Genomic DNA, 54,983 nt, shown 5'->3' on the forward strand with positions numbered 1-54,983 from the left:
GGACGAGTGCATCGATATCGTGCGCGGACTCACCGCGGGCGGCTATTTCGAATACCACGGGGAGTTCTACGATCTGCCGCCCATCAAGATCAGCCCGGTGCCCACCGAGCCGATTCCGATCCTTATCGGCGGACACAGTGGCCCGGCATTACGGCGCGCGGCCCAGCGCGGCGATGGCTGGATGCATGCGGGCGGCGATCCGGCCGAATTGGACCGGCTGATCGCGAAGCTCGATGTCCTGCGCGCCGAATACGGCACCCGCAAGGATTTCGAGATCCACGTCATCTCGCTGGACGGGTTCACCGTGGACGGTGTGAAGCGGTTGGAGGACAAGGGGGTCACCGACGTGATCGTCGGCTTCCGCTACCCGTATACCACCGAACCAGATACTGAATCGCTGGACACCAAGATCGCGCACCTGTCCCGGTTCGCGGAGAAGGTCATCGCGAAGACGAGCTGACCGGGGTGAGGCCCGTCACGAACACCCGGTGTCACAGAATGTGGTGGTCCGGCGTCTGGTGAACGACGCAGTCGAGATCCAACAGACAGGAGCCACCCGTGGCCACACACTTCCGGATGCCGGGGACACACTCGTGAGCGCGGATCCTGCCACCGAAGTCTTCGTCACCCACCGCAACCTGCTCTTCACCGTCGCCTACGAAATGCTCGGCTCGGCCGCCGACGCCGAAGACGTGCTGCAGGAAACCTGGCTGCGCTGGGCAGGCGTGGACCTCGACACCGTGCAGGACCACCGGGCCTACCTGGTCCGGATCACGACACGCCAATCGCTCGACCGGCTGCGCACGCTGGGACGCCGCAAAGAGTCCTACATCGGCCCCTGGCTGCCCGAACCGCTGCTGACCACACCCGACGTCGCCGACGATGTGGAACTCGCCGAGCACGTCTCCATGGCGATGCTGCTGGTACTCGAGACGCTTGCCCCGACCGAGCGCGCGGTATTCGTACTGCGCGAGGTGTTCGATCTGCCCTACGACGAGATCGCCGAAGCCGTCGACAAAACCCCGGCCGCGGTCCGTCAGATCGCCCACCGTGCCCGCGCACATGTGGCCGCGCGCCGACCTCGCGGGCCGGTTTCGGCGGCCCAGACTCGAGACGTGCTCGCGGCGTTCCAGCGGGCGGTCGAAAGCGGCGACATACAGGGTCTGCTCGATATGCTCGCGCCCGATGTCGTGCTCCTGGGCGATGGTGGCGGAATCAAACAAGCCCTGCCGCGGCCCGTCACGGGAGCCGACAAGGTGGCCCGCCTCCTGGCCGCCTTCCCGAGCAGGATCACTGCTGCCTTGTCGCTGCAACCAGCCCAGGTCAACGGCTATCCGGCGCTGGTCATACGTCTCGACGACGAGCTCGATACCGTCATGGCGGTGCGCATCGACGACGGCCTCGTCACCGGCATCTACTCGGTTCGAAACCCCGAAAAACTGTCGCATATGCAACGGGAGAGCACCTTGCGCCGCTGAGTCCGAGCGCGCGGATACCCGGCCTCGAGATCGCGCTCGATCTCGGCATTACAGGTGTGATGCGGCGAGGGCGGCCGAAGCGACGGCGAGGGTTCGGGATCGGTAGGAGCTGCCGAAGAGGACGACGTGCACGAGCAGTGGGTGCAGCTGATGCAAGGGGATGCGGTTGCGCCAGCCGTCGGCGAGTGGGTGGGTTTCGTGGTAGGCGGCGCGAATTCGGTCCAGGTGCGGGGCGCCGAAGAGGGCGAGCATGGCGAGGTCGGTTTCGCGATGACCACCGTGGGCGGCGGGGTCGATGACGAGCGCGCGGTCGGCGGTCCACAGCACATTGCCGGACCACAGATCGCCATGGATGCGGCTGGGTGGTTCCGGTGGGCCCGCGAGGGTTTCGATGTTGTCGATCACGCGTTCCAGCAAGCGAATTCCGTCGCGACCGAGATCGGCGGCCGCACGCGGTAGGTAGGGCGCGAGGCGATAGTCGGCGTACCAGCGCGCCCATGAACCGTCGACCCGGGTGTTGTCCAGCGGCAGATCGGCGATCCAACCCGACCACGGCGCACCGAAGGATCCCGGCGAATCCACGTGCAGCGCAGCAAGTTCGCGCCCGAAACGCTCCGCGGCCGATATGCTCGGCGCGGCCGCCGAAACCCAGGGCAGCACCAGCATCCGGTCATCGACGGCCAGTACCTCGGGCACCAACTCCGGCACCACCGCGGCGAGCCACCGCAGCCCCGCCGCCTCCGCCGCGAATACCGACACCTGGTCCTGTGCGGCCTTCACGAAGACCTCGCGACCGTCGCCGAGCACTGCCCGATGCAGTGTCCACGAATGCTGTGATCCCAGATCGGTGATCGATTCCACCGCCACGCCGACCAGTGCCGCGAGCCTCGCCGCGCCCGTCACCTCGGTCCCCTGCCCACGCTCCCGAACCTACCCGCCCGGCCCCCACTTCGGCGCCCGCTTCGTCACGATGCGGCGTTGAGGCGCTTCTTCGTCTCGTCATCGGCCGGGAAGAACGATTCGATGGCGAGTTCGGCGACCGTCACGTTCATCGGTGTGCCGAAGACGGTGGTGACGCTGATGAAGGACAGTTCGTGGTCTTCGTGGCGGAGACGGAGCGGCACCACGGCCTGGTCCGGTTCAGGGAGGGTGAGATCGACTGTGCCGCCAGGATATTCGACTAGTTCCTCGCGGAGCTCGACCAGTTCGGGCGAACCGGTGACTTCGATCTGGCGCGACAGGCGTTCGAAGATATGGCCGCGCCACTCGGCCAGATTGACGATGCGGCCGGCCATACCGTCGGGGTGCAGGCTCAAGCGCAGGGCATTGACCGGTGCGGTGAGCAGTTTCGGATCGATGCCCGTCAACAGCAGTGCCACACCGGAATTGGCGTCGATCATATTCCAGCTCTGGTCGATGGCCAGCGCGGGATAAGGGTCGTGACCCGCGAGGATTTGGCGCATCGCACCGCGCACCGCATCCATCGCGGGTGTATCGAGGGATGGTTCGGCATACGCGGGTGCGAATCCGGCCGCGAGGAGCAGCCGATTGCGTTCCCGCAACGGGATCTCCAACTGCTCGCACAGGTGCACGAGCATGGTGCGGCTCGGATTCGCGCGACCCGTTTCGATGAAGCTCAGATGCCGCGCGGAGGTTTCGGCGCGCCCGGCCAATTCCAGCTGGCTGAGCCTGCGCTCGAGCCGCCAGTGGCGCAACAGGTCACCGGCTGTCTGCGTACTCACCCTGCCGATCCTACGAAGCCGCCAGCCTCGACACGATTACCTGACGGGTAATGGAGGCGCGGCGACTCAGAACCGCCAGCGGGTCGCTCCGCCGGGTTCCACGGTGGACAGTGCCGTGGCGGTGAGCGCGGTCAGGCGGTAAACATGCCAAGGCGGCGGGCCCGCGGAGGGGGCACTGTATTCCGCGGTGAGCGCCTCGCCGGTGTCGTCGACGCGACAGGGCCAGCCGCCGTCGGCCCAGCGCCGGGCGATATCGGCGACGGCGGCGGGATCGGCGATCCTGTTCGCGGTACCGTCCACGACCAGATCGAATTCGTGGGTGGCCACGCTCATCGAGCAGCGCGGATCGCGAGCCAGGTTGCGGCCCTTGCGGCTTCGGGCCCCGGTGGTGAACCAGAAGGCGCCGTCCACCCACAGCGCGCCGATGGCGGTGACGTGCGGGCTGCCGTCGGGATTGATCGTGGTCAGCCAGCAGGTGTGCCGATCCGGGCCCCCGGCGCCGGGGGCTTGTTCGATGCTCGCGTCGAGTCGTTCGCGAATGCTGTCCCAATCGATCGGCGGCAGCTCGTAGCGGTCGGCGAGGTTGATGGTGTCCATATCAGTAGGACGATCCATGTCCGGGAAACTCAGCGGTGTCAGAAGATTTCATCGCCGACGAAGGCCTGGGCCGACTGAGCCGCGGTGAGCTCGGCGCCGATCGCTTCGGTGAATTCGGTGAGGTCGCCGGGGCTGCGGGAGGTGATCAGCGGCCAGCCGTTCTCATCCGAACGCACCACCGCCCGATCGATCCAGCGCCCTTCGGCATTGACGACGTCGGTACGCAGCGAATGGTAGGACGTCAAGGTCTTGCCCGCGACGACGTCGGCCTCCACCAGCAGCCAGGGACCGTGACAGATCGCGGCGACGGGTTTGCCCGCGCGCACGAACTGTTGTGCGACTTCGACCGCGCGCTCGCAGACGCGCAGCTTGTCCGCGTTCACCGTGCCGCCCGGTACGACGAGCAAATCGAAATCCTCGACCTCGAGATCGTCGAGTGCCGCATCCGGCTGCACGACCTCGTCTTTGTCGACATCGTGTCGAAAAGTTTGGACCTCGCTGCGTTCGGGGGTCGCGTGCACGGCGACGGCGCCGTGTTCGCGCAACCAGTCCAGCGGCATCAGCAGCTCGTCGTGTTCGACGCCGGTATTCGCGGTGATGACCAATGCGCGCACACCGCGCAACTCCTCGGACATACCGCACCCCTTTCTCGCCGATCCTTCACTACGGTCGGCCTACCCCGGGGTGGGGCACTCAAACGATTCCGGCAACCATCCGGATCAGCGATTTGCGCAGTAAAATCCAGTAATGGCCGTGGCCCTGCCCACCGTCGGTGTGGAAGAGGAGTTCCTTCTGGCGGATCCGATCACCGGTGCGCCGAGTCCGCGGAATGTCGAAGTCGCGGCGGCGGCGGCCGATGTCGGCATCGATCTGCAGTTGGAGTTGACGCGCTGTCAGGTCGAGATCAATACCGGGGTGCACACCCGGACTCTCGAAATACTCGATGACCTGCGCCGACTGCGCCGCAACGTAGCGAGTTGCGCGGAGAAGAACGGTGCCAGGCTGCTCGCGGTGGCGGTGCCGCCCACGGTGCCGGATGCTTATCCGGTCACCGATACCCCGCGCTATCGACTCATCGAACACCATTTCGGGTTGCTCGCCCATGAGCAGGGTTTGTGCGGCTGCCATGTCCATGTCGGGGTGCCTTCACGTGATATCGCGGTGCGGGTCGGGAATTATTTGCGGCCCTGGTTACCCGTGTTGTTGTCGTTGACGGCCAATTCTGCGGTCTACCGCGCCACCGATACCGGATACGCCAGCTGGCGCAGCATTATGTGGCGGCGGTGGCCGAGTGCCGGGCCCCCACCGTTCTTCCATTCGGTCGCGGACTACGACGATATGGTGCGGATGATGTTCGCCAGCGGCAGCATTCTCGATACGGCGATGGTGTATTGGGATGTGCGGCCCTCGGCCACTTACCCGACCGTCGAGGTGCGCGTCAGTGATGTACCGGCGACGGTGGAAGAAACAGCGTTGTTGGCCACGCTGATTCGCGCCGCGGTCGTGATGGCCCAGACTGCGATACACGACGGGCTGCCACCGCCACCGGTGCCCGCGGAGGTCTTGCGGGCCGCATATTGGAAGGCCGCCCGATCCGGCCTCGATGGAGACGGGCTCGACACGATCAGCGGCCGTGCCCTGCCGGCCCACACCCTGGTGGCCGGGCTCGTCGACTACCTCACCCCCGCGCTCGAGCAGTCGGGTGACCAGCAGTTCGTCGCCGATACCGTCACAGCGGTTCTCGCACGTGGTAACGGTGCCCGGCGACAACGCACCGCTATGCGCGCGCGCGACGATGTCAGCGACGTCATCGATGTGGTCGCCGCCGCCACCCTCGAAGGGTGCTACTGAGACAGGCCGAATACCGGACGCAGGCCGCCGTCCCGGACGACCTGTACGGCGACGATCGCCAGTAGCGTCGCACCGGTCACCATGTGTTCGATCGCGTCGGTGATATGGCTCGGAAAGCTGAAGATCAGCACGTGGTGCGAGAACAGCGCCCACACCCCGACCGCGAATCCCCCGCCGATGCCGGCGAGCACGCAGTACCAGGCCGACCACGACTTGCGGGTCGCGACGATCAGCGCGGGGCCGAACAGCACAAGCCCGGCCACCGCGTGCCAACCGTTGTAGTCCATGCCGAGCACCGGTGTCGCGGGTGCGTGTTCGCCGAGTTCGAAACTGGGCTCGGCGATCCAGCCCGCGACCGCCCACCCGATATGGACCGCACCGATCACGAAGACGGTCCACTGCAGAAAACTCCACCGCGTCCAGTCGATTCGCCGCTCGACCACCGATTGTTGGCTCATCGCGCCCTCCCTGACCACATCTACTACACAGCGTAGTTGAGATGGCGGCCATCGGAAAGTGCTTCGATGGAGGTATGCCCCTACTCGTCGGCACATCGGGTTGGCAGTACCGGGACTGGCGCGACGTGCTGTATCCGGCGAATGTTCCGCAGCGTGTGTGGCTCGAAACCTACGCCGCGGGCTTCGCGACGGTCGAGAGCAACAATGCCTTCTATCGACTGCCCAGCGGCGAGACTTTCGCGGCATGGCGGGATCGGACGCCGCCGGACTTCTGTTTCGCGGTCAAGGCAAGCCGCTTCCTCACCCACATCAAGCGGTTGCGCGAACCCGAGGAGCCGGTCGGACGCTTGATGGAGCACGCCCGCGCGCTGGGTGACAAGCTCGGACCGGTGCTGTTGCAGCTTCCGCCGACGCTGCGGGTCGATCCGGCACTGCTCGACGCCTGCCTGCGCTGCTTTCCGCCCGACGTCCCGATCGCGGTCGAACCCAGGCACGAGTCCTGGTGGATTCCGGAAGTTCGTGCCGTGCTGACCGAATGCGGCGCGACGCTGTGTTGGGCCGACGTCCAGTCCCGCCCCGTCGCGCCGCTGTGGCGCACGACGGACTGGGGTTATCTGCGACTGCACTCCGGACGTGCGACACCCGCACCGCGCTACGGACGCACGGCACTCACCAGTTGGACGCGACGGCTGGCCGAGACGTGGTCGGATCGCGAGCAGGTGTACGTCTACTTCAACAATGATCCCGGCGGTGCCGCGGTTCGCGACGCGGTCGTCTTCGCGCGCGCCGCGGCCACGGCCGGAGCCACCGTCAGTCGAACACCCGCAACGGATTTCAGCTCCCCACGACAGCATTCATGATCGTGCCCGCACTGGTCGCGATGACACCGCCGACCATTGCGCCGGCGAGCATCTTCGGGGAGTCCAGGGTGCCACCGCTCCACTTCTCCCAGGCGAACCGGCCGCCCGCGTAGGTGATGCCGGAGACACCCGATAGCAGAACAAACCAGGTCAGGTAGCGGACCATCTGCAGGATCTTCTCCGAATTGGGCGGGGCCTCCGGCGTCGGATTCCCGAGTTGAGCAAGGACGGTCTCGTGCAAGGTGATCAGCATCATGGGCGCGTACTCATTCCAGGTAGAGGCGGGCGATGAGCGGCAGATAACCGAGCGATAACCACATCGATACCCGGACAGTATGGGCGGTGGCCGAGATTTTCGGGCGGTCTCGGCGGAACCTGTCTGGAATGTCCGAAGGCGCGGCGCGGCGCGCCGATGCACGGGTGTAGCATTTCGCCCGAATAACCCCACCGCGGGAGCTCGGGCACGGCCGGGCTGAGAGGGCGGACCCCACGTTTCGCCGACCGCATGAACCTGTCCGGGTAATGCCGGCGTAGGGAGAGCGGTACCGGGATGTCTGCACCCACCATCGATCGATCCGGGCGGCGCGAAGCACCGTTGACCCTGGACCAGCCTGCACCGAAGGTCCTTTCGTTCTGGGACCAGAGCGCGTTCTGGGCGAACCTCGGGGTCAGCCTGTTCGCATTCTCCGGCGCGTACACGGTGCTCGCGCCGAATTCCGAAGGCGGCGCCCGGATCTCCATCGCCGCGGGCATTCTCGCGATGATCATCGGCACGGTGGTCGGCGGGCTCATGCTGGGCCTGGCCGCAGTGCCCGGAGCCAAGACCGGTAAGCCCGCGATGATGTTGCTGCGCGGACTGTTCGGCGCGAAGCTCAGCTACCTGCCGACGCTGCTCAATATCGCCCAACTGATCGGTTGGGGCACCTTCGAATTGATCGTCATCGGCGATGCGGCCGAAGAGTTGTTCGACGGTGGCCCGCACTGGGTTTACGTGGTCGCCGCAGGGGTGCTGACGACGGTGCTGACGATCTGGCCGCTCGGTTCGGTGCGAATGCTGCGGCGGTTCGTGACCGTCGGCGTGGTGATCGCGTTGGTCTGGTTCTACATCCAGTTCGTCCGCGCAGGTCTGCCGGATCTCACCACCAACCCGGGCACCGAAGGCGGCGGACCGTTCGGCGTGGATTGGAATCTGTTCTGGGTCGCCACCGATGCGGCGCTTGCGGTTTCGATCTCGTGGGTGCCGGTGGCGGCCGACTACACCCGGCACTCCCGCAGCACCGGCGCGGCATTCGGCGCGGCCAGCGGGGCGTATGCGTTCACCCAGATCATCGCGTATGTGCTCGGCCTGTTCGCGCTGGCGCTCGCATCCGGCGACGGCGGGGTGTACTCGCCCTTCCTGACGGTCACCCTCGGAGCGGTGTTCTTCTTCATCTTCGTATTCCGGGAGGCCGACCAGTCGTTCGCCAATGTGTACTCCACGGCCGTCTCGATCCAGAATCTCGCGCCGCGAGTCGACCGCCGGGTGCTCTCGATCGGTCTCGGTATCCTCATCACGCTGCTGGCGCTGCGGTTGAACATGGCGAACTACTTCGGCTTCCTCGGCCTGATCGGGTCGGTCTTCGTGCCGCTGCTCGGCGTACTCGTCGCGGACTTCTTCCTGCGGGCGCGCGACCAGTGGGATACCTCGGCGAATGCGCCGTCACGGTGGGGCATGGTTTTCGCTTGGCTGGTGGGACTTTCGGTCTATCAGCTGATCAACCCGGGCGACGCCGGAGTGTGGACCGACTTCTGGGTCGACGTGCAGGAGAAGCTGCACTTCACCAAGCAGGCGTGGATGAGCGCGTCACTGCTGTCGTTCCTGGCGGCCGTGGTGGTCGCCTGGGGCGTGGGACGGATTTCGTTGCTGCGCAAGTCGAATTAGACCTCGGACCAACGCGGACGCTGTCAATGACGTGATCGACCGACTCCCGAGCACCGACTGATTCGTGCATCGCGTGGACGGAGTCGGTAGATGAAGCGCGAGCAATTACCGAGACAGGCGGCGGCACTTCTGGTCTCCGATGACGGTGATCGCGGAGATCGCGATCCCTTTGTGGCGCAAAACTTTCTGATCGCGCAATCTTGCGGGGCACGCAAGTTTGCGTATCGTGAAGGGCGTGGCATTCGTACTCGGGTTGCGGGAACGCAAGAAGCTCGCGACTCGGGAGGCGCTCGGATTCGCGGCGCTGCGGCTGGCGGTCGAGCATGGGCTCGACACAGTGCTGGTCGAGGACATCGCTGCGGCGGCGGGTGTTTCGCCACGTACGTTCAACAACTACTTCGCCAGCAAGTACGAGGCCGTGTGCTCGGTGGCGGTCGACCGGGCCCGGCGGATCGCGGACGGACTGCACGATCGTCCGGCGGCCGAAGCGCTGTGGCCCGCGGTAATCCACGCGGTACTCGCCGAATTCCGCGATGACGAACTGCCCGATCCGGCATGGACCCGCGGCATCCGGCTGATCACCAACGAACCCGCGCTACAGGGTGAATATCTCAAGGCGCAGGCCGTCATCCAGGAGGCCATCGCGTCGGCCATCGCCGCACGCACCGGCCGCGACCTGCACACCGATATGTTCCCCCGGATCATGGCGGGCGCGATCGCGACCGCACTGCAGGTCGCCATCGACCGCTGGGTCGATGCGGACCCGCCCATCGCGGCACTGCCCGTCATCCGGGAAGCGTTGCGGCAACTGTCCTATCTACCAGGAGCCTTTCCCATGGACGTCCCCACCAACCACACCCTCGCCGTGCCCGGAGCGACGCTGTACTACGAAATCCGCGGCACCGGTCCGCTGCTGCTGCTCATCCCTGGCGGCAACGGCGACGCGGGCAGCTTCGACCAGATCGCGGAGCGACTGGCGGATCGCTATACGGTGGTTTCCTACGATCGGCGCGGCTTCTCCCGCAGCCCAGGCCAGGATCACAACGTCCAACTCGACGGCGCCGACGCCGCCGCGCTGCTCACCCACCTCGGCGACCGACCCGCCGCCGTGCTCGGCAGTAGCTCCGGCGCCATCGTCGCGCTCGAATTGCTCACGACGCGACCGGAACTCGTGCACACGCTCATCGCGCACGAACCGCCGCTGGCGACCGTACTGCCCGATGCCGACAAATGGCTCACCTTTTTGGACGACGTCTACCGGACCAGCAAGTCCGAGGGCTTCGTCGCCGCCATATCCCAATTCGCCGAGGGGGTCGGGCTGCGCCAGCAACGGCCCGATCCCCAAGAGCCCACGCCCGAAGCCGCCGCGATCAGTGCGCGCATCCAGCAGAACATGCTGTTCTGGATGGAGCACGAGATGCGCCAGTACGTCCGCTACACACCGGATTTCGACGCCCTGCAGGCTGCCGCCGAGAAGCTCGTCCTCGTCGTCGGACACGATTCGAGGGAAACCTTCCCGGCGCTGCCCAATGCGGTGCTCGGCCAGCGCCTCGGACTCGACATCGTGGAATTCGCAGGCGACCACGTCGGATACCGAAGCGCCACCGAAGAATTCGCGACACAGCTCGACACGTTGCTCGCCAAGCGCGCGTAGGCGGACCGATTGGGCGCGCTGAGGCCGGACATCGAATTGAAGGCCTTCCGCAAGGCGGAAAATACTGGCCGCGCGGCCGACCGCTGATCGCGGACTACGGACCTGACCTGCAATGCGAACGAGTCCAGGCCCGGACTGCAGGGACGCAGATGGCGCTTGGCCTTTTCGTCGGCGTGCTCGTGGACGGGTGATACCTGCCCGCCAGCCTGGCCGTCCTCGGTCCGCGCGTGGACGCGCGGGGCCAGACCACTCTGCGCAGAGTACGCGCTGGGCCGAGCCACAGGGCATGCCGAATCGGACTGGCCTGCAGGGCGTCCAGGACTGAGCCGACCTGCCGCGGCGTCCGAAGCGGGGCGGTGCTGGGGTGCGTAGAAGACGCCCGACCTGCGGCGCGACCGGGACTAGACCGCGCATGCGGGGCCGGCCCGCATACGGGGGCTGAACGAGATTACCGGCAACTATTGTCTATGTAGTGGGTCCCGATATACCTCCGCAGGTCGCGGTGTGCGGACCGCGTGATTGCACCACCATCGAGGCCGAATGGGCCGCGGAGGTGGGGCGCCTGCTCGCGGCTGCCTGTGCGACTGTGCTGTGCGGCGGCGGTAGCGGCGTGATGGCGGCGGTCGCCGAGGGGGCCTCCGGCGTGGGCGGTCTCGTCATCGGCGTTCACCCCAATACCGACCGGTCTGCTACCTGTCGCGGTCTGTCCGCCGTCTTGTACACCGGTATGGGCGAGGCCAGAAACGCGATCCTCATTCACTCCGCTGACGCCGTCATCGTGATCGGCGGTTCCTGGGGCACCCTCTCCGAACTCGCTTTCGCATGCCACCGCGGCACCATCCCCGTCATCTCGCTCGGCGGTTGGCAAGTCCAGGACGCCACCGGAAATCCCATGCCCGCAGCCCAACTCGCCACCGACCCCGCCGACGCCGTCCACCGCGCTCTCACCTAGGCCGGAAACCTTCAGCGCTTCGGCGCGCCCGCGCCACTCGGCAGCTGCGGCGACATGGGGACCGTTCGCCGGAAGGTCTGGCGTGGGCCGCCTTCCGGGCCCAGCGCGGCGATTTCAGCCGAGGTGAAGCCGAGGCCTTCGTACACGATGGACGCGCCCGGGCTGCTCGCACCGCGCTAGCGCATACCGTCGAACCGCAGGATCAGGACAGAAACGGGCGCTGAGTCCAGGCACCCGACCTAGCGGGCGTTCGCGCGCGACAGGTTCCACCCCTGCCACGTATCGTCGTCGAGATCGCGGCGGATCGCGGAGAGCACTTCGCGACGCTGCGGTTCTGGAAGCCGCTCTACGGCGGGGACGATATCGGGTGAGAGCCTGCCGAGGTAGCGCGTGTCGAGGTTCTTGCCGTGCTCCCAGCGGTCTATATTCCGTTCCGCGACAAGGCCTTCCGGGTTCAGCACGGCCAGTGCGAACAGTGTCGCGATGGCGGTGCCGATGGCGGCGCGCGGCAGCCAGGTGCCGTCCAAGCGAAGGACAGCGGCGATCATCAAAAGGTACACCAGCCCCAGCCAGAGTTCGCATACCTCGACCAGCAGGCGCATGACCGTGAAGCCATAGGCCTGCTGGTAGGTCCACATGCGGCGGAGTGCCGAGGCCACGATGATCAGCGTCAGGACGCCGATCGCGCACAGCAGTATCCGCAGCCAGGCTCGGTCGGCAGCGGATTCCCGTGCAGCCCAACGCAATACGACGGCGATTACGGCGAGGGTGAGGATGGTGACGATCGAAAGCTGCCAGAATCCGCTGCGCGCGTATTCGGCGTAGGTCAGATTCGCGGTGCGCTGCACGTAGTCGTCACCGCCGAACAGCGCGACGAACTGAGCGGCGACGAAAACCGCGAACAGGATGGTCAACGCGCCCACCGGCAGTGCCCACTCCAACCGTCGCAGGCCTCGACCCGACGGTGCGCCCTTCGCCTCGGCTCGCGGACCGGCAAGCAGATACATGGCCCCGACGCTGCCCAGCCCGAGCACCGCGAACAGCACGATCCACTGCACAACCGATGGCGCGTCGATCTCCGGCGTCACCGCGTCGAGCAGTTTCGCGAATGTCGCATCGGCGCCGCCCAGCAACGGCACGAAAACCGCCAACAACGCCAGCGTCACCGCAACCGACATCCCGGCTCGCCACGACCGGCGCGCCGGACCGTCACCGATCCGCCCGAACGCCGAATACACCCACGGAATGCCCGCGATCGACTCGATCGGCACCGCGATCACGTCGTACCACGCGCCATACACCGAACGCCGCCCGACAACGGCCAACGACCCGGCCACCGCAGCCCCGACGACACACAGCGCGAACAGCCACCCGGCCGCCCGCACCGCCCCGACTGCCAGCAGCGCCAACGCCAGGGTCGTCCACCACACCCGTCCCCAATTCACAGCGTGAGCACCGAACCCCGATCCCGGCGGATCAGCCTCCGCACTCCCGTCTTCCAGCGTCATCCGACCGCCGGTACCGACCGGATCCGCGCTTCCCGCAGCACGCTCCGCCGGCCCTGTTCCAGGCGAATGAGCCGATTCGAACGAATCCGGTGTCGACGACATTTCCTCACCCGCCGTACCTCCTCTGTCCGAATCAGCCCGATCCGGCTCCGCGCCAGCACCTTTCGGGAGGATCCAAGCACCATCAACCACGGGAACCGACTGGCTCGGCTCCTGCGACTTCGTCGTGGGTGTTGCTTTGTCGCGCACCGAACCACCGCTGCTCACATCAGACGGATCGAACTGCGCCCCAGCACCTCCGACCGACGTCCGATTACCGGAGACCGGGTGCACTGGGCCACGCTCCGCATCCTCGGCGGCGGCCGAATCCTTTGTCGGCACGGCCGCTTCTGCCGCACGACGGGCGCGGCGGTCCACTGTGAATACCGCGGCCGCGGCCACCGAACCGGCGAGTAACCAGCCGATTCCGGGGCGGTCCAATGGGATGAAGACCGCGCCCGCGAGACCTGCGATGCCCGCCGCGGGCAATACACCTGGCGGACAGGCGATGCGCCGCCATCTCGGCACTTGCACAGGCCAGGGTCGCGACGCGGGCAACGCGGAGCTCGGCGGCGGAACCGGCGGCATCATGGGCGGCGGCGCATTCGACGCCATTCCTGATGACCTGTCCGCCGTGCCACCCGACGGCACTCCCCGATCCGCCGTCGAGGTGCCAGTGGGTTCGCCCGATTCCGTCTCACCCTCGGTCGTCGGATCCGATGCGTCCGACGCCCGTTCAGCGGACGACGCAGCCGACACCTCGACGGCCTCCGGAACCGAATAACCCCCGGACTCGGCTGAGGTCGGCGCATCACCCACGGACTCGGAGGTGGACAGGTTGTCGGGCTGTGTCCCCGTTTCGGCCGAAGCGGCGGCGGCCTTCGTTGCGACGGCTGCCGATTCGGCTGGCCCCGTCGGCTCCGATATCGCTGCGGACGGCGTAGGTGATTCGGGTTGCGATGGATCGGATCGGTCTGGCATAGGTATCCCCTCCTACGGGTGTGCGAGATCGTCCCGGGACCTCGTGGTCCGGGTTGCAGAGCGTTGGGATGCGTTACGGGGCGGGAAGTACTACACGGATCCGGGAGCCGGGATCGGCGACGGCTATGGTGCCGCCGTGTAGATCGACTATCCAGCGGGAGATGGCTAGGCCCAGGCCAGTACCGCCGCCATCGGTGCGCCCGCCGCGGGTGAAGCGGTCGAAGATGGTGGCGCGCTCGGCGATCGGGATGCCGGGGCCTTGGTCTTGAACGTCGATGACGAGACCACCGCGGTCGACGCGGGCCTCGATGCGGACTTCTCCGCCCACAGGTCCGTGGCGGGCGGCGTTGTCGAGCAGGTTGAGCAGCACCTGATGCAAACGTGCACGGTCTGCGAAAACGCTTGCGCTGCTTGGTTGCACATCGGTGCGGAAGCGCACGCCGCGCCCGAGCGTCGCCGCGGCCACCTCAGCCTCGGCGATGACCTCGGCCAACAGCGGTGTGACGCTGAGTTCTTCGCGGTCGAGGGCGCGGGCGCCGGATTCGATGGTGGACAGGTCGAGCAGTTCGGAGACGAGTCGGCCGAGCCGTTCGGTTTGCGCGAGTGCGGTGCGCAGGGTTTTGTCGTCGGGTTCGGATACACCGTCGACCATGTTCTCCAGCACCGCATTCAGCGCGGTGATCGGGGTGCGCAGTTCGTGGGAGACGTTGGCGATCAGGTCGCGGCGCTGTTGGTCGGCGGCGGCCAAGTCGGCGGCCATCTGATTGAACGCCACCGCCAGTTGGCCGACCTCGTCTCGGGAGCTGGCACGCACCCGGCGGGTGTAGTCGCCCTGCGCCATCCGCTTGGCCGCCGCGGTCATCTCGCGCAGCGGCCGAGTGGTGCCGTGCGCGAGGATCTGCGAGGTGATCAGTGCGATCACCGTCGCCGCGATCGTCGTCTTCGGCGGCAGCCAGCCGATCCGCAGCCGGAAGAACCCGAACGCCACCCCGGCCGACCCGAGCATCAGAATCGCGAACTTCAGCTTGATCGATTTCACCGGATCCAACGGTCGCGGCACCACTTCCGCTACCGCGTCCGATATGCCACGCAGCTTCCGCGAAACAGTCGCGCGCCGCTGCGTCCGCGTGCGCACGACATCCTCGGTGACGTGATCGCTCATCGCGCGTCCAACGCGTAGCCGACACCGTGCACCGTGCGGATCACGTCCGCGCCGAGCTTGCGGCGCAACGCCTTGATATGACTGTCGACCGCCCGGGTGCCCGCGGCGTCGGGCCAGTCCCACACCTCTTCGAGCAAGCGTTCCCGGGCGAGCACCACGCGGGGACGTCGCGCGAGGCGAGCCAGCAGGTCGAATTCGAGCGGGGTGAGTTGCGCTTCGATCTCGGCACGCCACACGCGACGCTGGTCCACATCGATGCGTAGGTCACCGACGATGATGGTGGCGCCGTCACGCTCGGCGACGCGATCCACCCGGCGCAGCAGGGCGTGCACCCGAGCGGTGAGGACACGAAGCGAGAACGGCTTGGTCAAGTAGTCGTCCGCGCCGACACCGAGGCCGATGAGCTGATCGGTTTCATCGGTGCGCGCGGTGAGCATGAGAACCGGAATCGGGCGCGCGGCCTGGATGCGGCGACAGACCTCGAGACCGTCGAAGCCGGGCAGCATCACATCCAGCACGACCAGATCGGGCACCACTGCCTCGGCCGTCGCGACCGCTCCCGGCCCGTCGTGCGCCAGATCAACGGTGAAACCCTCGGCTCGCAGGCGCACTGCCACCGATTCGGCGATGGTCACTTCGTCGTCGACCACCAGAATCCGTCGCGCCGCCTGCCCGTTGCCCGCCGCGTGCTGTTCCATGAACCGAAACCCTAGCCATTCGCTGTGGAGAGAACCCGCGTCAATTGTGGAGATTCCGTGTGTACCGCAGGCGCGCCCGAGCGGGACAACACGGCCGGCGACATCAAACTGTTTCCCACCTGCAACGCAAGCGAACACGAGAAGCTGCGACCACGGCGGACAGTTAGCGACATGGTTGCTATGGGCCGGATCGGGATACGCGTGCTGGTGGCCGCGGTCATCGCGGTCATCGCGCCCGCTGGGCTCCCCGGTGACGCGACGGCCGCACAGACGGCGACAGTGGGCGGCGGCTCGGGCGTCCTGCTCGAGGGTCGAGCGGTATGCACCGTCACGACGGTCGGCTATGACAGAGCCGGCCGGATGATCGGACTCACCGCCGGACACTGCGCCGATGTCGGTATGTCCGTCCAGGCCGAGACACAGCAGGCGGGCATCATCGGCACCGTCGCCGCGGTCGGGCAAAGCAACGACTACGCCGTCATCGAATTCGACCGCACCAAGGTCACACCGGTTCGCCAGGTGGCGCAGACCTTCATCGGAGGCATCGGCGCACCGCCGCGACCGGGCGATATCGTCTGCAAGAACGGCCGCACCTCCGGCTTCGACTGTGGTGTGGTGTGGGATACGCACGAGTGGTGGTTCCGGAGCCAGCTCTGCTCGAGGCCGGGCGATTCGGGCGGGCCGGTCACCCTCGGCGACCGCCTGGTCGGGATGAATATCGGGCACATCGGGATCGTGGTGGCCGGCGTGACCGTCTTCGACGTCGCCTGCGGCGCCGCGCCGGCCGTGCACGATCCGGCCGTCGCGATCGACATCGGCGTAATCCTGGATGAGATGAATCAGTCGGACGCCGTCGGTACCGGATTCCGGCCACTCTGAGTTCATGGGCCCAATTCCGGGCTATCCGTTCGTACACTCGATGCCGAAACGCGCCGACTGTCGAGCAGATAGGGCATCACCCGCATCGACTTCGAACCCGGCGCCGCCGCTACACATCCATGCGTATGGGCCGCGGCCCGGCTACACCTGAGAGCCCTCGGCCACACGCTGGCCCTGCCGACGCCGTCGCCCTCGCTGCTCCAGGCTCGGCGCGACCCACTCGCCCGAAGGCGTTATCCGCTCAGCTGGGCGAGCAGGAACTCGCGGGCGACGGTGGACGCTCGTTCGAACTGCTCCTCGTAGACGGCGAAGTGGGGACCTGGAATCAGCGCCAGTTGTTTGGGTTCCAGGGCGTCGGCGTAGCTCTGCAGCGCGATATCGCTGGGCGTGAGAGTGTCTTGATCGGCGATCACCATCAGCAGTGGCGTCGGAGAGACGCGCCGTAGGAAGGCTTCCGGGGCGTAGGACTGGAACTTGTCGACGCTGGAGAGGGTGACCTCGTTGCGCCAGGTGGGGATCTGCGGGCCGTTGGCCATCAACCAGTTGTAGACCTCGATACCGGGCATGGCGACGAGTTCGGTGGGATCGTCGGATGCCGCGTTGATCGTCTGATGCGGTTTGCCCGAGGCGCGGGCTTGCCGGTCGGCGGCGATGGCCGCATGGACCGCGGGCAGCATGATGGAGGGGACCAGACTGCGGAAGTTGGCCCAGCCGTTGGTGAGTGGCACCTGCGACACCACCGCGCGCACGCGTCGATCGGTCGCCGCCACGACCAACACGTGGCCGCCCGCGAAGCTGGTTCCCCAGATCCCGATGCGTTCCGGATCGATGCCCTCCAGGGTTTGCGCGAAGGTGATCGCATCGCGATAACCCTCGATCTGAGCGACGGGGTCGACCTCGTAACGCGGTTCGCCATCGGATGTCCCGAATCCCGGGTGGTCGTACACCAGACAAGCCAGGCCCGCTTCGCTGAACACTTCCGCGAACGGGGCAACCCATTCCTTGACGCCCGCGAAGCCGTGTGTCATCACCACCAGCGGGACCGGGCCCGAGGCCGCTTCCGGCCTGAAGAGCCAGCCCCGCAACGTCACTGCGCCGCTGGTGAATTCGATATCGACCCGCATCCGATGCCCTCCATTACTTCCGTCCTGTAACGAAGGTACGGCGCGGGTGGCGCGATGTCGAAGTCCGTGCGCGCCAGCAGATCAGGTCCACAGCACCGCGACGAATACATTGACGATCGCCAAACCACCGGACGCGTGCGTCATCCACGGCACCGGCTTCCCCTTCTTGGCGTCCGCACGACCGATCTCGGCGAATGCGGCAACCAGCACCGAGATGACCAACTTGGTGCCGATCTTCGCCATATTCGGATCCTTGCCGAGCGAATCGATCGAATCGGCCATACCCACCAGGATCAGACCGGTGACGAGCTGTGCCCGCGCACCCCACACCATCAGCTCGGATACGCCCGGCTGCCCGGCGACATACCCGCCGATAACCGCCGCCATACCCAGCAGATGGGCGACGACGACGATGTTGTACACGACCTCCACGTCGCAAACTCCCTCAGTCACGGTGACCGTTCCGACACGAGTCTTCCAGCACGTACGCCCGCCGACAGGAAAATCCGAGGCAATACCGATCGGGCCGATACCGTGCGCGCGGCTGGCTAGCATGACGAGGATGCTGAGCAACGCACACATCGAAGCCCGCATACCCACCAAAGACCTGGCCCGCGCCCGCCGCTGGTACGCCGAGAAACTCGGGCTCGAACCGGTCGAGGAACGCGAGGGCGGCCTGCGCTATGAAGGTGCCACAGGTGTCTTCTGCCTGTTCGCCTCCGCCGGTGCGTCCGACGGCTCGTTCACCCAGATGGGTTTCTACGTCGATGACATCGAGGCAACCGTCGCGGGCCTGCGTGCCCGGGGCGTGGTGTTCGAGGAATACGACGGCACCGTGAACGGGATCATGGACATCGAGGGCAACTATCCGAGCAAGGGACGAGCCGAGCGGGGCGCGTGGTTCCGCGACAGCGAGGGCAACATGCTCGGCATCGGTCAGGTCATCCCCTGGTAGCACCGGCGTGCCATCCGCCGACTCGCGTCACATCTGACAGTATCAGATACTGTATATATAACAGTATGCCGTGAACCGTGAGCGGCCGGAGAAGACGCGGGTACAACAGTGAGCGATGACGACACCACCGACGGCACGGTGCACACCCACCGCGACGGCCCTTTGCTGCGCCTGACCCTGGACCGCCCTGCCCGGCGTAATGCACTCAGCCCCACCATGATCGATGATCTGGTCAGCGCGCTCACCGCCGCCGCCACCGACGACACCCTGCGCGTCATCCACATCCAGGGCGCGGGCAACGATTTCTGCTCCGGGGTGGACTGGGTAGCTACCAACAGCAACGGCAATCGAGCCCGAACCGGCGACCTCGTCCGGCGCATACCGCATACCGCGCACCGCGTCATCGAACTCGTCCACACCATCCAGCTGCCCGTGGTCTGTACCGTCCGCGGCTGGGCGGCCGGTATGGGATGCAACCTCGCGCTCGCGGCCGACTTCACCATCGCCGCCGCCGATGCCGTGTTCTGGGAGCCCTTCCTGGCCCGCGGATTCAGTCCCGACACCGGATCCACCTGGCTTTTGCCGCGCCTCGTCGGCCTCACCCGCACCAAACGACTGCTGCTGCTGGGCGAGAAGGTCCAGGCCACCGACGCGGCCGACTGGGGCCTGATCCATCAGGCCACCGACCCCACCGAACTCGAACAGCGCGCCGAGGCGTTACTCACCCGCCTCGGCACGACGGCGACCATCGCCTTCGGGCTCACCAAACAGGCCATCCATCACAACCAGCACACCACCCTGCCCGAAGCACTGAACCGCGAACTGTTCGCCCTCGAACTCGCCTGCCGCACCAAAGATTTCAAGGAGGGCCTGGCCGCCTTCCAGCAGCGTCGCCCACCGGATTTCCAGGGTCGATAGCAAGACATCGCGCACGCCACCATCTCCCCAAGCGTGACAACAGTAATAACATCGGTATGGTTTGCTGTGCTAGCTTCGACCTCCCACACGGAAATGGAAGCTGGAATGACGAAAAGGAGCGCCGCAGCCAAGCGGCCGAGGCGTGAGCGCGGTTCTCTCAATGCCGCCGACATCATCGAGGGCGCGTTCGAACTCGCCGAACAGGTGTCGATCGACGGCCTGAGCATGCCGCTGCTCGGTAAGCATCTCGACGTTGGAGTCACCAGTATCTACTGGTATTTCCGCAAGAAGGACGACCTGCTGAACGCGATGACCGACCGCGCGCTGAGTCGGTACGTCTTCGCGACGCCGTTCGTCGAGGCCAGCGATTGGCGCGAGACGCTGAGTAAACACGCGCACATGATGCGCGAGACTTTTCTGGGAAATCCCATCCTCTGCGACCTGATCCTGATCAGGTCGGCGTTGAGCCCGCACGCCGCCAAGTTGGGCGCGACGCAGATGGAGCAGGCGGTAGCCAGCCTGGTAGAGGCCGGGCTGTCCGTCGACGAGGCTTTCGACACCTATTCCGCGATAAATCTGCACATTCGCGGATCGGTTGTGCTGCAACGGCTCTACGACAAGAACAAAGAACTCGATGCCGAGGGCGGCGCGTACTACGACGATATCCTGATCGCGCCCGAGACGACTCCGCTGCTCGCCGAGGCGATGGCCAAGGGCCGGAAATCGGGCGCCCCCGATGAGCGGAACTTCGAATACGGTCTGAAATGCATTCTCGATGACGCGAGCAGGCTGATCGAGACCCGGCGAGCAACAATCGCGCCGGGCCCTTCGTGAGCTGACTCGCTACGGCGCCTCGGGTTCCGGGACATCGAAGTGCTCGTCGCGCAGCCGGAATGCCTCCTTGGTCCCGTGCTCCGCGCGTGTTTTGACGAAGTTGAATTCGCCTGGGGCGAATTGCAAATTGGTCCCGAATGCGTGGAAGAGATAGCTGGCCACTTCCTCGCCCTGATATGCCTGGCTCTGCTCGACGAGGCGGAACGCCTCCTTGGCGATGACGACACCGTCGGCAGGCATCTTCGCGGCTTTCTCGGCCCAGTACCGCGCCCGAGAGCTCACCACCGCGGGATCACACGTTTCGGTGAAGACGCCGAGATGTTCGATGCCGCCCGCCTCGACGATGTCGCCGGTCAACAGCAGCCGGCGCGCGAGCACCGGACCGAGCCGGTGGAAGAACATATGCAGGCTGCCGAGCGCGGGGCCGAGGAAACGGGTCGCGGGCATGCCGACTTTCGTATCCCGCGCGATCACCGAGATATCGGTCATCAGCGCCATTTCGAAACCGCCGCCCAGTGCGTAGCCACCGATCTCGCCCACAGTGACCTTGGGAAAGCCGAGGAAGTTGTGATAGAAGTCGAACGATTTGCGGTCCACGGTCAGCCGCCGTCGCTGGCTGGGCCGACTCTTGGTCGGCTGCTTGCCGTTTCCGGCGCTTTCGCCGTACCAGCCGTAGGCGTTGTTCATATCGGCGCCGGTGCTGAACACACCGTCCGCCCCGCGCAGCAGGACGACGGTGATGTCATCGTCCTCGGCGACCTCGTCCAGATATCGGGCCAGGCCGTCGCGCATTGCCGCATCGTAGGAATTGCGCCGACCCGGATTGTTCAGCGTGACAGTGGCGATCCTCTTGTCGGGGTCCGTGTGGTAGAGCACGCGGCCGTCGGCGGCGCTTGAATTGGTCATCGGTGTGTCTCTTCCTTCTCTTTCGGGGATCGCTTTCCGTATCGCGCCCCGGTCAGCCGCTCGGGCGGCAAGGCGACGGTCTGGACGACTGCCGTGCACAGCACCTCGTCTTCCAGAATCAGCCGTGCTATCGATTCGATGCCGGTCTCCCGCACCGACCGGACGATTTCGAATCGCAGTTCGACGAGAATCGGTGTCGGACGGCGATAGGTGACATTGAGCGAGCGGGTCTTGCCGGTCAGGCCGACCGCACAGCTCTGGTGCTGGACGACGGCGTCGAAGAAGACCGCAAGGAACCCTCCGTGCACGAGCCCGGGCGGCCCCTCGTGCACCAGCGGAAAGGTGACCCGCCCTGCGGCCGCGTCGATACCGAGATGGTCGAATCGGTATTGCGGGAAACAGGGATTGAATGCGCCGATATCCGACGCGTGATCCAGATAGACCCGCTGCGAAGCACTTTGGTCGGCACCGACCCGTGGCGCCGGGTCCGGCGGGACCGCCAGGCGCAGTTCGCGCTCCCATTCGACGAATCGCCCGAGCATGGTGTCGACGGTCGGATGGGAATGTTCCAACGACAGCAGCAACCCGCTGAGCCTGCGAATGGCAGCGGCAGCGGCCATGGTCTGCGGCAGCGGTTGCTCGCCGAACCGAATCGCCGATCCGGTGGCCACCGTCGCGCCGCTCGGGGGTGTCTGCCCATGCTCGGCCATCGGACCTCTTTTCGTCGTCGATGCGTATCCGCTACCTTTGCAGAAGCCTAACGGTACTGTCTACTGTATATATATCAGTAGTGCGCGCAAGCAGCCGTGCCCAGGAAGGAATCCCATGCCGTTCGACACCATCGGATACGACGTCGACGGGCATACGGCCACCGTCACCCTGAACCGGCCGGACGCCCTCAATGCGCTCAGCACGCACATGATCACCGAGTTGCGGGCCGCCTATGACGAGGCGGAAAACGACGACAAGGTCTGGTCGATCGTCGTCACCGGCACCGGGCGAGCCTTCTGCACCGGCGCGGATGTGAAGGCCATCCCCGGCGACGGCAAGGTGCTCAACGAACGGCCCTATCTGTCCACCTATGAGCAGTGGGAAGCCCCACAGGAGGGCACACCGCCGTTTCGCACCATGACCAAACCGATACTGGCCGCGATCAACGGATTGTGTTGCGGCGCAGGGCTCGACTGGGTGACCACCGGGGATATCGTCATCGCCTCGGAGCGGGCGACATTCTTCGACCCGCACGTCAGCATCGGTTTGGTCGCGGGCCGCGAGGTGGTGCGCCTGGCCAGGGTGCTACCGCGTTCGGTCGCGCTGCGCATGGCGCTGATGGGTAAGCACGAACGGATGAGCGCCCAGCGCGCCTACGACTTGGGCATGATCACCGAGGTCGTCGAGCACGATCGGCTGATCGAGCGCGCACACGAGATCGCCGACGTCGTCAACTCCAATGCGCCGCTCGCGGTTCGGGGCACTCGCCTGGCCATCGTCAAAGGCCTGGACGTGCCGCTGCACGAAGCGGAGATGCTCGCCGAATCGTTCCGCGAGCGTGTCACCCGCACCGAGGACGCGCTCGAGGGGCCTCAGGCCTTCATCGAAAAGCGGACCCCGGATTGGCAGTGCCGATGAGTACCGAATTCGAGACCATATTGCTGGAGATCGATCCGGTCGACCGGGTCGCGACCATCACCTTGAACCGGCCCGATCGCCTCAATGCCTTCGACCGCACCATGTGCGAGGAAGTCGAACGTGCCTGGCACACCGTCAAATTGGACGACAAGGTCAATGCCGTCGTGGTGCGCGCGGCGGGCGATCGGGCGTTCAGCGCCGGTTTGGATATCAAGAAACCCTATGGGCAGCCCGCCAGTGTGTGGCATCACGACGATCCCGGCGAAGCACTCAGCCCGAAATGGCAGAAGATGTGGAAACCGGTGATCTGCGCCGTGCACGGTCTCTGCACCGCGGGTGCGTTCTATTTCGTCAACGAGGCCGACATCGTGATCTGTTCGACCGAGGCCACCTTTTTCGACTCACATGTTTCGGCGGGCCTGGTCTCCGCATTGGAACCCGTCGGGCTCATGCGACGCGTCGGCCTCGGCGACACCTTGCGCATGGCGCTGATGGGCAATGACGAACGCGTCGGCGCGGAAACCGCGTTGCGCATCGGACTGGTGACCGAAGTCGTCGAGCGCGACCGACTCTGGGCCCGCGCACACGAGATCGCCGCCACCGTCGCCGCCAAACCACCCGCGGCCACGCAAGGCACGGTCAAGGCGATCTGGGAATCACTCGACAAGCCCTATCGAGCGGCGCTGGACCAAGGACTCATCTACACGCGCCTGGGCAATCCGATCGGTACCGCCCAACTGGCCGACGAGCGCAACGGCGCTGCGCCGCAGCGCGTTCCGACCGAACCAAGGATCCGGTGATGAACGATTACCCCGGCGAGGACCATCCATTGATTCGACGCATCGCCGATGTGCTCGACCTGCGGCCGGACGCACCAGCGATCGAGTACGACGATCGGTGGTTCTCGTGGCGACTGCTCGGCGATATGGCACGTCGCATCTGCTCCTACACCACCGCGCCCGGTGCCGAACCCCGACAGGTCGGCATTCTGCTGCGCAATCGGCCCGAGCATGTGGCCGCATTTCTCGGCGTCCTGTTGGGTGGCGGCAGCGTCGTAGTGATCAATCCGGCACGTGGTGACGACCGGATCCGCGCCGATATCGCCGCGCTGCGGCTGCCGCTGGTCATCGGCCGTGCCAGCGATCTCGCAGCGCTGGTCACGCCCGAATCGGACACGGCGACGGTGTCGATCTCGGAATTGGATGTGGAGCCGCATGCGACCGGGCATCCGCACGATTTCGGTGCCGCCCAGCCGGGGGTTGCGGTGCGCATGCTGACCAGCGGGACTACCGGGCCACCGAAGCGCGTAGATATCACGTACGACATGCTTGCGCGCAGCGTGCTCGGCCCCGACCCGAGACGTGCGACGCCGCCGAGCGAACCACGACGCGGTGTCGCGATCGTCAATGCGCCGTTGGTCCACATCGGCGGCATATTCCGAATATTGCAGTGCGTCGTCGAGGCCCGGCCGTTCGTGCTGTTGCCACGGTTCGAACTGGGCAGCTGGGCCAAGGCGGTGCGTGCGCATCGTCCGGCCGCGGTATCGCTTGTGCCCGCCGCTTTGCGCACGGTGCTGCATTCGGATCTGGGCAAGGACGATCTGGCGGGCATCCGCGTCGTCACCTCCGGCACGGCACCGCTGTCGGCCGCCGATGCCGACAGCTTCTACGAGAAGTTCGGTATCCCCGTCCTGACGTCCTATGCCGCAACCGAATTCGGTGGCGGCGTCGCGGGCTGGACGCTGGCCGATCACCAGAGCTATTGGAATGTCAAGCGCGGCAGTGTCGGTCGCGCGAGCGGCGGTGCACGGCTGCGGGTCGTCGACGAGGACGGTGCGGTCCTCGGGGCCGACCAGCCCGGCCTGCTCGAAGTCATTCCCGGACAGCTGGGTCCGTCGGCGGACTGGATCCGCACGACTGATATCGCTCGCATCGACGCGGACGGATTTCTGTGGATCCTGGGGCGGGCCGATCAGGCGATAATCCGGGGTGGGTTCAAGATCATGCCCGACGATGTGCGCAGCGCCCTGGAAAGCCATCCCGCCGTGCAGGGGGCGGCCGTGGTGGCCCGGCCAGACCAGCGTCTCGGGGAGACGCCGGTGGCATTGGTCGAACTGCGCCACGGCGAGACAGCCGGAACCAGCGAACTGGTCGAGTTCCTCCGAACACGGTTGGCGGCCTACGAGATTCCCACTCGGATCGTCATCGTCGAGGCCATTCCACGAACACCGTCGGGCAAGGCGGATCTGAGCGCGGTGCGCCGTCACTTCAGCGAACCCGCCTCGGTCGTACGAGGCGACAATGGTCACTGACTCCCCCACCGTGGCACAGTTCCTGCATCGGCACGCCCGAACCCGGCCCGATCATCCGCTGTTGATCTGCGACGACGAACGCCTCGGCTATGGCGAAGCGCAGCGCCGCTCGGCCCGGCTGGCCCGTGGCCTCATCGCACTGGGGGCCGGTAAAGGCACCCATATCGGGTTGCTGTATCCCAACAGCGCCGACTTCGTCGTCGGCGCACTCGCGGCCGCGCGGATCGGCGCTGTGATCGTCCCGTTCTCGACCTTCGCCACCGCCAGGGAGTTACGCGAGCAGCTGGTCGACGGTGATATCCGAATCCTGCTGGCCGCCGCGAGCTTTCGCTCCAACGATTACGTCCGGCGGCTGGCCGAGGTGCTCACCAGCTCGAAGTTCGGCTCCGGCGGCAGGTTGCTCTGCAGTGCGGTCCCCCAGCTGCGCCACGTTGCGATCAGCTACGGCACGGACGCGCGCCGAGTCCGCAGTATCGAGGGTCTCGACCACTTCGCCGAGTCCGTCGACGACGCACTGCTCACCGCGATGGAGCATGATGTCGACAGCTCGGACCCGCTGGCCATCATCTACACCTCCGGTTCCACTGGCGCGCCCAAGGGGGTCGTGCACACGCACGGCGCACTACTCGACCATCAGAAGAACTTGAACGAGATCCGCGGACTCACCGAGGCGGACATCCTGTTCTGCAACTCGCCGTTCTTCTGGATCGGCGGATTCGCCTTCGGGCTGCTGGCGACCCTGGTCGCGGGGTCGACCCTGGTGTGCTCGAACGCCACCGACGCGGGTGCGACCCTCGATCTGCTGGAGGCCGAGAAGCCCACGATGACAAATGGTTTCGCGGTCGCCATCGCCCACCTCGCCCGGCACCCCAGCTACGCCGATCGCGATCTGTCCAGCATGCGCCGAGGCAACCTGTACTCGATCATGGCCGAGCAGCTGCGCCCCCGCGATCCCGAGCTGCGCCACAATATGCTCGGCATGACCGAGGCGGGCAGCGTGGTCCTGCTCAGCGGCGACGAATCCGATCAGCCCGAGCAGCGCCGCGGATCATTCGGCAAGCCCGCCCCCGGATTCGACATCAGGATCGTCGACCCGGACAGCGGTGCCGAGGTCGAGACCGGTGAGATCGGCGAGCTGTGCATCCGCGGGCCCTATGTCATGCAGGGCTACTACAAGCGCAGCCGGGAGGAGAGTTTCGACGCCGAGGGCTGGTTCCACACCGGTGACCTGGTGCGCGTCGACGGCGACGGCTTCGTCTACTTCATCGGCAGACATGGTTCGATGATCAAGACCGTCAGCGCGAACGTCTCGCCCGACGAGGTCGAGAAGGCCATCACCAAGATCACCGCGTGCACGGCGCATGTGCTCGGCATGCCCGATCCGGATCGAGGTCAGACGGTCGCGGCGGTGATCGTGACACCGCACGGGGGCGTCATCGACGACTTGCGGGAGCGACTTCGATCCGAACTCTCGGCGTACAAGGTTCCCGAACGGTTCGTCTTCGCACCGGCCGCGGACATTCCGATGCTCTCCAACGGCAAAGTCGATGTCCAACGACTCCGAAAGATGTTCGATGCCTGAGGATGTCGCGGCGACCGCATGCACGGTCGACGCATTGATAAGACTGCGCGCCGACCGCAATGGAGCCGACTCGGCGGTCATCGATCCGAACACACACCTGACCTACGCCGAACTCGATGCGACGACACACCGGCTGGCCGCGGCATTCGTCGAGGCCGGTGTCGGCAAGGGCACCCGGGTGGGGTTGATCATGCCCAATAGCGTTCGCTGGGTGCAGTTCGCGGTCGCGCTCACGCGTATCGGCGCGGTGCTGGTCCCGCTCAGCACCTTGCTGAAATGCACGGAACTGGTCGCTCAATTACGTGTCGCCGCAGTGGAATTCGTGATCACGGTCGAGGAGTTCCGCGGGCACCGCTACGTCGAGGGCCTTCGAGACGAGTTGGGACCACACGACGACGGGCCGATCCACAACCCTGCGCTGCCCGCGCTACGCCGGGTGTGGACGGTCGATCAGGTGAATGGTCTGGCGGTTTCTGTAACGGCCACCGAGGTCGCCACTGCGTTGGCGCGCACCGTCGCCGCCGCCGATCCGCTCACGATCATGTTCACTTCCGGAAGCCGAAGTCTGCCCAAAGGCGTAATCCACTCGCACGGCAACGCATTCGGCGCCGTGCGCTCCGGACTCGCCAGCCGATGCATCGACGGCGACACCAGACTGTACCTGCCGATGCCCTTCTTCTGGGTGGGCGGCTTCGGCGGTGGCATCCTGTCCGCGCTGCTGGCTGGCGCCACCTTGATCACCGAGGCGATTCCGCGACCCGAGACCACCTTGCGGCTGTTGGAACGCGAGCGGGTCACCCTCTTTCGCGGCTGGCCCGATCAAGCCGAAGCACTTGCGCGCCAGGCGGATACGATCGGCGCCGACCTCTCGACGCTGCGGCCGGGCAGCCTCGAGGCATTGCTGCCGTCCGAGCAACGCTCGCGACCCGGTGCGCGCGCCATCCTGTTCGGCATGACCGAATCCTTCGGCCCCTACTGCGGTTACCGCGCCGACACCGACATGCCCGACACCGCGTCGGGCAGCTGCGGACGACCGTTTCCCGGGATGGAGGTGCGCATCGTCGATCCGGTCGACGGCCGCCCGGCACCTGCGGGCACGGTGGGTGCGATCCAACTGCGCGGACCGCACACGCTGCGCGGCATCTGCCGCCGCAGACGCGAAGACCTGCTGACAGTCGACGGCTTCTACCCCACCGGGGATCTCGGCCATCTCGACGAAGACGGATTCCTGTTCTATCACGGCCGCTCCGACGACATGTTCAAGGTCAGCGGCGCCACCGTCTATCCCAGTGAGGTGGAGCAGGCCCTGCGCGGTATCGGCGGTGTCGAGAACGCCTTCGTCACCAATGTCGTTCAGGGCCAACGTGATCAGGTGGCCGCGGCCGTGGTGGGTGAGATCGCCATCGATCGGCTCCGCACCCACGCGCGGCAACGGCTCAGTGCGTTCAAGGTGCCGACGATCTGGTTACTGCTGGAGTCCGACGAGTGCATCCCGCGCGGATCGACCGGCAAAGTCGATATCACGGCATTGCGCGACCTCTTGTCGCGCCGGGCCAGTAACTGAATACGGTGCGTTCGACGACAAAGTGAGCGAAAACATGACAGCGATGCAAGCGATCAGTGGGCTCCTGGACCACATCGGATTCCGCCGAAATGGCGGCGCGGACGACTCACCTGTTTGGGAGCTTCCGGTCGCTCCGCACGTGGTCAACACCTCGGGCGGACTACAGGGCGGGCTGATAGCGACACTGGCCGATATCGCGGCGGGCACGGCAGCGTTGGCGACGCGGCCGAACGGCGGCGGCGTGGTCACCTCGGATCTGAGTGTGCGCTATTTCCGCCCCATCACCGACGGTGCGGCGCGCGCCGTGACCAAGATCGTGCACGCGGGTAAGCGGTCCATCGTGGTCCAAGTCGAAGTGCGCGGCATGCCGGGTGAAGAGCTGGCCGCACTCGCGACCGTCAACTTCGCCACGGTCGATTTCAACACCGGTTCCACAGAGCGGTAGCCGAACGCCGTCGAATCTTCTAGTGCCGCGTCCAGATTGCTTGCTGCGCTATCCGCCTCCAGCAGCTCGCCGACCGTAGTGATACGGCGGTCGAATTCGCCCTGGGCGACCACCATTCGACTACGTTCGACCGAACCCGGGACCGAGCAGCGATACGGCAGAAGCTATCTGGACACGATACTAGGTGACCGAGGATGCGGAGTTCGACAGAGCCGGCCGATGAGTACCACCGCGGTCACGCGGAGTTTCGAGACAGCGCCGTGACTGGGGAGGTGCCCTCAGTCGCGGCCGTACATGGCCGCCACCTCGTCCAGCTTCGCCTTCAATGCCGCATTGCGCGGCAACTGTTCGACCACCGCGATCGCGACGGGCACGTGATGGCTCGGGAGGGCTTGCCGGACCAGTTCTTTCAGTTCGGACTCAACTGGGGCAGCGACACCGCGCCGCACCTCCACCGCCGCGAAGGGCACCTGTCCGAGCCGCCGATCGGGCACACCGACCACACAGGCATCGCGGACTGCTCGATGCCCGAGCAGCACTTCGCGAACGGTCTCGGGCAGGATCTTGAATCCACCGCGATTGATCGCGCCGTCGCCCCGGCCGTGCACGGTGACGAAACCGTCGGCATCCACCGAGGCGAGATCGGTCGTGCGCACCCAATTCTGGCCCAGCACAGCCACCTTGGCTTCCAGAAAGCCCTGCGCGCCGACCGCCGCTTCGGATCCGGTCGCGGCGTCGATAACGCGGACCTGTACGCCCGGCAGCGGCCTGCCGACACTGCCCTCCTTGGTGGCACCGAATCGGCGGTGCAACTCGGGTGTCCACGCACAGACCGAACCCGCGAACTCGGTTGCCCCATACGCCCACAGCAGCGGAATACCGTAGCGCTGCTCGAATTCCGCGCGCAGTTCGGCTTCCAGCGGCCCGGAACCGCCGGGCAGATATTCCAGCGATGCCAGATCTTCGCGCGGGACATCGGCTTGCAGAATCATTCGCAGAATGGTCGGCTGCACGCCCGCCCGCTTGATCCGGTAGGTCTTGACCGCGCGAACCCACTGTTCGACGCTGAACTTCTCCAGCAGGACCATGCGCTTGCCGAGAAATGGGCCGGCGAGCAGCTGGCAGATGCCCACACTACCGAATGGCCAGTACACCAATTCCGGCGGATCGTCGAGTGCGGCGGTTGCGCCGCCGGTCATAGTCCGGACCGTATGTTCGAGTGCGGACAGCGGGATCGGCACCCGCTTCGGCGGTCCCGTCGTTCCGCTGGTCAAGATGTGCAAGGCAGGAACCTCCGCGATCCGATCCGAGCCGCGACCCTTGGCGTGATTGCGCGGCATTACCGTCTCGGTCTGCGGCGGATCCAGCGAAAGCGAAACCCCGGCACTGCCGACTCGCTCGCAGGCCGCGACCACCGCGTCGGTCCAATCCTGGCGGTCGGCAACGACGGCACTCGGCCGCACTTCCTCGATATCACGGGCCATGGACTCGGCGGACTGATACGAGTTGATCATGGCGATCGGGCGAGACCGGGCGATGCATCCGAGCACCGCCGCGGCATGCGGCACACGGTTGCGAACAACGATGGCGACCCGCTCGGATATGGAAACATCGGCGCGGGCGAGCGCGAGTTCGATCGCACGGATGTAGTCGACGATCTCCTCGCCCGTATACCACCGCTGTTCGAACTCGATACACGGCCGGTCGCCGTAGTCGACGAGTCGAGCCGACAATTGGTTCGCGAATTCCGCAGTGCCGTCGCCATTTTCGTAGCGCGCCGACGACGTCGTCCGTTTCGACATCAGGAAACCGTCGTGGCCTGCGGCCGGTAGAAGATCGCGAGTTGCCCGATACCGGATACCGCGCCGAGACCGGCCGCGATCACGAGACCTACCCAGCCATCGGGTTGATCCACGCCGAAAACCAGCCGATCGATGCTGATCCGCCCGGCGCCGAGTGTCGCTACGGCTATCGCCGTCACCGCGAGCACCATGTTGTACTCCCAGCCGTTGCCGACGATGAAGAAACCATTGGAACGATGGACGGTCCACGCCGCCACCACCATGAGTGCGACGAATCCGGCCGCGGCGACGGGGGTGAGCAAGCCGACCGCGAGTGCGATACCGAAGCCGACCTCGCAGCCGGCCGCCAGGCGCGCGTGCAGCACCCCAGGTTTCATTCCGATGCTGTCGAACCACGCGGCAGTCCCGGCGAGCCGTCCGCCGGAAAAGATCTTGCCGTATCCGTGTGCGGCCATGGTCAGACCGAGGCAGGCTCGCAGTAGCAAAAGACCGACGTCATAAGCATTCATCGCAGCAACCAATACATCGAGAAGGAGGTGGTACCCGGCGCACGGCGGCCGCATCCGAGCGTTACCGTATTACATACCGCTGGCATTACAGTAATGTTATAGACACTTGCTGAGCGGTCAAGCGAAACGACGACACCGGCGCCGATGCCGGATTCCAGGAGGCCATGTCATGACGAGTTCATCCACCGGCGTCGATGCGGTCGCACCGGAGGATTTCCGCGAAATCCTGGCCCAGACCAGGAAGTTCGTCCGAGCCGTCGTCGTCGAGCGGGAGCGCGAGATCGCCGAAGAGAACCGGATGCCCGACGACATCGTCGAACAGGCCAAGGCGATGGGACTTTTCGGATACGCCATCCCCCAGGAATGGGGCGGGCTCGGCCTCGATCTCGCACAGGACGTCGAGTTGGCGATGGAGTTCGGCTACACCACGCTCGCGTTGCGGTCGATGTTCGGCACCAATAACGGAATCGCGGGACAGGTACTGGTCGGATTCGGCACCGAGGAACAGAAGTCGAGATGGCTCGAGCGCATTGCCTCCGGTGAGGTGGTGGCCTCGTTCGCACTCACCGAATCCGGGGCGGGTTCGAATCCGGCGTCGTTGCGGAGTACGGCAGTGCGTTCCGGGGCGGACTGGATCATCAACGGCGAGAAGCGATTCATCACCAACGCTCCCGTGGCGGATCTGTTCGTCGCCTTCGCGCGCACCCGCCCCGCCGACGCGGACGGCGCCGGAATCGCGGTATTCCTCGTGCCCGCCGACTCCCCCGGCGTCGAGGTCGGGCCCAAGGACCGCAAGATGGGTCAGGACGGCGCGTGGACGGCCGAGGTGCGATTCCAGGATGTGCGCGTCGGTCCGGAGGCGCTGGTCGGCGGCAGCGAGGATATCGGCTATCGCGCGGCGATGACCTCACTGGCCCGCGGCCGGATCCATATCGCCGCGCTCGCGGTCGGCGCCGCGCAACGCGCCCTCGACGAATCGGTGGCCTACACCGCGACGGCCACTCAGGGCGGCACTGCGATCGGACAGTTCCAGCTGGTGCAGGCCATGCTCGCCGATATGCAGACCGGGGTCATGGCGGGCCGGGCGCTGGTGCGCGACGCGGCGCGCAGCTGGGTCGCGGGCGAAGACCGGCGCATCGCACCATCGGTCGCGAAGCTGTACTGCACCGAAATGGCGGGCAACGTAGCCGATTTGGCGGTGCAGGTGCACGGCGGCACCGGCTATATGCGTGATGTGGCCGTCGAACGCATCTACCGCGATGTCCGGCTGCTGCGACTGTACGAGGGCACCAGCGAGATCCAGCGCTTGATCATCGGCGGCGGACTCGTCAAGAACGCCCAGCGCCGTCAGCAATAGACCCGCGTCGACAGCGCGACCGGTGTGAAACCGCGATCAGGCCAGGACGTCGTCCAGGCTGCTCGCCGTGAGCACCCGCGCGGTCCACACCTTCAACTGATCCAACCCACCATCACGAATAGCCTGCTCCACCGACGCGGGCAGCCGACCGAACCGCAACGTCAACTGCTCGATCAATGTCACCGCCCGCCCACGCGCTTCCCCACGTGCTTCACCTTCTGCACGCAACCTGTCAGCGGTCGTCACGATGGCCTCCTTGGCTTCCGGCCCGAGTTGATCGGTGAGGGGATCGAGGTCGTCGGCATCTATATCGCCGACGAACAAAATGTACTTCACGATGGTTCCGAAGTCCTGTTTCCCGCCTGGACCTGCGATAACGGCTCGCAGTTCGGTGCGGAGGAGCAGGAGTTGCCGGACCAGGTCGGGGTTGCCCGACACAATTTTCTGCAGGCACAGCATGACCTTGGTCGCGGGTCTCAGCGGTCGTTGCAGTAGTGCGGGCAGATCGACGGCATTGACGTCGTCGAGTACGTACCGCAATCGCGGCAGGTAATCCCCGAGCGCCGCCCGGACGTCGGCGTCAGCATCGATCAGCTCCGCCACGTCCATGGGCGCCGTCCACCGGTATCCGTTCGGGCTGACGTGCATGACAACCGGAATGATCGGCGGCAGTAGTCGCGCATCGGGCTGGGAGCGCAGGTAATGGTTCCAGATATTGACTATGTATTCGAGCATCCGGAACGGCATTAGATTGTCACTGCGGCTCTGATGCTCCAACAGGATGTAGACGAACGCATCGCGGCCGTCGAGGCGGGTCCGGAACAGCAGATCACTCTGGCGGGACCGCAACTCATCGGACACGAATGTACCCGACTGCACCTCGAGCGTGGACCAATCCAGGCGCGCCACAATCTCCTTCGGCAATACCAGACGTAGTTCCGAGGCCGCCTCGGCAGGTCGGCCGAGCACATTGCGGGAAGTATGCGTCGTGCGGGTTCGACGGGTTCGCGGCCATGTGGCGCACCGTACTACCGCCCACCGACACGGCGGCCGAACGAGCGACGTTGCACGCCAGGTCGATTCACACCGCGGGTTGCTCGTCCCGGACCGCCCACGCTGTCGGGTCGAATTGTCGGGCAATTGACAGCGAATCGAGGTGGTGGCGTGCGGTGGCGGGAATCCGTCGGATGCGTCATTGAGACAGCCATTGCTCGATGAGGTCCAATGACGCTGTTGAATACAGCGCTTCGCCGTCTTCCGCGTCGAGCAGTGTCCAGCGCTGATCGCGCACCAGCAGGTAGCCCGCTCGTTCGGCACGACTGGCGAGCTGCTGCTCTCGGACCGATTCCGGATCGGAAGTCACCGGATACTCCTTTCGCTAGATAGTTCCCTGTGAATGTTCTTGGGGGACAAAGAATTCGACCCAGTATTCGTGCCGGATCGCGTCCCATAATCGCGAGAGTTCCGGGAACCGCTCGCGCAGCTCGGCCAGGTCCGGTGCGACGGCAGGTGTCGGGGCGGACAGCAGCGGTTGCGCTTCGGATGGGTTGCGTACCAGCATTATTCGGATGCAGTGGCGATCGATCCGCCAATCCGCCCGCCAGCCGTCGACCTCGGTGCGACGCTCACTCATACCGGACCCCGTTCGAAGTCAGTCGTTGCCGTGATCGTTCGCGAGTGCGCCGGACACCGGCGATGCCAGCTCGTTGAGCTTGTCCAGCACCTCGTGCAATGTGCGCAGGGGCAGCCCATGCAGGGGGCGCGGCTCGCTGTCCAACGTAGGGAAGGCGATCCCCCGGGCGGCGGTCCGCTCACGCGGGGTCACCGATTGCGGGACGAGCCGTCCGGCATCGACCAGTGTGTAGTACGCAGCCGCCTTCCACGCGCAACGATGAATCCGGCAGGTACGGTGCGTGCGCTTCAGTTCGTGCGCCAGCTCGATGTCCGCGTACTCGCAGATCTCCGGCAGGGTGAAGGTCAGTTCCTGGCTCATCACGCCGCGCCCACCGCACGAGGTCCAGGGCGCGCTGCCCGGACCCAAGCAGTTGCGGGACAGACGGTTTCGAGATCGAAGTCCTCGCATACCCGTGCCGGTTGATCGTCGACATGAGCCAGCTCATAGACAACTAGCGCGGCAACATCGAGCCCGGCCGCGATACCGACGGCATATCCGATCGGATCGGACGCATCCTGCGGCGGCCGTATCGTGTAGACGTACTGATAACCCAACGACTCGGCGTGCCGCGTCACGGCCCGCGCGTGCTCGGGTGCCGCGAGTCCGGAAACGTCACCGCGCACGAATCCGACAGCTTTCGGCCGGACACTTCGGCGTGTATCCGGTTGTGTCACTTGCTTGTTCGTTATCATTGCGAACCTCCGGTCGTACCGAATCTTTGGGCACCCGGCCTCGAATGGGATGGGACCGTCGAGCCAGCAGGCGGGCTCTCGCGTCGAAGCCTTCCCCCCGGGCGTCTGCACATCAGATCACTCGACCGTCAACACGGCACTACCGAATCAGCATCTCTCCGAAAGTGATTCGAAACCGCAGGGCGCCTGCCACTACGGCAGTCGACCCCTGTCATTTCTGATAGTGCCAAGGACCTGCGATGGTCTTTGCGGGAAACACTTCACTGCCACGACGCCAGCTGGGACAGTTCGTCCGCCGACAGCGCGAGGCGAACACGTCATTCACCCAGGAGGCGGTCGCGAAATCGATGCAGTGGAGCCACAGTAGGTACGCGCGCTTCGAGCGAGGAGAACCCGGCAAGGTGCTGGACCGGGATCTCGTCGAACTCGGCAAGATCCTCGAAATTCCGGACCATGAAGTCGCGGCCATGATCGAGCTGGCTCGGCAGGTGGCCGAAAAGACTTGGTACAACCCGTACAACGATCTCATTCGAGCAAACCTCGATGTCTATATGCGCTTGGAGACCGACGCGCGGTCGATGGAGATCTGGCGACCCGATCTGGTGCCCGGCCTGCTCCAAACGGCCGACTACATTGGCGCACTGAATCGGATCCACTTCCCGAAGGAATCCGAGGAGGAGCACGATCGCCGGATCGAGTTGAAGATGCAGCGCCAGAACATCCTCACCCGCAAGAAATCGCCGGTCACCGTCGATCTCGTCCTCCATGAATGTGTCCTACACACGATCGTCGGAAGCGAGGCGATCACAGCGGCTCAGTGCCGACATCTTGCGGATATGAGCACGAAGCCGAACATCTCGATCCGCATCCTGCCGTTCAAGGCAGGGTTTCCACTTGGCACACCAGTGGGACCGTTCGTCATCCTCGACTTCGAACCCAAAACGAACGGCGTAGCCGAACCGACCGTCGTCTACGTCGAGAACTATCCGGCGACATGTACCTTGAGGAACAGGCGGACGTCGAGCTGCACCGGCGGGCGTCTGCGACGATCCAGCACACAGCGCTGGATGCAGTGGCCAGCAGAGCACTGCTGCGGCAGGTAGCACGGAAGGACTCGAGACAGTGAACGATGACCGCCTAGCGGGTGCGAAATGGTTCAAGAGCACCCGTAGCTCCGGAAACCACGAGTGTGTCGAGGTGGCATTCCTGGACGGCGGTGGCGTTGGGGTTCGTGACAGCAAGAATCCGACCGGCCCGGCACTGGTATTCACTCCGGGCGGGTGGGACGCCTTCACCGCGGGCGTGCAAGACGGTGAGTTCACCCGCCCCACTTCGTAACAAGACCTAATCGTAGACAACGGCCTCAGTCCAACACGTAATGGACTGGGGCCGTTAGTGTTTCTGCCCTACCCCCTACCGAATAAGCTGCCTCGGAATCGACATACGCTTCCGCGCGCCTGTATCACGCCGCGCGCGAAATCGCGGGCGAAACCATGCGCGGCGCGCGAATCGGTGCGCGGGACATCCCGAGACTTGTTGTGCGTCGGCGACGAATCCCACCTGCTGCGCTCGGGTGTGGGAGAGGGGGTATGCAAGGACGTACACGGCTGGTTGTCGACGAACCGGAGTGAGACGATCCGATGTCCCGGTATGCGCCGCGGCGTACCGACGACCGTCTCGGCACCGGCTTGTTCGGACTGGTGATCACCCGAGCTCGAACGGCCCGTCGGCGATGACGGTGCCGAGCAGGCCGAGATCGACGCCGAGATCGGCTGTCGCGGCAACACAGGCCGCAACATCCTTGCGCAGGAAAGGCGCCGCCAACTGTTCGAATTTCGGGAATCCCCCGGTGCGCCGAATAGAAGTGGCCGCGAAGCTGTTACCGCTGCACGCCGCCAGCGCATCCAGTAAATCGGTGTCCTCGACGCCCAATCGCCTGCCGACCTCCGCCGCGAGCGCCACCAGCTGTGCATTCGCGGCGAACAGGGCGTTGTTCACCAGTTTCACGCCCAGTGCACTGCCGAGCCCACCCGTGGCGACAATCGTTCGGGCATAGGCCTCGAGGACCGGGCGCGCCGCTTCCACCGCCAATGCCGGACCACCCAGCAGCACCGTCAACTTCCCCGCCGCGATATCTTCGGCCGAACCGCTCACCGGCCCGTCCAACAGCACCGGTCCCTCCGGATGCGTTGCCGCCAAATCCTTTACCGTCGACACCGCGCCCGTCGTATGCGACACCACGACCGTATCCGGGCCCGCTGCCGCCAATACGCCGTCGGGGCCGCCTACTACCTCGACCAATTGCGCATCGGAGAACACGCAGACGATCACGATATCGGCGGCCGCGGCGGCCGCGGCTACCGAATCCACGACCTCCGCACCGCATGCCAGCAAGCGTTCCCGCACTGGTTCACGGCGCGCGTAGACCACCACCCGATAGCCGGCCCGCACCAACCGAACCACCATCGGTTCGCCCATCTGTCCCGCACCGACAAACCCGATGACCTGCGACATCCGCGCACTCCTCACTCGATCCACGGAGCAGCCTCCACAGAAACTACCGTTGCACTTACGATAGACAATACGATATATATTTCGGTGGATCGGCGATACGGGAACGAGAGGCCGGTTCTCCGCTCGCGGATATGATCCATCCGCATACGACGCCGCAGGCAAAGGAGAGCAAGTGACCAGCCGACTCACGGATAAGGTGGTGTTCGTAACCGGAGCAGCGCGAGGTCAGGGCCGCGCGCACGCGGTGCGCATGGCAACCGAAGGCGCCGACGTCATCGCCGTCGATGTGGCGGGTCCACTCCCGCCTGCGGTTCCCTACGATTCGGCAACCCCCGACGATCTCGCCGAGACGGTGCGGATGGTCGAAGCGACCGGCCGCCGGATACTCGCCTCCACTGTCGACATCCGGGACCTGGACGGACTGCGCAAGGCCGTGAACGAGGGCGTCGACGCCCTGGGTCGCCTCGACACCATTGTCGCCAACGCCGGAATCTGCATCCCCGAAGCCTGGGACGCGATTACCCCCGAATCCTTCCGCGACGTCATCGACGTCAATATCACCGGAACCTGGAATACCGTTGTCGCAGGCGCCCAACACATTATCGACGGCGGGCGCGGCGGGTCGATTATCTTGATCAGCTCCGCCGCGGGTGTGAAGATGCAGCCCTTCATGGTGCACTACACGGCCAGCAAGCACGCCATCACCGGGATGGCCCGGTCACTGGCGGCCGAACTCGGAAAACACGACATCCGCGTGAACAGCGTGCACCCGGGTGCGGTCAATACGCCCATGGGCAGCGGTGACATGGTCGCCGCGCTGGGCCGGGCGTTCGAATCCAATCCGCAACTGGCGCATATGACCACACCGTTCCTCCCGGCGTGGGTCGCCGAGCCGGAGGACGTATCCAACGCCGTGTGCTGGCTCGCCAGCGACGAAGCGCGCTTCATCACGGCCGCCCAGATATCGGTCGACCTCGGATCCACCCAATACTGAGCCCAGCCATAAGGACGTCAATGTCACTACTCGAAGGCCGCGTCGCCGTTGTCACCGGCGGCGCTCAGGGCATCGGACTCGCCATCGCCGAGATATTCATGCTGCACGGGGCGCGTGTCGTGGTGGGTGATCTGAATCCCGGTGACACGCAACGCATTCTGGGCGGTGAGGTCGCGCGTGCGGTGCGCTGCGACGTCACGCGCGCAACCGATATCGCGGCCCTGCTCGATACGGCGCTCACCGAATTCGGTGCGCTCGACATCATGGTGAACAACGCGGGCATCACCCGTGACGCCTCCATGCGCAAGATGTCCGAGGAGGACTTCGACGAGGTGATCGCGGTGCATCTCAAAGGCACCTGGCACGGCACCAGGATGGCCGCGGCGATCATGCGCGAAGCACGACACGGCAGCATCGTGAACATATCCTCGCTGTCGGGCAAGGTCGGGATGGCCGGTCAGACCAACTACTCCGCTGCGAAGGCGGGCATCATCGGATTGACGAAGGCCGCGGCCAAGGAGACGGCCGCTCATGGTGTGCGGGTCAACGCGATCCAACCCGGGTTGATTCGTTCGCCGATGACGTTGGCGATGCCCGAACACGTGTGGGCGCAGAAGATGTCCGAGATTCCGATGTCGCGCGCCGGTGAGCCGACCGAGGTCGCGAACGTCGCGCTGTTCCTGGCCTCGGACCTGTCCTCCTACATGACGGGCACCACCCTGGAAGTGACCGGTGGACGGTTCATGTGATCGCGCCGGATCAAGTCGATTTCCCTGCTCCTGGAGACGAATTCCATGCGTGAAGTTGTGATCTGCGAACCCGTCCGCACCCCCATCGGACGCTACGGAGGATCATTCCGGTCGCGCACCGCGGTCGAGCTCGGCGTTGCCGCCCTGCAAGGTCTGTTGCGGCGTACCGGAATCGATCCCGAAATCATCGAGGACGTCGTGCTCGGCCACTGCTATCCGAACAGCGAGGCCCCAGCGATCGGCCGCGTGGTCGCCCTGGATGCCGGGTTGCCGGTCACGGTCGGCGGGATGCAAGTCGATCGGCGGTGCGGTTCTGGTTTGCAGGCCGTCATCCAAGCTGTGCTGCAGGTGCAGAGCGGCGCCAACGAGGTGGTCGTCGCGGGTGGCGCCGAGAGTATGAGCAATGCCGCGTTCTATTCGCTCGATATGCGGTGGGGCGGTGCCCGCGGGGGTGTGCGGGTGCACGACGGTCTCGTCCGGGGCCGCGAAACGGCGGGCGGACAACATCATCCGGTCCCCGGCGGCATGTTGGAGACCGCGGAGAATCTGCGCAGGATCTACGACATCACCCGCGCGGAGCAGGATCGACTCGCCGTGCTGTCGCACCAGCGTGCGGTCGCGGCGCAGCAGAGCGGCGCGAGCGCAGAGCAGATCATCCCGGTCACCGTGTCGGCACGAGGTGCGGAGAACCGGATCGAGATCGATGAACACCCCCGCGCCGATACCACCCTCGAGGCGCTCGCCAAGTTGAAACCCATTCGCGCGCGGCTCGATCCGGATGCCACGGTCACGGCGGGCAATTCCAGCGGCCAGAACGACGCTGCCGCGATGTGCCTGGTCACCACCCACGACACAGCCGAACAACTCGGGCTCACCCCACTGGTCACCCTCAAGTCCTGGGCGGTGGCGGGAGTGCGACCCGACATCATGGGCATCGGCCCGGTGCCCGCGACCGAGGCGGCCCTGAGCCGAGCCGGGCTCACCCTCCCCGATATCGACCTGATCGAGCTCAACGAGGCGTTCGCCGCCCAAGCCCTGGCCGTACTGCGCGAGTGGAAGTTCGGCGAGCAGGATCTCGAACGCACGAACGTGCACGGCTCCGGCATCTCGCTCGGCCACCCGGTCGGCGCCACCGGCGGACGAATGCTCGCGACGCTCGCGCGCGAAATGCACCGGCGCGAACTGCGTTACGGTCTGGAAACCATGTGTATCGGTGGCGGACAGGGCCTGGCCGCCGTCTTCGAGAGGGTGGCATGACCATGCGCATATTCACATCGCTGGACGAGCTGGGTGCCGCGGTCGGCGAATCCATCGGACCGGGCCCGTGGCTGACGATCGACCAGACGCGGATCGACGCCTTCGCCGAAGCCACCGGCGACGACCAGTGGATCCACGTGGACCCGCAGCGCGCCGCGAACGGCCCCTACGGCGCGACCATCGCCCACGGCTACCTCACGCTCTCGCTGATCCCGCTGCTCGGCCGCGACGTCTACGCCCTCGACTTCGGCGCGGCCCGAATCAACTACGGCAGCAACAGCGTTCGCTTCCCGTCGGCGGTCCGCTGGGGCACCCGCATCCGTGCCACCGCGACCATCGCGGACCTGCGCGTCGAACAGTCGCGGGCACAGCTCACCGTCCGCTGGACCATCGAGAACGAAGGACAGCCCAAACCCGCATGCGTCGCGGAAACACTGACGGTGGTGGTGTTGTGAAACTCGCACGAACACACGGGCTTTCCGAGGTCCAGACCGAAATCCTGAATACGGTCCGCGCATTCGTGGACAAGGAGATCATTCCCAGCGCCCAGGAACTCGAACACGCCGATACCTACCCGCAGGCCATCGTCGACCGCATGGCGGAGATGGGGCTGTTCGGGCTCATGATTCCCGAGGAATACGGTGGACTCGGTGAATCCCTGCTCACCTACGCGCTCTGCGTCGAAGAACTGGCGCGGGGTTGGATGAGCATTTCCGGAGTGATCAACACCCACTTCATCGTGGCGTATCTGCTTCAGCACCACGGCACCGCGGAGCAGAAGCGACACTTCCTGCCCCGGATGGCCACCGGCGAGATCCGTGGCGCGTTTTCGATGTCGGAGCCCGAACTCGGCTCGGATGTGGCCGCCATTCGCACCAAAGCGGTCCGTGACGACGCGGGAAACTACGTCATCGACGGCCGGAAGATGTGGCTGACCAACGGCTCGACGGCCACCGTCGTCGCGGTCCTGGTCCGCACCGACGAAGGGCGCGAACGACCGCACGACAACCTCACAACCTTCCTGATCGAAAAGCCCGCCGGATATGGCACGGTGGCGCCCGGCCTGAGCATTCCCGGCAAGATCCACAAAATGGGCTACAAGGGCATCGATACCACCGAGCTGCTGTTCGACAATTACGTGGCAGCCGCGGGCACCGTGCTCGGCGGCATTCCGGGCGAAGGCTTCAAACAGATGATGGACGGCATCGAAGTCGGCCGCGTCAATGTCGCCGCGCGCGCCTGTGGAATCGCCATCCGCGCATTCGAACTCGGCGCTCGCTACGCCCAGCAGCGATCGGCCTTCGGCAAACCCATCGTCGAACACCAGGCCATCGGCTTCACCCTGGCGGAGATGGCGACCAAGGTCGAAGCGGCACATCTGATGATGGTCAATGCCGCGCGGCTCAAGGATTCGGGTGAACGCAATGACGTGGCCGCGGGCATGGCCAAATACCTGGCCAGCGAATTCTGCAACGAAGTCACCCAGGCCAGTTTCCGAATCCATGGCGGCTACGGCTATTCCATCGAGTACGAGATCGAGCGACTGATGCGCGAGGCGCCGTTCATGCTGATCGGCGAAGGAACCAGCGAGATCCAGAAACGGATCATCAGCAAGGGCGTTCTGCGCGAATACCGCCTCTGATTTTCGCCCGACCGGCCCCGCCGGAGCAGGGCCGGTCGGGCAGCTGTCAGACGCGCGCCAGACCGTCGAGGTTGTGCACGGTCAGACCCCAGTCGGCGATCAGATCCAGACTGACGGTCACCTGCCCGGTGGTGTCCTCGGCACAGTCACACAGCGCGACTACCGCCTCGACCGTTTCCTCCACCGCCTCGAACACTTCGGGTGCCAGCTGATCACCCATCAGATCGGCCATTCCCTCGCTCATGACCGCGATTCGCGGCCCGACCGCATTGACCCGGATCCCGGTGCCGTGCAGATCTCCGGCCAGGCCGCTGGTCAGCCGGTTCAGCGCCGCCTTCGTCGTGCCGTAGAGCTCCATCGTCGATCCCTGCGGGCCGAGATAGAACGGCGGCCCGTAATGCAGGTTGGCGCCGAAGCTGGTCATATTCACGATCCAGCCGGCACCCGCCGCGCGCATTCCGGGCACGACCTGCTGGGTAAGTTCCAGTGGGGCAATGACATTGCATTCATAGGCGGTGCGCTGCTGGCGCGCCGAGACCTTGGTCAATGGGACGGCGGCGGGTGAGACGGCATTGTTGACCAGAATGTCGACCGGTCCGCCGAGGATTTCGACGGCTTGCGATATCACCGTGGATCGAGCGTCCGGGTCGGCCAGGTCCGCGACGATCGAGCCGACCCGGTGTCCATACGCCCGCAGGGTGGCCTCGGTCTGCCGCAGGCTGCCCGGCATGGTCGGGTGCTTGTCGAGCGTGCGGGCCACCAGCGCGACATGGGCGCCCTCCGCCGCCAATCGCTACGCGGTACCTGCGCCGATACCCCGGCTGGCGCCGGTGACGACCGCACGCCTGCCCTCGAAACGACCTGCCATGACTTTCTCCTCTCGGAATGGGTTACGCGTATCCGCGCTGCCGGGCGGCAGTCGCGCTGCCGGCAGCGGTGAACGCTTCGAGGTCGTAGGTACGCCCCGTGCTGTGGACGGCCTCGGCGGCCAGCGCACAGGCGAGCGACAGCTCCGCGCCGTGGGCATAGAGTTCGAGCATCTCCCCCACCGCCACGGTCGCCGGTATGCGCTCGGCCAGCTCGAGGGTAAACGGCAATAAATCCTCATGCGGCACAACGTGATTCACCAGGCCGATCCGCAGTGCGGTGTCGGCGTCGACGAAGGCACCGGAAATCGACATCTCTCGGGCCGCGCGGACGCCGATCGCGCGCGGCAGTAAGGCCGTGAGTCCCCATGTCGGCACCACACCGAGCAAGGCATGTGTGTCGGCGAAGCGGGCCAGCTCCGAGGCGATGATGAACGAACAGCTGAGTGCGATCTCCAGCGCACCGGAGACGCACGCACCGTTCACCGCACAGATCACCGGTTTGCGCGCGGCGCGCGCCGCGGCAGCCGGATTGATCTCGGGCGAGCTGGCCGCCGCGTCGAGTTGTTTGTAATCGACCCCGGCACTGAATACCGGGTCGACGGCGGTCAGCACCACGGCGCGCACGGCGTCGTCCCGGTCGGCGTCGGCTATGGCCTCGCACAGGGCATTTCGCAAGGGGCCGTGCAACGCATTTTTCGAATCGGGCCGATCGATGGTCAGGACGCGCACCGCGCCTCGTTGCTCGGAATGAAGATATTCGCTCACGCTCTCGTCTCATCACATTTGTCGACGGTTGCCGGAAGGCGCTGCCTTAGGATAAAACTACAGTGATTTCTTATCAGACTTTGCGGCAAGGCCACAAGAGCTCGACCTGCCCTGGCGCGGCCGCCGTGGTCGAAACGATCGAGAGGACGAATTCCGGTGAAAGTACATTTGCAGGTGGACGGGTCACCCACCGAAGTCCGCGACAGCGCCCGTGCGATCGCCGCGCTCGGTGCCGATGGCATCTTTTCCTTCGAGGGACAGCACGATGTCTTCTTCCCACTGGTACTGGCCGCGGATGAAACCGACCTGGAACTGATGACCAATGTGGCGATCGCCGGACCGCGCAGTCCGCTGCACCTGGCCCACGCCGCCTATGACCTCCAGGTGTACAGCGGCGGCCGATTTCGGCTCGGCCTGGGTTCACAGGTCCGCGTGCACATCGAAAAGCGCTACGGCAGCCAGTGGGGTAAACCGGCGAATCGTATGGCGGAATCCGTCGCGGCGGTCAAGGCGATCTTCGCGGCATGGGAGCGCAAGGCGCCGTTGGACTTTCGCGGCGAGTACTACACGCATACGCTGATGCCGCCCAACTTCGATCCGGGACCCAACCCGTTCGGACCGCCACCGGTGCTCATGGGCGCGCTGGGGCCGGTCATGACCCGCAAGGCCGCCGAAGTGGCCGACGGCCTGCTCGTCATGCCGTTCAACAGCACCCGGCACTTCGCCGAGCGCACTGTGCCCGCCATCACCGCGGGTCTGCGGAAGTCGCAGCGGGAGCTCGACCAGTTCCAGGTCATCGCCCAGGTCATGGTGGCGGTCGGGCGCACCGAGACCCAACTCGCGACGGCAGTCGATCGGGTGGCCTCGCTCATCGCCTTCTACGGGTCGACCCCACCGTACCGCGCCGTCCTGGAGGTGCACGGGTGGGAGCAATTGCAGCCCGAACTCAACGAACTGTCGAAACAGGGTAAGTACGCCGAGATGCGGGCTTTGATCACCGAGCCGATGGTGCGTGCCTACGGGATCGTCGGCACCCCGGAGGAATGCGCGGCCCAGGTTCGAGATCGCTACGGCGAGTACGCGTCCGATGTCTGCTGCTATTTCCCCGGCTATGCCCCCGATAGCGCCGATCTCGCCGATCTGGTCAGAGCCCTGCAGTCCATCGAGGGAAATAACGTGGCAGACAAGCACACGTAGAATGCAACGATGGCCAAGCCGCTCATACCCGTCGAGGTGATCTACGATCATGCGCTGGCATTGCTGGACGCCGAGGGTACCGATGCGCTGAGCACGCGGCGGCTGGCCACCGAACTCCGTATCTCGACCCGCACGCTGTATCAGCAGGTCGGCAATCGGGAACAACTCATCCGCGCCCTGGTGGCCCGGCATTTCTCGCTGCTGCGACTGGACTTTCACGAGTACGGGGATTGGGAATCGACGGCGGTGCAGTGGTGTCTGGCCCTGCACGACGCATTACGGGCACACCCGTTCCTCACCGAGTTGATGACGATCGATGATCGCAACGCGGTCATGGACTATGTCCACGAATTGGTGGATGCCACTCGCCGAGAGGGGTTTCCACTGCGCCTTGCTGTGGAATGCTGCCGCGCATTGGTCAATCTCACGATAAATCACACAATCGTGGAGGTGCGCGGCATGCGCGAACCGAAGCTTTCCGAGAAATCCGTGGAGCGGGTGGATAAAACCGAGAAGAACTTCGTGATGTCGATTCGCTGGCTTCTGGCGGGTGTCCGAGCCGAATCGCAGGCGGACAATGCGAAATCCCACGAGACCACTCCGGATGCACGGTCACCGAAGCGGCGCGACACCGACAAAGCGGTGCGGTAAGCCCCCGAAAAATACAGCGCGGTCGCCGTCCCGAATTGCGGGACGGCGACCGCGATATGTAGACGCCTGATACTTGCCGAAGCGGTCAATGGAGCGGCTCGTGCGGAACCGGGTCGGTAAGGACCCGGGGCGTACCGTGCCAGCCGCAGGGCAGACCACAGGTCGGGTAGATCGTCGTCTCGACGCGACCGCCGACGAAGGTCCGGGTCGTGCTCGATGCCTGCGCCGCATACCCGCACCGCGGGCATTTCGCGAAGTAGTTCAAGACCTCGCGGACCGTGCTGGTGATCGGCTCGTCGACGGCGCCAGGCGAGCGCCCATTCACCGGCGGCGAGGGATCGAGGTGCCACCAACGCAGCCGCGCCTCGGGGCTGCGCGGGGCACCGGGCCGGGCTCCCCGCTCTGCCCCACCCATCAGACCCAACTCACCTCGGCTGGAATCGTTGCGCACCATCGATCCGCACGACCTCGCCGTTGATGTACGGGTTTTCCAGCAGGTGCTGGGCGAGCGAGGCGTACTCGTCCGGTGCTCCGAGCCGCTTCGGGAAGGGGACCGACGCGGCGAATTTCGCCAGCCGCTCCTCGCCGAGGAAGTCCATCAGCGGCGTGTGGATGGTGCCCGGTGCGATGCTGTTCAACCGGATGCCCACCGAGCTGAGATCCCTTGCGCCCGATAAGGTCAGCGAGATCACCCCGCCCTTGGCCGCCGAGTAGGCGGACTGACCGATCTGCCCCTCGTATCCGGCGATCGAGCTCGTCATCACGATCGCGCCGCGCTCCCCGTTCGGCTTGGGGTCCAGCTTCGCGATCCGCGCGGCGGCCAGGCGCAGCACGTTGTAGGTGCCGGTGAGGTACAGCGAGATGGTGTCGGTGAAGCCCTTCAGCGTGGCCGGGCTGCCGTCCCGATTGATGACGCGCTCCAACACTCCGAAACCACCGTGGGCGATGACCGCGTACCGCAGCACACCCAGCTCGTCCGCCTTCGCGAGCGCGGCCTCGATGGTCGCATCGTCGAGCACGTCGGTACGCACGTAGGCGACCTTGTTGCCGAGCTCGTCGGCCAGCGCCGTCGCCTTCTCGTCATTGACATCGGCGATGACGACGGCGGCGCCCGCACCGTGCAACCGGCGCACCGTGGCATCGCCCAACCCGCCGGCACCGCCGGTCACCAGTACAACTTCACCTTCGAACGACACAGCGTCTCCTTACTTCATGGGTCGATTGCGATTTGGCACTCGAGCCGAACGCTCTTACGCACCAGTCCATTTGGGTGCACGCTTTTCGGCGAAGGCCAGCGCGCCCTCCTGCGCATCCTTCGACTGGAACACCGGAATGACCAGTTCCAGCTGCTTCTGCCACATCTCCTCGGAGGTCCAATCGCCGGATTTGACAATGACCTCTTTGGTCTTCGCGACAGCGAGCGGCCCGTTCGCGCTGATCCGCTCGGCCAGGGCCAGCGCTTCCCCGAGCGCCGCACCCGGCTCGGTGAGCACATTCACCAGGCCGTAGGCCGCGGCCTCCTCGGCCGTGAAATTGTCACCGGTCAGCGCCAGTTCGACAGCCTTCTGATAGGGGATGCGGCGCTGCAGCCGCAGCAGCCCACCGCCCGCGGCGACCAAGCCGCGCTTGACCTCCGGAATGCCGAATTTCGCGGTCTTCGAGGCGACGATCAGATCGGTCGCCAGCACCACCTCGGTGCCGCCCGCCAGCGCGTATCCCTCGACCGCGGCGATGATCGGCTTGACCGGCGGCTTTTCCGTGAAACCAAGGCCACGCCCCGGCACGATCACGACCTCACCGGCCGAGAACGCCTTCAAATCCATTCCCGCACAGAAATTCCCACCGGCACCGGTCACCACGGCGACCGACAGTTCGGGGCTCTCGTCGAGCTCGTCGACCGCGTCGGCCAGCCCCTGGCTGACCGCGGTATTGATCGCATTGCGCGCATCCGGCCGGTTGATCGTGATCACCAGTGTGCGCTCGCGGCGTTCCCGCAGAACTTCATCCGACACCGATAGCCTCCACTCGTATCGTCAGCTTTGGAAAAGCTTACTATAAGTCTTTCAGTATGAGAAACGCGGCCGGACGCCTGTGCGAACCGACGTCCGGCCGATAACGGTCAGACCTCCACGATGAGCGCGCCACCCTGGCCGCCGCCCGCGCACATCGCCGCAACGCCGATACCGCCGCCGCGTCGGCGCAGTTCATAGAGCAACGTGGTCACCATCCGGGCCCCGGAAGCCGAAATCGGATGTCCCAGACTGCATCCGCTGCCGGAGAAGTTCACCAGTTCTTCGTCGAGTCCGTGCTCGCGGCACGCCGCGATCGGCACCGACGCGAAGGCCTCGTTGATCTCCCACAGCGCCACATCGGCAGGCTTCAGACCCGCGCGGTCCAGGATCTTGCCGATCACCTTGCCCGCGGCAAGTCCGTTATCGGCTGGAGTGACGGCGGCATTGGCCCAGGCCCGCACCGTGCCGAGCACCTCGAGCCCCTCGGCCGCGGCATAGTCGTCGCCGACCAGCGTCACCGCCGCCGCGGCATCGTTGATCCCGCTGCTGTTGCCCGCCGTGATCGAGAAGCCCTCGATCTCCGGATGCAGCACGGGCAAGGCCGCCAGCCGCTCCAAAGTGGTATCGCGGCGCGGGAATTCATCGACTGCGAAGTCGATCACCGAACCGTCGAGCTGCTGGATCTTCATCGGCACGATCTCGTCGACGAACTTCCCGGCGTCGATCGCGGCGACCGCGCGCTGATGCGACCGCAGCGCCCACGCGTCCATCTCCGCGCGACTGATGCCCGCCTTCTTCGCCGTGTTCCAGCCCACGGTGATCGCCATGTCCAGGGTGGGCGCGTCCGGGGTTTCCGGGTGCGAGGGCGGCATCCACGGCTCGATGAACTCGAGCTCGGCCCGGCCCGGCACCCGCCATTTCATCAGCGGCGCGGTCGACAGGGACTGCACGCCGCCGGCGACGATCACCCGTTCCATTCCCGAGACGATGTGCGCGGCCCCGTTCCCGATCGCGGTGAGGCTGCCCGTGCAATGCCGATTGACCGCCTGGCCCGGCACGGTCAGCATGCCGCTGGCCACGGCGGCATGCCGCGCCAGATCGCCGCCGCCGTAATTCAATTCGGCGAGAATGACGTCGTCGACGGCGGCCGGATCGATACCGGCCCGGCGAACCGCCTCCGGCAGGATCGTGGTCGCCAAGGTTTCGGAGGGCACATTCGTCAGCGCCCCTTTGAATGATCGTCCGATCGCAGTCCTGACGGCACTGACGATGACAGGTTTGGCCATATCTCTCAACCTCTGAGTTATCGAGCCGCACCCTCGGGCGCAGCGTCCTCGAATGTATTTTTACACCTTACAGTTACTAATACAGTACAGGCCACCATCGTGGGTCGCGCTTGGTCACTCGCGCGGCGCGGCCACCGGTGGTGCACCGAATCGATCTGGCGCGGCGGCCGTCTCGACGAGATCGACACCGTCTCCGCCGAGCAGCTCCCGCGGCAGGAACGGTCCGTCCTTGATCAGCGAGCAAGCCGCACGCACATCGCGCGGCCGCCCGACACCGATGGCCCCCACGAGGCGATCATCGGCCAGGGACAACGCCAGGAACGCACCGTCGTGGACATCGCCGTGCACGATCAGTTCGTTCCCACGGCCCGGCCAGCCGGCGATCTGCAGGGTCCGGCCGAATTGCGAGGTCCAGCACCACGGCACCTCCTCATACGGCTCGGGCATGCCGAGAATGCTCCTGGCGGCCGCCGCACCGTGCGCCTGCGCGTGATTCCAGTGCTCCACCCGCTCGGTGCCACCGAGAATCCGGTTCGGAAAGCGCGCGACATCACCCGCGGCATACACGCCGGATGCCGAAGTGGCGCAGAACTCGTCGACGACGATCCCGTCCGCGACCGCCAATCGCGCCGCCGCCGCCAGCTCGTCATTGGGGGTCATACCGACCGCGACGACCACCACATCGGCGATCCACTCGCGCCCGTCGGCGGCGACAACCCGTTTACGGCCGCCCACCTCGCTCACCTCGGCCAGCAGCACCTCGGTGTGCACCGCCACCCCCGCGGCGCGATGCGTCCGCTCGTACATCGCCGAAATCGGCTCGGGCAGTATGCGTTCGAGCACCCGATCACCCATTTCGACAACCGTGACCTCGGCGCCCGTGGCGCGCGCCGATGCGGCGACTTCCATGCCGACGAGTCCGCCACCGACCACCAGCACAGCCGGTATCGCGCCGGTCGAACCGACGCGTTCGAGCTCGGCCCGAAGCGGTCCGACATCGTGCAGGTGCCGCAGTGTGTGCCCGTCGGCGCGCAGCGGGTCGAGCCGCCGCGGCCGCCCGCCGGTCGCGAGGATCAGCGCGTCGTAGGACAGGGCGGCGCCGTCTTCGAATTCGATTGTCGCCGCAGCGATGTCGACCTCGTGCACCTGTATCCCGGTGCGCAGCTCGATGGTCATCTCGGACCAGAACGCGGGCGGCTTCAGCAATGCCTTGTGCCCACCGGCCGAGCCGGACAGCACGTCCTTCGACACCATCGGTCGCCGATAGGGTGGCGAAGGGTCGTCGCCGACCAGGACGATGGATCCTGCGAACCCCTGCTTGCGCAGTGTCTCCGCGGCGGTGGCTCCGGCGATCCCGGTTCCGACGATGACGACCCGCCCCCGACGCGGGACGTGCCCGCCCGTCGCCCGACCACCACCCCTGCTCGAATCGCTACGCGATGCTTCACTCATGGCACCTCGACCATTTCGAAGTCGGACTTCTCGGCGCCGCAATCTGGACACGTCCAGTCGTCCGGAATCTCGTCCCACCGGGTACCGGGCGCGATGCCGTCATCGGGCCAGCCCAGTTCCTCGTCGTATTCGAATCCGCAGATGACGCAGCGGAACAGCCGGTAGGTGGTCGCGGTCTCGTTCATCGGCCTTTGCTCCACGGCACGGCTTTGACGAAACCGCCCGCATCCACCCGCAATTGGCTGCCGGTGATGTAGCGCGCGTCGTCACCGGCCAGGAAGACAACGAGATTGGAGACGTCCTGCGGTTCGATGTACGGGATCGGCATCGCCTGCATCGCAGGGAACGCCGCCTCGGCGTCCTCGCGGGTCGGCGCCTCCTTATCGGGCCGGAAGACCTTGTACATGCCCTCGTTGTGCAGCATGTCGGTATTCACATTGGTCGGATGCACCGCATTGACCCGGATCGACTGCTTCGCCAACTGGATCGACAGGTCGTTGACATACTGTGCGACAACTTGTTTCGCGAAGCTGTACGCCGAGCCTCCGGGCCCCTGCTTGGTGGAGCTGCCCAGCTGGGCCGCCAGCGATCCGGTCGCGATGATGGACGCTCCGGTGCCGAGGTACGGAATGCTGGCCTGGATAACATTGAACACCCCCACCAGATCGGTATCGACGGTGTCCGACCACGACTGCATGGTCTGGCCCTTGCCCATCGCGGAGATCCCGGCATTCGCCACCACGATGTCGAGTCGGCCGAGCGCCTCGACACCCGCCGCGATCGCACCCCAGACCGCGCTGCGTTCGCGCACGTCCACGATTACGGGATGGACACGGACGCCTTCCTTTTCGACCAGCCGGGCCGTCTCCTCCAGATCCTCCGGACGGGCCAGCGGGTAGGTATTCCCCTCGAGGTCGGCGCAGATATCCAACGCGATGATGCTCGCGCCCTCGGCGGCCAGATTGACCGCATGCGAACGCCCCTGCCCGCGTGCGGCACCCGATATCACCGCGACCTTGTTGTCCAATTTCCCCACGGGTTACACCCTTTCCGTCATTCAGTGGTGGGCCGCACGCCGGTAGTGGCCACGGCGTCGCGAATTTTTCAGCGCTGCCGAGGAATTCGGCTGCCGATCGTCTTGGTCTCCAGATACTGCTGGAAGCCCTCCAGGCCGCACTGGCGGCCGACTCCGCTGTTCTTGTACCCGCCGAACGGGGCATCCGCGCCGTAGAACATGCCGCCGTTGACACCGATCGCGCCGGTCCGGATGCGCCGCGCGATGCCCATCCCCCGCTCCAGCGATCCCGAGAGCACGGCCCCGGCCAGGCCGTAGGCGCTGTCGTTGGCGATGCGCACCGCCTCGTCGTCGTCGGAGAACGGCATCATCACCAGGACCGGGCCGAAGATCTCCTCCTGGGCGATCGGCAGACTCGGATCGTCGCAGACGAATAGCGTCGGCTCGACGAAGTAGCCGCCGGCCAATTGGGGCGACAGGTTCTGCACTGCTCCCCCACCGGTGACCAGTCGGGCGCCGTCGACGGTCGCTCGCGTGCACGCGTCCAGCACGCGGCTGCGCTGTGCCGCGCTGATCACCGGTCCCACCAGGGTTTCCGGCAGTGCCGGATCGCCCACAGGCAGCGCCTCGAACGCCGCGGCCACGCTCGCTACCATCTCGTCGAACTTCGACCGGTGCACGAGCATCCGGCTGGTCGCGGCGCATGCCTGACCCGCGTGCACGCAGACGCCGACCGCGCTGCGCAGTGCCGCCATCGGGTCGGCGTCGTCCAATACGATCAGCGCCGACTTGCCGCCCAGCTCGAGAAATGTCCGCTTCATGGTGTCCGCGCCCAACCGCATGAGCGTGCGCCCGACCGCGGTCGACCCGGTGAACGAGATCATGTCCACCCGCGGATCGATCGCCAGTAGTCCGGCGACCTCGTTGGACGGGGTAGGGACGACATTGACAACCCCTGGCGGAAAGTCGGTGCCCTCGGCGATCAGCCGCCCGAGTCGAGTGGCATGCCACGGCGTATTCGGATCGGGCTTGAGCACCACCGTATTTCCCGCCGCCAGCGCCGGGCCGAGTTTGTTGAGCGCGACCTCGAGCGGGAAGTTCGACGGGCAGATCGCCGCGACCACACCCCCCGGTTCCTGTATCACGGTGCGTACGTTGCGGTCACCGAACAGGCCGCCGCCGTCGAGTACGCGCTCCCAGCCGAATTCGTCGATCAGCCGCGACGGATAACGCAGGGACTCCGCCAGCGGCCAGTCCAATTGCGCATTGCGCAGCGTCATCGCCGGACATCCGGCCTCGGCGACGAGTTCCTCGCCCAGCTCGTGCTTTTCGGCCTCGAGGGCTTGCTGCAGTTGCTCCAGGCACCGCTGCCGCAGCGCCCGATTCGTCAACCAGTCGGTTTCGTCGAAGGCCCGGCGCGCCGCCGCGATCGCCCGCAGCATATCCGCCGAATCCGCAGCCGCCGTGCGGCCGAGCACTTCGCCGGTCGCGGGGCTGATGTTGTCGAACGCACCGCCCGAGGCCGCCTCGACCAATTCGCCGTCGATCAGCATCCGGAATTCGGCGCGCTCGGCAGCTCGGCGCGCCAACTCGATAATGGGCGCCGATGCCTCCCCGACGATCTCGCTCATACCCGCGCCTCGCTGACGCTCGGCTCCGGCACGAGCGAGTGCTCGGCTGTGCTGATTGTTCGCTCGCTGCACTCCGCCGCGCGCGACCACGCGCTGTGTCGGACGGTTCGCTCGCTCACATCTCCTCCTGATCATCCGACAGCAGTTACCAAACGTCACCGCCTCGCGCGCGGCAGGCGGTGAGCTCCGGGTACACGGGAAGCAACGCTGATTCCCTTCGGACGACGTTGTCCGAGACCCGCCTGAATTGTCCATCCTGGATGCTTAACTGTAAGCATTACCGTATATTACTTCAAGACGGTGGGCAATCGCAGGAAAGGGAGCTCCTATGTCGGGTCTGCTCAATGGCGTCCGAGTAGTCGAACTGGCGTCGTGGACATATGTGCCCAGCGCCGGCGCCGCACTGGCGGATTGGGGCGCGGATGTGATCAAGGTCGAGGACACCAGGGGCGGCGATCCGTGTCGCGCCCTGGTCGTCGGCGGCCTTGATCCCGCGCGGTCGCCGGTGCAGGCCAACTACATGATGGAACTCGGCAACCACGGCAAGCGCAGCATCGGCGTGGATATCAAATCCGAGCGCGGGCGCGAGATCCTCGGCAAGCTGATCGCGAATGCCGATGTGTTCCTGACCAATTGGTTGCCCGGACCGCTCGCACGAGCCGGTCTATCCGTCGACCGGATTCGCGAATTCAACCCGAAGATCATCATCGCCCGGGGCAGCGGCCACGGCAGTCGCGGACCGGAGCGCGAGCGCGGCGGATTCGACGGCGCCAGCTACCTGGCGCGCGCCGGTGTCGCCTACGCGCTCACCCCGCCCGACGCCGAATACCCGGTGGCGCAGGGACCGGCCTTCGGCGACCTCCAGGGCGGCATCACCCTGGCGGGCGGCGTCACGGCGGCCCTGTTCCACCGGGAGCGCACCGGACACGCCCCGATCGTCGACAGTTCACTTCTGGCACAGGGCATGTGGGCCGTGGCGCCGGATATCGCGGCGGCCGATTACTACGACATCGACCGGATTCCGCCGAACCCGGCGGGCACCGCACTCAATCCCGCGGTCAACCGGTACAAGACGCGTGACGGCCGCTGGGTGCAGATGATGCTGCTGCAGGCGGACCGCTATTGGCGTGGATTCTGCGAGCGCATCGGACGGGCCGATATGGCCACCGACGAACGGTTCGTTCCGCTGGCGAATCTGGTCGCCAACCACGAGGCCGCCACCGTCGAACTCCGCAAGACCTTCGCCGAACGCGATCTCGCCGAGTGGCAGAAGGTCCTCGCCGACGAGCCGGGCGTGTGGGCCACGATCGCCAGCCCGCAGGAAGTGCTCGCAGACCCCCAGGTTGCCGCCAACGGCTATCTGATGACGTTGGCCGACAGCGCCGGTAAGGCCTACCGAACCGTCAGCGCCCCAGTGCAATTCGATGAGACACCGGCGCCACCGAGCCGCTCGCCGGAGTACGGCGAACACACCGAGACAATCCTGCTCGAACTCGGCATGGAGTGGGACGACATCGTCGCCGCCAAGGACGCCGGCGCGGTCCTCTGAACCGGATCCCGTCGACCATCCCGCGAAGCCCAGCCATGGGCTATATTGTAAGCCATACTGTAACCTCCACGAAGGAGTGTGGACGTGGACAAGAACGACATGATCCTGATCAGCGTCGATGACCACATCATCGAACCGCCGGACATGTTCAAGAACCATCTGCCGAAGAAGTACGCCGCCGACGCGCCACGGCTGATACACACCGACGACGGCGCCGACATGTGGAAGTTTCGCGACATCGTGGTTCCCAATGTCGCGCTCAACGCGGTGGCGGGACGGCCGAAGGACGAGTACGGGCTCGAACCCGAAGGGCTGGA

The 54,983-nt window shown here is 65.7% G+C and carries 61 protein-coding genes and 1 riboswitch (2 of these 62 cut by a window edge); of the genes, 30 read left to right on the forward strand and 31 right to left on the reverse strand.

What is annotated here, in order from left to right; all coding sequences use genetic code 11:
• On the forward strand, nt 1-460 hold the 3' portion of the coding sequence (locus ACQPYR_RS23595) for a TIGR03619 family F420-dependent LLM class oxidoreductase (protein WP_387293619.1). It extends 413 nt beyond the left edge of the window; only the last 460 of its 873 coding nucleotides appear in the window; its start codon lies off the left edge, out of view; its stop codon occupies nt 458-460.
• 133 nt (nt 461-593) lie between these two features.
• A complete protein-coding gene (locus ACQPYR_RS23600) occupies nt 594-1,478 on the forward strand; it encodes an RNA polymerase sigma-70 factor (RefSeq protein ID WP_433621133.1) in 885 nt (294 codons plus the stop codon).
• Nucleotides 1,479-1,526: 48 nt separating this feature from the next.
• Here the strand turns inward: ACQPYR_RS23600 and ACQPYR_RS23605 are convergent, their stop codons facing one another.
• The 4 genes from ACQPYR_RS23605 to ACQPYR_RS23620 form a co-directional block, all read right to left on the reverse strand.
• The gene (locus tag ACQPYR_RS23605; protein WP_433621134.1) at nt 1,527-2,381 is read right to left on the reverse strand and encodes a fructosamine kinase family protein; all 855 of its coding nucleotides are present in this window, start codon (nt 2,379-2,381) and stop codon (nt 1,527-1,529) included.
• Between the two features lie 62 nt (nt 2,382-2,443).
• Nucleotides 2,444-3,229: a helix-turn-helix domain-containing protein gene (locus ACQPYR_RS23610; RefSeq protein ID WP_433635223.1), complete on the reverse strand. Its 786-nt coding sequence runs from the start codon at nt 3,227-3,229 to the stop codon at nt 2,444-2,446.
• A 57-nt stretch (nt 3,230-3,286) separates the two neighbouring features.
• Nucleotides 3,287-3,835: a pyridoxamine 5'-phosphate oxidase family protein gene (locus ACQPYR_RS23615; RefSeq protein ID WP_433621135.1), complete on the reverse strand. Its 549-nt coding sequence runs from the start codon at nt 3,833-3,835 to the stop codon at nt 3,287-3,289.
• Between the two features lie 20 nt (nt 3,836-3,855).
• Nucleotides 3,856-4,452 (reverse strand): type 1 glutamine amidotransferase domain-containing protein, encoded by a 597-nt coding sequence (locus tag ACQPYR_RS23620; protein ID WP_433621136.1) that lies wholly within the window; start codon nt 4,450-4,452, stop codon nt 3,856-3,858.
• A 112-nt stretch (nt 4,453-4,564) separates the two neighbouring features.
• Here ACQPYR_RS23620 and ACQPYR_RS23625 point away from each other — a divergent pair, with 112 nt between their 5' ends.
• The gene (locus ACQPYR_RS23625; protein WP_433621137.1) at nt 4,565-5,668 is read left to right on the forward strand and encodes a glutamate--cysteine ligase 2; all 1,104 of its coding nucleotides are present in this window, start codon (nt 4,565-4,567) and stop codon (nt 5,666-5,668) included.
• Here ACQPYR_RS23625 and ACQPYR_RS23630 read toward each other — a convergent pair.
• Nucleotides 5,662-6,126, reverse strand: coding sequence for a DUF4383 domain-containing protein (locus ACQPYR_RS23630; RefSeq protein WP_433621138.1), 465 nt, complete (start codon nt 6,124-6,126; stop codon nt 5,662-5,664). The two genes, ACQPYR_RS23625 and ACQPYR_RS23630, sit on opposite strands and share 7 nt — an antisense overlap.
• A gap of 74 nt (nt 6,127-6,200) precedes the next feature.
• Between ACQPYR_RS23630 and ACQPYR_RS23635 the strand changes: the two genes are divergently transcribed.
• On the forward strand, nt 6,201-6,986 hold the full coding sequence (locus ACQPYR_RS23635) for a DUF72 domain-containing protein (RefSeq protein ID WP_433635224.1): 786 nt from the start codon (nt 6,201-6,203) through the stop codon (nt 6,984-6,986).
• Here the strand turns inward: ACQPYR_RS23635 and ACQPYR_RS23640 are convergent.
• Nucleotides 6,961-7,242, reverse strand: coding sequence for a hypothetical protein (locus ACQPYR_RS23640; RefSeq protein ID WP_433621139.1), 282 nt, complete (start codon nt 7,240-7,242; stop codon nt 6,961-6,963). The two genes, ACQPYR_RS23635 and ACQPYR_RS23640, sit on opposite strands and share 26 nt — an antisense overlap.
• 183 nt (nt 7,243-7,425) lie before the next feature.
• Nucleotides 7,426-7,541, forward strand: a riboswitch (TPP riboswitch).
• Here ACQPYR_RS23640 and ACQPYR_RS23645 point away from each other — a divergent pair.
• The 3 genes from ACQPYR_RS23645 to ACQPYR_RS23655 all read left to right on the forward strand — a co-directional run bounded on the left by ACQPYR_RS23645 (nt 7,537) and on the right by ACQPYR_RS23655 (nt 11,513).
• Nucleotides 7,537-8,907, forward strand: a complete 1,371-nt coding sequence (locus ACQPYR_RS23645; protein WP_433621140.1) for a purine-cytosine permease family protein — start codon at nt 7,537-7,539, stop codon at nt 8,905-8,907. (Overlaps the previous riboswitch by 5 nt.)
• A gap of 235 nt (nt 8,908-9,142) precedes the next feature.
• A complete protein-coding gene (locus ACQPYR_RS23650) occupies nt 9,143-10,561 on the forward strand; it encodes an alpha/beta fold hydrolase (RefSeq protein WP_433621141.1) in 1,419 nt (472 codons plus the stop codon).
• Nucleotides 10,562-11,033: 472 nt separating this feature from the next.
• Entirely contained in the window at nt 11,034-11,513 is a 480-nt protein-coding gene (locus tag ACQPYR_RS23655) for an LOG family protein (protein WP_433621142.1), read from the forward strand.
• A 239-nt stretch (nt 11,514-11,752) separates the two neighbouring features.
• On the opposite strand, the gene ACQPYR_RS23660 is transcribed toward ACQPYR_RS23655, so the two are convergent.
• Nucleotides 11,753-13,021 carry a DUF4153 domain-containing protein gene (locus ACQPYR_RS23660; RefSeq protein ID WP_433621143.1) on the reverse strand — a complete coding sequence of 423 codons (1,269 nt, stop codon included), beginning with the start codon at nt 13,019-13,021 and terminating at the stop codon, nt 11,753-11,755.
• A gap of 418 nt (nt 13,022-13,439) precedes the next feature.
• Between ACQPYR_RS23660 and ACQPYR_RS23665 the strand changes: the two genes are divergently transcribed.
• Entirely contained in the window at nt 13,440-13,844 is a 405-nt protein-coding gene (locus ACQPYR_RS23665; RefSeq protein WP_433621144.1) for a hypothetical protein, read from the forward strand.
• A 270-nt stretch (nt 13,845-14,114) separates the two neighbouring features.
• Here the strand turns inward: ACQPYR_RS23665 and ACQPYR_RS23670 are convergent, their stop codons facing one another.
• Nucleotides 14,115-15,047 (reverse strand): HAMP domain-containing sensor histidine kinase, encoded by a 933-nt coding sequence (locus tag ACQPYR_RS23670; protein ID WP_433635225.1) that lies wholly within the window; start codon nt 15,045-15,047, stop codon nt 14,115-14,117.
• 152 nt (nt 15,048-15,199) lie between these two features.
• Nucleotides 15,200-15,901, reverse strand: a complete 702-nt coding sequence (locus ACQPYR_RS23675) for a response regulator (protein WP_433621145.1) — start codon at nt 15,899-15,901, stop codon at nt 15,200-15,202.
• A 171-nt stretch (nt 15,902-16,072) separates the two neighbouring features.
• On the opposite strand from ACQPYR_RS23675, the gene ACQPYR_RS23680 reads away from it, so the two are divergent.
• Nucleotides 16,073-16,780 carry a S1 family peptidase gene (locus ACQPYR_RS23680; RefSeq protein WP_433621146.1) on the forward strand — a complete coding sequence of 236 codons (708 nt, stop codon included), beginning with the start codon at nt 16,073-16,075 and terminating at the stop codon, nt 16,778-16,780.
• 233 nt (nt 16,781-17,013) lie between these two features.
• Here the strand turns inward: ACQPYR_RS23680 and ACQPYR_RS23685 are convergent, their stop codons facing one another.
• Both ACQPYR_RS23685 and ACQPYR_RS23690 read right to left on the reverse strand, forming a co-directional pair.
• Nucleotides 17,014-17,904 (reverse strand): alpha/beta hydrolase, encoded by an 891-nt coding sequence (locus tag ACQPYR_RS23685; protein ID WP_433621147.1) that lies wholly within the window; start codon nt 17,902-17,904, stop codon nt 17,014-17,016.
• An 81-nt stretch (nt 17,905-17,985) separates the two neighbouring features.
• The gene (locus tag ACQPYR_RS23690) at nt 17,986-18,291 is read right to left on the reverse strand and encodes a hypothetical protein (RefSeq protein ID WP_433635226.1); all 306 of its coding nucleotides are present in this window, start codon (nt 18,289-18,291) and stop codon (nt 17,986-17,988) included.
• A 175-nt stretch (nt 18,292-18,466) separates the two neighbouring features.
• Here ACQPYR_RS23690 and ACQPYR_RS23695 point away from each other — a divergent pair, with 175 nt between their 5' ends.
• The 3 genes from ACQPYR_RS23695 to ACQPYR_RS23705 all read left to right on the forward strand — a co-directional run bounded on the left by ACQPYR_RS23695 (nt 18,467) and on the right by ACQPYR_RS23705 (nt 20,611).
• Nucleotides 18,467-18,859 carry a VOC family protein gene (locus ACQPYR_RS23695; protein WP_433621148.1) on the forward strand — a complete coding sequence of 131 codons (393 nt, stop codon included), beginning with the start codon at nt 18,467-18,469 and terminating at the stop codon, nt 18,857-18,859.
• Nucleotides 18,860-18,967: 108 nt separating this feature from the next.
• Nucleotides 18,968-19,777 (forward strand): enoyl-CoA hydratase/isomerase family protein, encoded by an 810-nt coding sequence (locus ACQPYR_RS23700; protein ID WP_433621149.1) that lies wholly within the window; start codon nt 18,968-18,970, stop codon nt 19,775-19,777.
• 105 nt (nt 19,778-19,882) lie between these two features.
• Complete coding sequence (locus tag ACQPYR_RS23705) at nt 19,883-20,611, forward strand: TetR/AcrR family transcriptional regulator (protein WP_433621150.1); 729 nt, start codon at nt 19,883-19,885, stop codon at nt 20,609-20,611.
• A 9-nt stretch (nt 20,612-20,620) separates the two neighbouring features.
• Here ACQPYR_RS23705 and ACQPYR_RS23710 read toward each other — a convergent pair whose 3' ends face one another.
• Nucleotides 20,621-21,517 carry an enoyl-CoA hydratase/isomerase family protein gene (locus tag ACQPYR_RS23710; RefSeq protein ID WP_433621151.1) on the reverse strand — a complete coding sequence of 299 codons (897 nt, stop codon included), beginning with the start codon at nt 21,515-21,517 and terminating at the stop codon, nt 20,621-20,623.
• Entirely contained in the window at nt 21,514-22,227 is a 714-nt protein-coding gene (locus tag ACQPYR_RS23715) for a PaaI family thioesterase (protein ID WP_433621152.1), read from the reverse strand. Before ACQPYR_RS23715 ends, ACQPYR_RS23710 begins: the two co-directional genes overlap by 4 nt.
• Before the next feature lie 115 nt (nt 22,228-22,342).
• Here ACQPYR_RS23715 and ACQPYR_RS23720 point away from each other — a divergent pair, with 115 nt between their 5' ends.
• Genes ACQPYR_RS23720 through ACQPYR_RS23745 form a run of 6 tightly spaced genes read left to right on the forward strand, consistent with a single transcriptional unit; the run spans nt 22,343 to nt 29,048 of the window.
• On the forward strand, nt 22,343-23,146 hold the full coding sequence (locus tag ACQPYR_RS23720) for an enoyl-CoA hydratase/isomerase family protein (protein ID WP_433621153.1): 804 nt from the start codon (nt 22,343-22,345) through the stop codon (nt 23,144-23,146).
• Nucleotides 23,143-23,946, forward strand: a complete 804-nt coding sequence (locus ACQPYR_RS23725; RefSeq protein ID WP_433621154.1) for an enoyl-CoA hydratase/isomerase family protein — start codon at nt 23,143-23,145, stop codon at nt 23,944-23,946. Before ACQPYR_RS23720 ends, ACQPYR_RS23725 begins: the two co-directional genes overlap by 4 nt.
• Nucleotides 23,946-25,457, forward strand: coding sequence for a class I adenylate-forming enzyme family protein (locus ACQPYR_RS23730; RefSeq protein ID WP_433621155.1), 1,512 nt, complete (start codon nt 23,946-23,948; stop codon nt 25,455-25,457). Before ACQPYR_RS23725 ends, ACQPYR_RS23730 begins: the two co-directional genes overlap by 1 nt.
• Nucleotides 25,447-27,039 (forward strand): class I adenylate-forming enzyme family protein, encoded by a 1,593-nt coding sequence (locus ACQPYR_RS23735; RefSeq protein ID WP_433621156.1) that lies wholly within the window; start codon nt 25,447-25,449, stop codon nt 27,037-27,039. The genes ACQPYR_RS23730 and ACQPYR_RS23735 overlap by 11 nt, the downstream gene beginning before the upstream one ends.
• Complete coding sequence (locus ACQPYR_RS23740; RefSeq protein WP_433621157.1) at nt 27,032-28,603, forward strand: AMP-binding protein; 1,572 nt, start codon at nt 27,032-27,034, stop codon at nt 28,601-28,603. The genes ACQPYR_RS23735 and ACQPYR_RS23740 overlap by 8 nt, the downstream gene beginning before the upstream one ends.
• 34 nt (nt 28,604-28,637) lie before the next feature.
• Nucleotides 28,638-29,048 carry a PaaI family thioesterase gene (locus ACQPYR_RS23745; protein WP_433621158.1) on the forward strand — a complete coding sequence of 137 codons (411 nt, stop codon included), beginning with the start codon at nt 28,638-28,640 and terminating at the stop codon, nt 29,046-29,048.
• 278 nt (nt 29,049-29,326) lie between these two features.
• On the opposite strand, the gene ACQPYR_RS23750 is transcribed toward ACQPYR_RS23745, so the two are convergent.
• A complete protein-coding gene (locus ACQPYR_RS23750) occupies nt 29,327-30,850 on the reverse strand; it encodes a long-chain fatty acid--CoA ligase (protein WP_433621159.1) in 1,524 nt (507 codons plus the stop codon).
• On the reverse strand, nt 30,850-31,359 hold the full coding sequence (locus ACQPYR_RS23755) for a DoxX family protein (protein WP_433621160.1): 510 nt from the start codon (nt 31,357-31,359) through the stop codon (nt 30,850-30,852). The genes ACQPYR_RS23750 and ACQPYR_RS23755 overlap by 1 nt, the downstream gene beginning before the upstream one ends.
• A gap of 169 nt (nt 31,360-31,528) precedes the next feature.
• Here ACQPYR_RS23755 and ACQPYR_RS23760 point away from each other — a divergent pair, with 169 nt between their 5' ends.
• Nucleotides 31,529-32,716 carry an acyl-CoA dehydrogenase family protein gene (locus ACQPYR_RS23760; protein ID WP_433621161.1) on the forward strand — a complete coding sequence of 396 codons (1,188 nt, stop codon included), beginning with the start codon at nt 31,529-31,531 and terminating at the stop codon, nt 32,714-32,716.
• A gap of 36 nt (nt 32,717-32,752) precedes the next feature.
• On the opposite strand, the gene ACQPYR_RS23765 is transcribed toward ACQPYR_RS23760, so the two are convergent.
• The 5 genes from ACQPYR_RS23765 to ACQPYR_RS23785 form a co-directional block, all read right to left on the reverse strand.
• Nucleotides 32,753-33,685 (reverse strand): Rpn family recombination-promoting nuclease/putative transposase, encoded by a 933-nt coding sequence (locus ACQPYR_RS23765; protein WP_433621162.1) that lies wholly within the window; start codon nt 33,683-33,685, stop codon nt 32,753-32,755.
• A gap of 223 nt (nt 33,686-33,908) precedes the next feature.
• The gene (locus ACQPYR_RS23770; RefSeq protein WP_387293658.1) at nt 33,909-34,079 is read right to left on the reverse strand and encodes a hypothetical protein; all 171 of its coding nucleotides are present in this window, start codon (nt 34,077-34,079) and stop codon (nt 33,909-33,911) included.
• 15 nt (nt 34,080-34,094) lie between these two features.
• On the reverse strand, nt 34,095-34,349 hold the full coding sequence (locus ACQPYR_RS23775; RefSeq protein ID WP_433621163.1) for a hypothetical protein: 255 nt from the start codon (nt 34,347-34,349) through the stop codon (nt 34,095-34,097).
• A gap of 18 nt (nt 34,350-34,367) precedes the next feature.
• A complete protein-coding gene (locus ACQPYR_RS23780; protein WP_433621164.1) occupies nt 34,368-34,709 on the reverse strand; it encodes a hypothetical protein in 342 nt (113 codons plus the stop codon).
• Nucleotides 34,709-35,065, reverse strand: a complete 357-nt coding sequence (locus tag ACQPYR_RS23785) for a hypothetical protein (RefSeq protein WP_433621165.1) — start codon at nt 35,063-35,065, stop codon at nt 34,709-34,711. Before ACQPYR_RS23785 ends, ACQPYR_RS23780 begins: the two co-directional genes overlap by 1 nt.
• A 257-nt stretch (nt 35,066-35,322) precedes the next feature.
• On the opposite strand from ACQPYR_RS23785, the gene ACQPYR_RS23790 reads away from it, so the two are divergent.
• Both ACQPYR_RS23790 and ACQPYR_RS23795 read left to right on the forward strand, forming a co-directional pair.
• On the forward strand, nt 35,323-36,186 hold the full coding sequence (locus ACQPYR_RS23790; protein ID WP_433621166.1) for a helix-turn-helix domain-containing protein: 864 nt from the start codon (nt 35,323-35,325) through the stop codon (nt 36,184-36,186).
• A 19-nt stretch (nt 36,187-36,205) separates the two neighbouring features.
• On the forward strand, nt 36,206-36,421 hold the full coding sequence (locus ACQPYR_RS23795) for a DUF397 domain-containing protein (RefSeq protein WP_433621167.1): 216 nt from the start codon (nt 36,206-36,208) through the stop codon (nt 36,419-36,421).
• A 366-nt stretch (nt 36,422-36,787) separates the two neighbouring features.
• Here ACQPYR_RS23795 and ACQPYR_RS23800 read toward each other — a convergent pair whose 3' ends face one another.
• Nucleotides 36,788-37,597, reverse strand: a complete 810-nt coding sequence (locus ACQPYR_RS23800) for an NAD(P)-dependent oxidoreductase (protein ID WP_433621168.1) — start codon at nt 37,595-37,597, stop codon at nt 36,788-36,790.
• A gap of 172 nt (nt 37,598-37,769) precedes the next feature.
• Between ACQPYR_RS23800 and ACQPYR_RS23805 the strand changes: the two genes are divergently transcribed.
• Genes ACQPYR_RS23805 through ACQPYR_RS23825 form a run of 5 tightly spaced genes read left to right on the forward strand, consistent with a single transcriptional unit; the run spans nt 37,770 to nt 42,239 of the window.
• Entirely contained in the window at nt 37,770-38,591 is an 822-nt protein-coding gene (locus ACQPYR_RS23805; protein WP_433621169.1) for a mycofactocin-coupled SDR family oxidoreductase, read from the forward strand.
• Between the two features lie 20 nt (nt 38,592-38,611).
• Nucleotides 38,612-39,340, forward strand: coding sequence for a 3-oxoacyl-ACP reductase FabG (gene fabG / locus ACQPYR_RS23810; RefSeq protein ID WP_433621170.1), 729 nt, complete (start codon nt 38,612-38,614; stop codon nt 39,338-39,340).
• 45 nt (nt 39,341-39,385) lie between these two features.
• Nucleotides 39,386-40,597, forward strand: a complete 1,212-nt coding sequence (locus ACQPYR_RS23815) for an acetyl-CoA C-acetyltransferase (RefSeq protein ID WP_433621171.1) — start codon at nt 39,386-39,388, stop codon at nt 40,595-40,597.
• Nucleotides 40,598-40,599: 2 nt separating this feature from the next.
• A complete protein-coding gene (locus ACQPYR_RS23820; RefSeq protein ID WP_433635227.1) occupies nt 40,600-41,052 on the forward strand; it encodes a MaoC family dehydratase in 453 nt (150 codons plus the stop codon).
• Complete coding sequence (locus ACQPYR_RS23825) at nt 41,016-42,239, forward strand: acyl-CoA dehydrogenase family protein (protein ID WP_433621172.1); 1,224 nt, start codon at nt 41,016-41,018, stop codon at nt 42,237-42,239. Before ACQPYR_RS23820 ends, ACQPYR_RS23825 begins: the two co-directional genes overlap by 37 nt.
• A 46-nt stretch (nt 42,240-42,285) precedes the next feature.
• Here the strand turns inward: ACQPYR_RS23825 and ACQPYR_RS23830 are convergent, their stop codons facing one another.
• The gene (locus ACQPYR_RS23830) at nt 42,286-43,029 is read right to left on the reverse strand and encodes an SDR family NAD(P)-dependent oxidoreductase (protein WP_433621173.1); all 744 of its coding nucleotides are present in this window, start codon (nt 43,027-43,029) and stop codon (nt 42,286-42,288) included.
• Nucleotides 43,030-43,129: 100 nt separating this feature from the next.
• Nucleotides 43,130-43,873 carry an enoyl-CoA hydratase-related protein gene (locus ACQPYR_RS23835; RefSeq protein ID WP_433621175.1) on the reverse strand — a complete coding sequence of 248 codons (744 nt, stop codon included), beginning with the start codon at nt 43,871-43,873 and terminating at the stop codon, nt 43,130-43,132.
• 156 nt (nt 43,874-44,029) lie between these two features.
• Here ACQPYR_RS23835 and ACQPYR_RS23840 point away from each other — a divergent pair, with 156 nt between their 5' ends.
• Both ACQPYR_RS23840 and ACQPYR_RS23845 read left to right on the forward strand, forming a co-directional pair.
• Nucleotides 44,030-45,070, forward strand: coding sequence for a TIGR03617 family F420-dependent LLM class oxidoreductase (locus ACQPYR_RS23840; protein ID WP_433621176.1), 1,041 nt, complete (start codon nt 44,030-44,032; stop codon nt 45,068-45,070).
• A gap of 9 nt (nt 45,071-45,079) precedes the next feature.
• A complete protein-coding gene (locus ACQPYR_RS23845; RefSeq protein ID WP_433621177.1) occupies nt 45,080-45,721 on the forward strand; it encodes a helix-turn-helix domain-containing protein in 642 nt (213 codons plus the stop codon).
• 85 nt (nt 45,722-45,806) lie between these two features.
• Here ACQPYR_RS23845 and ACQPYR_RS23850 read toward each other — a convergent pair whose 3' ends face one another.
• The 8 genes from ACQPYR_RS23850 to ACQPYR_RS23885 form a co-directional block, all read right to left on the reverse strand.
• A complete protein-coding gene (locus ACQPYR_RS23850) occupies nt 45,807-46,136 on the reverse strand; it encodes a hypothetical protein (protein WP_433621178.1) in 330 nt (109 codons plus the stop codon).
• Nucleotides 46,137-46,146: 10 nt separating this feature from the next.
• Nucleotides 46,147-46,917 carry an SDR family NAD(P)-dependent oxidoreductase gene (locus ACQPYR_RS23855; RefSeq protein WP_433621179.1) on the reverse strand — a complete coding sequence of 257 codons (771 nt, stop codon included), beginning with the start codon at nt 46,915-46,917 and terminating at the stop codon, nt 46,147-46,149.
• Nucleotides 46,918-46,971: 54 nt separating this feature from the next.
• On the reverse strand, nt 46,972-47,733 hold the full coding sequence (locus tag ACQPYR_RS23860; RefSeq protein ID WP_433621180.1) for a crotonase/enoyl-CoA hydratase family protein: 762 nt from the start codon (nt 47,731-47,733) through the stop codon (nt 46,972-46,974).
• Nucleotides 47,734-47,840: 107 nt separating this feature from the next.
• Nucleotides 47,841-49,019, reverse strand: a complete 1,179-nt coding sequence (locus ACQPYR_RS23865; RefSeq protein WP_433621181.1) for a thiolase family protein — start codon at nt 49,017-49,019, stop codon at nt 47,841-47,843.
• 114 nt (nt 49,020-49,133) lie between these two features.
• A complete protein-coding gene (locus ACQPYR_RS23870) occupies nt 49,134-50,471 on the reverse strand; it encodes an NAD(P)/FAD-dependent oxidoreductase (protein WP_433621182.1) in 1,338 nt (445 codons plus the stop codon).
• Nucleotides 50,468-50,656 carry a rubredoxin gene (locus ACQPYR_RS23875; RefSeq protein ID WP_329408928.1) on the reverse strand — a complete coding sequence of 63 codons (189 nt, stop codon included), beginning with the start codon at nt 50,654-50,656 and terminating at the stop codon, nt 50,468-50,470. Before ACQPYR_RS23875 ends, ACQPYR_RS23870 begins: the two co-directional genes overlap by 4 nt.
• Nucleotides 50,653-51,507 (reverse strand): mycofactocin-coupled SDR family oxidoreductase, encoded by an 855-nt coding sequence (locus tag ACQPYR_RS23880; protein ID WP_433621183.1) that lies wholly within the window; start codon nt 51,505-51,507, stop codon nt 50,653-50,655. Before ACQPYR_RS23880 ends, ACQPYR_RS23875 begins: the two co-directional genes overlap by 4 nt.
• 68 nt (nt 51,508-51,575) lie before the next feature.
• Complete coding sequence (locus ACQPYR_RS23885) at nt 51,576-53,117, reverse strand: aldehyde dehydrogenase family protein (RefSeq protein ID WP_433621184.1); 1,542 nt, start codon at nt 53,115-53,117, stop codon at nt 51,576-51,578.
• Nucleotides 53,118-53,445: 328 nt separating this feature from the next.
• On the opposite strand from ACQPYR_RS23885, the gene ACQPYR_RS23890 reads away from it, so the two are divergent.
• The gene (locus ACQPYR_RS23890) at nt 53,446-54,666 is read left to right on the forward strand and encodes a CaiB/BaiF CoA transferase family protein (protein ID WP_433621185.1); all 1,221 of its coding nucleotides are present in this window, start codon (nt 53,446-53,448) and stop codon (nt 54,664-54,666) included.
• Between the two features lie 84 nt (nt 54,667-54,750).
• Nucleotides 54,751-54,983, forward strand: the start of a protein-coding gene (locus ACQPYR_RS23895; protein ID WP_433621186.1) for an amidohydrolase family protein. 1,066 nt of this gene lie beyond the right edge of the window; 233 of the gene's 1,299 nt are visible here — the first part of the coding sequence; it begins with the start codon at nt 54,751-54,753; its stop codon lies beyond the right edge, outside the window.

It is taken from the genome of Nocardia sp. CA-120079 (assembly GCF_050955745.1).
Taxonomy (GTDB): domain Bacteria; phylum Actinomycetota; class Actinomycetes; order Mycobacteriales; family Mycobacteriaceae; genus Nocardia.

What these genes read in the sequence shown, in the direction of transcription:
- ACQPYR_RS23615 (WP_433621135.1), bottom strand. Translation starts at nt 3,835, where the DNA reads ATGGATCGTCCTACTGATATGGACACCATCAACCTCGCCGACCGCTAC.
- ACQPYR_RS23620 (WP_433621136.1), bottom strand. Translation starts at nt 4,452, where the DNA reads ATGTCCGAGGAGTTGCGCGGTGTGCGCGCATTGGTCATCACCGCGAAT.
- ACQPYR_RS23625 (WP_433621137.1), top strand. Translation starts at nt 4,565, where the DNA reads ATGGCCGTGGCCCTGCCCACCGTCGGTGTGGAAGAGGAGTTCCTTCTG.
- ACQPYR_RS23630 (WP_433621138.1), bottom strand. Translation starts at nt 6,126, where the DNA reads ATGAGCCAACAATCGGTGGTCGAGCGGCGAATCGACTGGACGCGGTGG.
- ACQPYR_RS23635 (WP_433635224.1), top strand. Translation starts at nt 6,201, where the DNA reads ATGCCCCTACTCGTCGGCACATCGGGTTGGCAGTACCGGGACTGGCGC.
- ACQPYR_RS23640 (WP_433621139.1), bottom strand. Translation starts at nt 7,242, where the DNA reads ATGATGCTGATCACCTTGCACGAGACCGTCCTTGCTCAACTCGGGAAT.
- ACQPYR_RS23645 (WP_433621140.1), top strand. Translation starts at nt 7,537, where the DNA reads ATGTCTGCACCCACCATCGATCGATCCGGGCGGCGCGAAGCACCGTTG.
- ACQPYR_RS23660 (WP_433621143.1), bottom strand. Translation starts at nt 13,021, where the DNA reads ATGACGCTGGAAGACGGGAGTGCGGAGGCTGATCCGCCGGGATCGGGG.
- ACQPYR_RS23670 (WP_433635225.1), bottom strand. Translation starts at nt 15,047, where the DNA reads ATGCTCGGGTCGGCCGGGGTGGCGTTCGGGTTCTTCCGGCTGCGGATC.
- ACQPYR_RS23675 (WP_433621145.1), bottom strand. Translation starts at nt 15,901, where the DNA reads ATGGAACAGCACGCGGCGGGCAACGGGCAGGCGGCGCGACGGATTCTG.
- ACQPYR_RS23680 (WP_433621146.1), top strand. Translation starts at nt 16,073, where the DNA reads ATGGTTGCTATGGGCCGGATCGGGATACGCGTGCTGGTGGCCGCGGTC.
- ACQPYR_RS23685 (WP_433621147.1), bottom strand. Translation starts at nt 17,904, where the DNA reads ATGCGGGTCGATATCGAATTCACCAGCGGCGCAGTGACGTTGCGGGGC.
- ACQPYR_RS23690 (WP_433635226.1), bottom strand. Translation starts at nt 18,291, where the DNA reads ATGGCGGCGGTTATCGGCGGGTATGTCGCCGGGCAGCCGGGCGTATCC.
- ACQPYR_RS23695 (WP_433621148.1), top strand. Translation starts at nt 18,467, where the DNA reads ATGCTGAGCAACGCACACATCGAAGCCCGCATACCCACCAAAGACCTG.
- ACQPYR_RS23705 (WP_433621150.1), top strand. Translation starts at nt 19,883, where the DNA reads ATGACGAAAAGGAGCGCCGCAGCCAAGCGGCCGAGGCGTGAGCGCGGT.
- ACQPYR_RS23710 (WP_433621151.1), bottom strand. Translation starts at nt 21,517, where the DNA reads ATGACCAATTCAAGCGCCGCCGACGGCCGCGTGCTCTACCACACGGAC.
- ACQPYR_RS23715 (WP_433621152.1), bottom strand. Translation starts at nt 22,227, where the DNA reads ATGGCCGAGCATGGGCAGACACCCCCGAGCGGCGCGACGGTGGCCACC.
- ACQPYR_RS23720 (WP_433621153.1), top strand. Translation starts at nt 22,343, where the DNA reads ATGCCGTTCGACACCATCGGATACGACGTCGACGGGCATACGGCCACC.
- ACQPYR_RS23725 (WP_433621154.1), top strand. Translation starts at nt 23,143, where the DNA reads ATGAGTACCGAATTCGAGACCATATTGCTGGAGATCGATCCGGTCGAC.
- ACQPYR_RS23730 (WP_433621155.1), top strand. Translation starts at nt 23,946, where the DNA reads ATGAACGATTACCCCGGCGAGGACCATCCATTGATTCGACGCATCGCC.
- ACQPYR_RS23735 (WP_433621156.1), top strand. Translation starts at nt 25,447, where the DNA reads ATGGTCACTGACTCCCCCACCGTGGCACAGTTCCTGCATCGGCACGCC.
- ACQPYR_RS23740 (WP_433621157.1), top strand. Translation starts at nt 27,032, where the DNA reads ATGCCTGAGGATGTCGCGGCGACCGCATGCACGGTCGACGCATTGATA.
- ACQPYR_RS23745 (WP_433621158.1), top strand. Translation starts at nt 28,638, where the DNA reads ATGACAGCGATGCAAGCGATCAGTGGGCTCCTGGACCACATCGGATTC.
- ACQPYR_RS23750 (WP_433621159.1), bottom strand. Translation starts at nt 30,850, where the DNA reads ATGTCGAAACGGACGACGTCGTCGGCGCGCTACGAAAATGGCGACGGC.
- ACQPYR_RS23755 (WP_433621160.1), bottom strand. Translation starts at nt 31,359, where the DNA reads ATGAATGCTTATGACGTCGGTCTTTTGCTACTGCGAGCCTGCCTCGGT.
- ACQPYR_RS23760 (WP_433621161.1), top strand. Translation starts at nt 31,529, where the DNA reads ATGACGAGTTCATCCACCGGCGTCGATGCGGTCGCACCGGAGGATTTC.
- ACQPYR_RS23775 (WP_433621163.1), bottom strand. Translation starts at nt 34,349, where the DNA reads ATGAGTGAGCGTCGCACCGAGGTCGACGGCTGGCGGGCGGATTGGCGG.
- ACQPYR_RS23780 (WP_433621164.1), bottom strand. Translation starts at nt 34,709, where the DNA reads ATGAGCCAGGAACTGACCTTCACCCTGCCGGAGATCTGCGAGTACGCG.
- ACQPYR_RS23790 (WP_433621166.1), top strand. Translation starts at nt 35,323, where the DNA reads ATGGTCTTTGCGGGAAACACTTCACTGCCACGACGCCAGCTGGGACAG.
- ACQPYR_RS23800 (WP_433621168.1), bottom strand. Translation starts at nt 37,597, where the DNA reads ATGTCGCAGGTCATCGGGTTTGTCGGTGCGGGACAGATGGGCGAACCG.
- fabG (WP_433621170.1), top strand. Translation starts at nt 38,612, where the DNA reads ATGTCACTACTCGAAGGCCGCGTCGCCGTTGTCACCGGCGGCGCTCAG.
- ACQPYR_RS23815 (WP_433621171.1), top strand. Translation starts at nt 39,386, where the DNA reads ATGCGTGAAGTTGTGATCTGCGAACCCGTCCGCACCCCCATCGGACGC.
- ACQPYR_RS23820 (WP_433635227.1), top strand. Translation starts at nt 40,600, where the DNA reads ATGCGCATATTCACATCGCTGGACGAGCTGGGTGCCGCGGTCGGCGAA.
- ACQPYR_RS23825 (WP_433621172.1), top strand. Translation starts at nt 41,016, where the DNA reads ATGCGTCGCGGAAACACTGACGGTGGTGGTGTTGTGAAACTCGCACGA.
- ACQPYR_RS23845 (WP_433621177.1), top strand. Translation starts at nt 45,080, where the DNA reads ATGGCCAAGCCGCTCATACCCGTCGAGGTGATCTACGATCATGCGCTG.
- ACQPYR_RS23850 (WP_433621178.1), bottom strand. Translation starts at nt 46,136, where the DNA reads ATGGGTGGGGCAGAGCGGGGAGCCCGGCCCGGTGCCCCGCGCAGCCCC.
- ACQPYR_RS23865 (WP_433621181.1), bottom strand. Translation starts at nt 49,019, where the DNA reads ATGGCCAAACCTGTCATCGTCAGTGCCGTCAGGACTGCGATCGGACGA.
- ACQPYR_RS23870 (WP_433621182.1), bottom strand. Translation starts at nt 50,471, where the DNA reads ATGAGTGAAGCATCGCGTAGCGATTCGAGCAGGGGTGGTGGTCGGGCG.
- ACQPYR_RS23875 (WP_329408928.1), bottom strand. Translation starts at nt 50,656, where the DNA reads ATGAACGAGACCGCGACCACCTACCGGCTGTTCCGCTGCGTCATCTGC.
- ACQPYR_RS23885 (WP_433621184.1), bottom strand. Translation starts at nt 53,117, where the DNA reads ATGAGCGAGATCGTCGGGGAGGCATCGGCGCCCATTATCGAGTTGGCG.
- ACQPYR_RS23890 (WP_433621185.1), top strand. Translation starts at nt 53,446, where the DNA reads ATGTCGGGTCTGCTCAATGGCGTCCGAGTAGTCGAACTGGCGTCGTGG.